At 63.3% G+C, this 55,866-nt stretch carries 57 protein-coding genes (1 of these 57 only partly in view); 25 read left to right on the forward strand and 32 right to left on the reverse strand.

Translation table 11 applies throughout. From position 1 onward, the window contains the following. The coding region (locus E7813_RS10930) for a caspase family protein (protein ID WP_291573679.1) at positions 1 to 1,595 on the forward strand (1,595 nt) is incomplete at its 5' end. Positions 1,596 to 1,638: 43 nt separating this feature from the next. Here E7813_RS10930 and E7813_RS10935 read toward each other — a convergent pair. Then, the gene (locus E7813_RS10935; RefSeq protein ID WP_291573681.1) at positions 1,639 to 2,325 is read right to left on the reverse strand and encodes a DUF1345 domain-containing protein; all 687 of its coding nucleotides are present in this window, start codon (positions 2,323 to 2,325) and stop codon (positions 1,639 to 1,641) included. A gap of 8 nt (positions 2,326 to 2,333) precedes the next feature. Continuing rightward, a complete protein-coding gene (locus E7813_RS10940) occupies positions 2,334 to 3,260 on the reverse strand; it encodes a polyprenyl synthetase family protein (RefSeq protein ID WP_291573682.1) in 927 nt (308 codons plus the stop codon). A 179-nt stretch (positions 3,261 to 3,439) separates the two neighbouring features. Between E7813_RS10940 and mtgA the strand changes: the two genes are divergently transcribed. From mtgA to E7813_RS10955, 3 genes are all read left to right on the forward strand, one after another. After that, entirely contained in the window at positions 3,440 to 4,117 is a 678-nt protein-coding gene (mtgA, locus tag E7813_RS10945) for a monofunctional biosynthetic peptidoglycan transglycosylase (RefSeq protein WP_291573684.1), read from the forward strand. 144 nt (positions 4,118 to 4,261) lie between these two features. After that, positions 4,262 to 4,447 (forward strand): 50S ribosomal protein L32, encoded by a 186-nt coding sequence (gene rpmF / locus E7813_RS10950; RefSeq protein WP_027540899.1) that lies wholly within the window; start codon positions 4,262 to 4,264, stop codon positions 4,445 to 4,447. Positions 4,448 to 4,590: 143 nt separating this feature from the next. Next, positions 4,591 to 5,226: a hypothetical protein gene (locus E7813_RS10955; RefSeq protein WP_363331168.1), complete on the forward strand. Its 636-nt coding sequence runs from the start codon at positions 4,591 to 4,593 to the stop codon at positions 5,224 to 5,226. 9 nt (positions 5,227 to 5,235) lie between these two features. Here E7813_RS10955 and E7813_RS10960 read toward each other — a convergent pair whose 3' ends face one another. Continuing rightward, complete coding sequence (locus tag E7813_RS10960; RefSeq protein WP_291573686.1) at positions 5,236 to 5,529, reverse strand: hypothetical protein; 294 nt, start codon at positions 5,527 to 5,529, stop codon at positions 5,236 to 5,238. 216 nt (positions 5,530 to 5,745) lie between these two features. On the opposite strand from E7813_RS10960, the gene E7813_RS10965 reads away from it, so the two are divergent. Further along, entirely contained in the window at positions 5,746 to 7,437 is a 1,692-nt protein-coding gene (locus tag E7813_RS10965; protein ID WP_291573688.1) for a bifunctional diguanylate cyclase/phosphodiesterase, read from the forward strand. 150 nt (positions 7,438 to 7,587) lie between these two features. Here E7813_RS10965 and phaR read toward each other — a convergent pair whose 3' ends face one another. Continuing rightward, positions 7,588 to 8,190, reverse strand: a complete 603-nt coding sequence (phaR, locus tag E7813_RS10970; protein WP_291573690.1) for a polyhydroxyalkanoate synthesis repressor PhaR — start codon at positions 8,188 to 8,190, stop codon at positions 7,588 to 7,590. Between the two features lie 318 nt (positions 8,191 to 8,508). On the opposite strand from phaR, the gene E7813_RS10975 reads away from it, so the two are divergent. From E7813_RS10975 to E7813_RS10985, 3 genes are all read left to right on the forward strand, one after another. Then, positions 8,509 to 9,687 (forward strand): acetyl-CoA C-acetyltransferase, encoded by a 1,179-nt coding sequence (locus tag E7813_RS10975; protein WP_291573692.1) that lies wholly within the window; start codon positions 8,509 to 8,511, stop codon positions 9,685 to 9,687. Positions 9,688 to 9,862: 175 nt separating this feature from the next. Beyond that, complete coding sequence (gene phbB / locus E7813_RS10980) at positions 9,863 to 10,588, forward strand: acetoacetyl-CoA reductase (RefSeq protein ID WP_291573695.1); 726 nt, start codon at positions 9,863 to 9,865, stop codon at positions 10,586 to 10,588. Between the two features lie 58 nt (positions 10,589 to 10,646). Next, the gene (locus E7813_RS10985) at positions 10,647 to 11,519 is read left to right on the forward strand and encodes an EamA family transporter (protein ID WP_291573697.1); all 873 of its coding nucleotides are present in this window, start codon (positions 10,647 to 10,649) and stop codon (positions 11,517 to 11,519) included. A 94-nt stretch (positions 11,520 to 11,613) separates the two neighbouring features. Here E7813_RS10985 and E7813_RS10990 read toward each other — a convergent pair whose 3' ends face one another. Next, the gene (locus E7813_RS10990; protein ID WP_291573795.1) at positions 11,614 to 12,039 is read right to left on the reverse strand and encodes a cupin domain-containing protein; all 426 of its coding nucleotides are present in this window, start codon (positions 12,037 to 12,039) and stop codon (positions 11,614 to 11,616) included. A gap of 22 nt (positions 12,040 to 12,061) precedes the next feature. Beyond that, entirely contained in the window at positions 12,062 to 12,829 is a 768-nt protein-coding gene (gloB, locus tag E7813_RS10995) for a hydroxyacylglutathione hydrolase (RefSeq protein WP_291573699.1), read from the reverse strand. Between the two features lie 133 nt (positions 12,830 to 12,962). Here gloB and E7813_RS11000 point away from each other — a divergent pair, with 133 nt between their 5' ends. After that, complete coding sequence (locus tag E7813_RS11000; RefSeq protein WP_291573701.1) at positions 12,963 to 13,706, forward strand: methyltransferase domain-containing protein; 744 nt, start codon at positions 12,963 to 12,965, stop codon at positions 13,704 to 13,706. Between the two features lie 36 nt (positions 13,707 to 13,742). On the opposite strand, the gene E7813_RS11005 is transcribed toward E7813_RS11000, so the two are convergent. The 5 genes from E7813_RS11005 to E7813_RS11025 form a co-directional block, all read right to left on the reverse strand. Continuing rightward, positions 13,743 to 14,504, reverse strand: a complete 762-nt coding sequence (locus E7813_RS11005) for a DUF4167 domain-containing protein (protein ID WP_291573703.1) — start codon at positions 14,502 to 14,504, stop codon at positions 13,743 to 13,745. Positions 14,505 to 15,019: 515 nt separating this feature from the next. Further along, positions 15,020 to 15,901, reverse strand: a complete 882-nt coding sequence (gene prmC / locus E7813_RS11010; protein WP_291573705.1) for a peptide chain release factor N(5)-glutamine methyltransferase — start codon at positions 15,899 to 15,901, stop codon at positions 15,020 to 15,022. After that, positions 15,898 to 16,977, reverse strand: a complete 1,080-nt coding sequence (gene prfA, locus E7813_RS11015; RefSeq protein ID WP_291573707.1) for a peptide chain release factor 1 — start codon at positions 16,975 to 16,977, stop codon at positions 15,898 to 15,900. The genes prmC and prfA overlap by 4 nt, the downstream gene beginning before the upstream one ends. Positions 16,978 to 17,030: 53 nt before the next feature. Beyond that, the gene (gene ptsP, locus E7813_RS11020; protein ID WP_291573709.1) at positions 17,031 to 19,298 is read right to left on the reverse strand and encodes a phosphoenolpyruvate--protein phosphotransferase; all 2,268 of its coding nucleotides are present in this window, start codon (positions 19,296 to 19,298) and stop codon (positions 17,031 to 17,033) included. A gap of 267 nt (positions 19,299 to 19,565) precedes the next feature. Further along, positions 19,566 to 20,819, reverse strand: coding sequence for an aspartate kinase (locus E7813_RS11025; protein WP_291573711.1), 1,254 nt, complete (start codon positions 20,817 to 20,819; stop codon positions 19,566 to 19,568). Positions 20,820 to 20,991: 172 nt separating this feature from the next. Between E7813_RS11025 and E7813_RS11030 the strand changes: the two genes are divergently transcribed. From E7813_RS11030 to E7813_RS11040, 3 genes are all read left to right on the forward strand, one after another. After that, positions 20,992 to 21,459, forward strand: coding sequence for a PH domain-containing protein (locus E7813_RS11030; RefSeq protein WP_291573713.1), 468 nt, complete (start codon positions 20,992 to 20,994; stop codon positions 21,457 to 21,459). Between the two features lie 15 nt (positions 21,460 to 21,474). Beyond that, positions 21,475 to 22,260, forward strand: a complete 786-nt coding sequence (gene ubiG, locus E7813_RS11035; RefSeq protein ID WP_291573715.1) for a bifunctional 2-polyprenyl-6-hydroxyphenol methylase/3-demethylubiquinol 3-O-methyltransferase UbiG — start codon at positions 21,475 to 21,477, stop codon at positions 22,258 to 22,260. A gap of 142 nt (positions 22,261 to 22,402) precedes the next feature. Beyond that, on the forward strand, positions 22,403 to 23,302 hold the full coding sequence (locus E7813_RS11040; RefSeq protein WP_291573797.1) for an EamA family transporter: 900 nt from the start codon (positions 22,403 to 22,405) through the stop codon (positions 23,300 to 23,302). Between the two features lie 123 nt (positions 23,303 to 23,425). Here E7813_RS11040 and E7813_RS11045 read toward each other — a convergent pair whose 3' ends face one another. The 6 genes from E7813_RS11045 to E7813_RS11070 form a co-directional block, all read right to left on the reverse strand. After that, complete coding sequence (locus tag E7813_RS11045) at positions 23,426 to 23,896, reverse strand: DUF1178 family protein (protein ID WP_291573717.1); 471 nt, start codon at positions 23,894 to 23,896, stop codon at positions 23,426 to 23,428. Beyond that, on the reverse strand, positions 23,893 to 24,777 hold the full coding sequence (locus tag E7813_RS11050) for a carbon-nitrogen hydrolase family protein (protein WP_291573719.1): 885 nt from the start codon (positions 24,775 to 24,777) through the stop codon (positions 23,893 to 23,895). The genes E7813_RS11045 and E7813_RS11050 overlap by 4 nt, the downstream gene beginning before the upstream one ends. Beyond that, entirely contained in the window at positions 24,774 to 25,049 is a 276-nt protein-coding gene (gene grxC / locus E7813_RS11055) for a glutaredoxin 3 (RefSeq protein ID WP_291573721.1), read from the reverse strand. The genes E7813_RS11050 and grxC overlap by 4 nt, the downstream gene beginning before the upstream one ends. A 27-nt stretch (positions 25,050 to 25,076) precedes the next feature. Beyond that, positions 25,077 to 25,886, reverse strand: coding sequence for a ComF family protein (locus E7813_RS11060; protein ID WP_291573723.1), 810 nt, complete (start codon positions 25,884 to 25,886; stop codon positions 25,077 to 25,079). A 123-nt stretch (positions 25,887 to 26,009) separates the two neighbouring features. Continuing rightward, a complete protein-coding gene (locus E7813_RS11065; protein WP_291573725.1) occupies positions 26,010 to 26,483 on the reverse strand; it encodes a GcrA family cell cycle regulator in 474 nt (157 codons plus the stop codon). A 17-nt stretch (positions 26,484 to 26,500) separates the two neighbouring features. Next, a complete protein-coding gene (locus tag E7813_RS11070) occupies positions 26,501 to 26,701 on the reverse strand; it encodes a hypothetical protein (protein WP_291573727.1) in 201 nt (66 codons plus the stop codon). A gap of 161 nt (positions 26,702 to 26,862) precedes the next feature. On the opposite strand from E7813_RS11070, the gene E7813_RS11075 reads away from it, so the two are divergent. After that, positions 26,863 to 27,747: a methyltransferase domain-containing protein gene (locus tag E7813_RS11075; RefSeq protein ID WP_291573729.1), complete on the forward strand. Its 885-nt coding sequence runs from the start codon at positions 26,863 to 26,865 to the stop codon at positions 27,745 to 27,747. A gap of 178 nt (positions 27,748 to 27,925) precedes the next feature. On the opposite strand, the gene E7813_RS11080 is transcribed toward E7813_RS11075, so the two are convergent. Then, positions 27,926 to 28,336 carry a (deoxy)nucleoside triphosphate pyrophosphohydrolase gene (locus tag E7813_RS11080; RefSeq protein WP_291573731.1) on the reverse strand — a complete coding sequence of 137 codons (411 nt, stop codon included), beginning with the start codon at positions 28,334 to 28,336 and terminating at the stop codon, positions 27,926 to 27,928. A 165-nt stretch (positions 28,337 to 28,501) separates the two neighbouring features. Between E7813_RS11080 and E7813_RS11085 the strand changes: the two genes are divergently transcribed. Then, positions 28,502 to 29,842, forward strand: a complete 1,341-nt coding sequence (locus E7813_RS11085; RefSeq protein WP_291573733.1) for a TadE/TadG family type IV pilus assembly protein — start codon at positions 28,502 to 28,504, stop codon at positions 29,840 to 29,842. Positions 29,843 to 29,851: 9 nt separating this feature from the next. Here the strand turns inward: E7813_RS11085 and argJ are convergent, their stop codons facing one another. Then, positions 29,852 to 31,108 (reverse strand): bifunctional glutamate N-acetyltransferase/amino-acid acetyltransferase ArgJ, encoded by a 1,257-nt coding sequence (gene argJ / locus E7813_RS11090; protein WP_291573735.1) that lies wholly within the window; start codon positions 31,106 to 31,108, stop codon positions 29,852 to 29,854. A 164-nt stretch (positions 31,109 to 31,272) separates the two neighbouring features. Then, entirely contained in the window at positions 31,273 to 32,184 is a 912-nt protein-coding gene (locus E7813_RS11095; RefSeq protein ID WP_291573737.1) for a peptidylprolyl isomerase, read from the reverse strand. Positions 32,185 to 32,527: 343 nt separating this feature from the next. Here E7813_RS11095 and secA point away from each other — a divergent pair, with 343 nt between their 5' ends. Then, positions 32,528 to 35,371 (forward strand): preprotein translocase subunit SecA, encoded by a 2,844-nt coding sequence (secA, locus tag E7813_RS11100; protein ID WP_291573739.1) that lies wholly within the window; start codon positions 32,528 to 32,530, stop codon positions 35,369 to 35,371. A gap of 83 nt (positions 35,372 to 35,454) precedes the next feature. On the opposite strand, the gene E7813_RS11105 is transcribed toward secA, so the two are convergent. The 4 genes from E7813_RS11105 to E7813_RS11120 all read right to left on the reverse strand — a co-directional run bounded on the left by E7813_RS11105 (position 35,455) and on the right by E7813_RS11120 (position 39,480). Beyond that, positions 35,455 to 36,924 carry a murein L,D-transpeptidase family protein gene (locus E7813_RS11105; protein ID WP_291573741.1) on the reverse strand — a complete coding sequence of 490 codons (1,470 nt, stop codon included), beginning with the start codon at positions 36,922 to 36,924 and terminating at the stop codon, positions 35,455 to 35,457. Between the two features lie 272 nt (positions 36,925 to 37,196). Then, a complete protein-coding gene (locus E7813_RS11110) occupies positions 37,197 to 38,159 on the reverse strand; it encodes an acetyl-CoA carboxylase carboxyltransferase subunit alpha (RefSeq protein WP_291573743.1) in 963 nt (320 codons plus the stop codon). Between the two features lie 183 nt (positions 38,160 to 38,342). Next, a complete protein-coding gene (gene xerD / locus E7813_RS11115; protein WP_291573745.1) occupies positions 38,343 to 39,317 on the reverse strand; it encodes a site-specific tyrosine recombinase XerD in 975 nt (324 codons plus the stop codon). Positions 39,318 to 39,333: 16 nt separating this feature from the next. After that, the gene (locus E7813_RS11120; protein ID WP_291573747.1) at positions 39,334 to 39,480 is read right to left on the reverse strand and encodes a histidine kinase; all 147 of its coding nucleotides are present in this window, start codon (positions 39,478 to 39,480) and stop codon (positions 39,334 to 39,336) included. Positions 39,481 to 39,646: 166 nt separating this feature from the next. Between E7813_RS11120 and E7813_RS11125 the strand changes: the two genes are divergently transcribed. From E7813_RS11125 to E7813_RS11135, 3 genes are read left to right on the forward strand one after another with little or no spacing between them, the layout of a single operon-like run. Continuing rightward, the gene (locus tag E7813_RS11125; RefSeq protein ID WP_291573748.1) at positions 39,647 to 40,282 is read left to right on the forward strand and encodes a shikimate kinase; all 636 of its coding nucleotides are present in this window, start codon (positions 39,647 to 39,649) and stop codon (positions 40,280 to 40,282) included. Continuing rightward, a complete protein-coding gene (aroB, locus tag E7813_RS11130) occupies positions 40,279 to 41,427 on the forward strand; it encodes a 3-dehydroquinate synthase (RefSeq protein ID WP_291573751.1) in 1,149 nt (382 codons plus the stop codon). The genes E7813_RS11125 and aroB overlap by 4 nt, the downstream gene beginning before the upstream one ends. Positions 41,428 to 41,446: 19 nt before the next feature. Continuing rightward, a complete protein-coding gene (locus tag E7813_RS11135) occupies positions 41,447 to 42,754 on the forward strand; it encodes an HlyC/CorC family transporter (protein WP_291573752.1) in 1,308 nt (435 codons plus the stop codon). Between the two features lie 2 nt (positions 42,755 to 42,756). On the opposite strand, the gene E7813_RS11140 is transcribed toward E7813_RS11135, so the two are convergent. Beyond that, positions 42,757 to 43,032: a BolA family protein gene (locus E7813_RS11140; RefSeq protein WP_291573755.1), complete on the reverse strand. Its 276-nt coding sequence runs from the start codon at positions 43,030 to 43,032 to the stop codon at positions 42,757 to 42,759. A 109-nt stretch (positions 43,033 to 43,141) separates the two neighbouring features. Between E7813_RS11140 and E7813_RS11145 the strand changes: the two genes are divergently transcribed. After that, the gene (locus E7813_RS11145; RefSeq protein WP_291573758.1) at positions 43,142 to 43,804 is read left to right on the forward strand and encodes a DnaJ domain-containing protein; all 663 of its coding nucleotides are present in this window, start codon (positions 43,142 to 43,144) and stop codon (positions 43,802 to 43,804) included. 3 nt (positions 43,805 to 43,807) lie between these two features. On the opposite strand, the gene E7813_RS11150 is transcribed toward E7813_RS11145, so the two are convergent. Beyond that, positions 43,808 to 44,509 carry a DedA family protein gene (locus E7813_RS11150; protein WP_291573760.1) on the reverse strand — a complete coding sequence of 234 codons (702 nt, stop codon included), beginning with the start codon at positions 44,507 to 44,509 and terminating at the stop codon, positions 43,808 to 43,810. Positions 44,510 to 44,819: 310 nt separating this feature from the next. Between E7813_RS11150 and cobS the strand changes: the two genes are divergently transcribed. From cobS to E7813_RS11170, 4 genes are all read left to right on the forward strand, one after another. Further along, positions 44,820 to 45,827, forward strand: coding sequence for a cobaltochelatase subunit CobS (cobS, locus tag E7813_RS11155; protein ID WP_291573762.1), 1,008 nt, complete (start codon positions 44,820 to 44,822; stop codon positions 45,825 to 45,827). A gap of 162 nt (positions 45,828 to 45,989) precedes the next feature. Continuing rightward, positions 45,990 to 47,888 carry a cobaltochelatase subunit CobT gene (gene cobT / locus E7813_RS11160; protein WP_291573764.1) on the forward strand — a complete coding sequence of 633 codons (1,899 nt, stop codon included), beginning with the start codon at positions 45,990 to 45,992 and terminating at the stop codon, positions 47,886 to 47,888. A 6-nt stretch (positions 47,889 to 47,894) separates the two neighbouring features. After that, complete coding sequence (locus E7813_RS11165) at positions 47,895 to 48,944, forward strand: esterase-like activity of phytase family protein (protein ID WP_291573765.1); 1,050 nt, start codon at positions 47,895 to 47,897, stop codon at positions 48,942 to 48,944. A 294-nt stretch (positions 48,945 to 49,238) separates the two neighbouring features. Continuing rightward, entirely contained in the window at positions 49,239 to 50,351 is a 1,113-nt protein-coding gene (locus tag E7813_RS11170) for an NADH:flavin oxidoreductase/NADH oxidase (protein ID WP_291573767.1), read from the forward strand. A 754-nt stretch (positions 50,352 to 51,105) separates the two neighbouring features. Here E7813_RS11170 and aroQ read toward each other — a convergent pair. Next, positions 51,106 to 51,546 (reverse strand): type II 3-dehydroquinate dehydratase, encoded by a 441-nt coding sequence (gene aroQ / locus E7813_RS11175; RefSeq protein WP_291573769.1) that lies wholly within the window; start codon positions 51,544 to 51,546, stop codon positions 51,106 to 51,108. 182 nt (positions 51,547 to 51,728) lie between these two features. Between aroQ and E7813_RS11180 the strand changes: the two genes are divergently transcribed. Next, complete coding sequence (locus E7813_RS11180) at positions 51,729 to 51,932, forward strand: DUF1902 domain-containing protein (RefSeq protein ID WP_291573771.1); 204 nt, start codon at positions 51,729 to 51,731, stop codon at positions 51,930 to 51,932. A 99-nt stretch (positions 51,933 to 52,031) separates the two neighbouring features. Here E7813_RS11180 and E7813_RS11185 read toward each other — a convergent pair whose 3' ends face one another. From E7813_RS11185 to rpmB, 5 genes are all read right to left on the reverse strand, one after another. Next, positions 52,032 to 52,556, reverse strand: a complete 525-nt coding sequence (locus E7813_RS11185) for a hypothetical protein (RefSeq protein ID WP_291573773.1) — start codon at positions 52,554 to 52,556, stop codon at positions 52,032 to 52,034. A gap of 65 nt (positions 52,557 to 52,621) precedes the next feature. Further along, on the reverse strand, positions 52,622 to 53,377 hold the full coding sequence (locus E7813_RS11190) for a DUF5131 family protein (RefSeq protein ID WP_291573775.1): 756 nt from the start codon (positions 53,375 to 53,377) through the stop codon (positions 52,622 to 52,624). Beyond that, on the reverse strand, positions 53,377 to 54,024 hold the full coding sequence (tcmP, locus tag E7813_RS11195; protein WP_291573777.1) for a three-Cys-motif partner protein TcmP: 648 nt from the start codon (positions 54,022 to 54,024) through the stop codon (positions 53,377 to 53,379). Before tcmP (E7813_RS11195) ends, E7813_RS11190 begins: the two co-directional genes overlap by 1 nt. Next, positions 53,984 to 54,484 (reverse strand): three-Cys-motif partner protein TcmP, encoded by a 501-nt coding sequence (tcmP, locus tag E7813_RS11200; protein WP_291573779.1) that lies wholly within the window; start codon positions 54,482 to 54,484, stop codon positions 53,984 to 53,986. Before tcmP (E7813_RS11200) ends, tcmP (E7813_RS11195) begins: the two co-directional genes overlap by 41 nt. A 196-nt stretch (positions 54,485 to 54,680) precedes the next feature. Further along, on the reverse strand, positions 54,681 to 55,007 hold the full coding sequence (rpmB, locus tag E7813_RS11205; protein ID WP_291573799.1) for a 50S ribosomal protein L28: 327 nt from the start codon (positions 55,005 to 55,007) through the stop codon (positions 54,681 to 54,683). Between the two features lie 338 nt (positions 55,008 to 55,345). Here rpmB and E7813_RS11210 point away from each other — a divergent pair, with 338 nt between their 5' ends. Continuing rightward, on the forward strand, positions 55,346 to 55,866 hold the 5' portion of the coding sequence (locus tag E7813_RS11210; RefSeq protein ID WP_291573782.1) for a DUF3108 domain-containing protein. 334 nt of this gene lie beyond the right edge of the window; only the first 521 of its 855 coding nucleotides appear in the window; it begins with the start codon at positions 55,346 to 55,348; the stop codon falls past the right edge of the window.

Raw genomic sequence — 55,866 nt, forward strand, 5'->3', positions numbered from 1 at the left:
ATTACGCCGGCCACGGCATCGAGGTGGACGGCACCAATTACCTGATTCCGGTGGACGCGAAGCTGGAACGCGACAGCGACGTCTATGACGAAGCGTTTTCGCTGGACCGGGTGCTGCTGGCGATCGAACCCGCCAGACAGTTGCGGCTGGTGATCCTCGATGCCTGCCGCGACAATCCGTTTGCCAAGACCATGAAACGAACCCTGGCATCGCGCGCGATTGGACAGGGCCTTGCCAAGATCGAACCGAACAGTCCGAACATGCTGATCGCCTATTCGGCCAAGGCCGGCTCAACCGCGCTGGATGGCGACAAGAACAGTCCGTTCACGGCAGCGCTGGTCAGGCATATCGCCACACCCGGCCTTGATGTGCGCAAGGCGCTGGGCTTCGTGCGCGACGATGTGCTGAAGAACACGAGCTACAAGCAGGAACCTTACGTTTATGGCTCACTTGGCGGTGACGATGTGCCGCTGGTGCCCGCCAAGCCTGCACCATCTGTGTCCGGTCCATCCACCCCCGTTTCCGGTGCCCAGGCCGAGGCGCGCCAGGATTACGAACTGGCGATGCAGGTCGGCAACAAGGAGGCATTTAACGCCTTCCTCGTACAGCATCCGGATGGTTTCTACGCGAGCCTTGCCAAAATCCAGATCGACAAGATTGCCGCCGAGGAGGCGCGTGTCGCGGCGACCGAGAAGGCACGGCTGGCCGAACAGGAGCACGCCCGCCTCGTCGCCGAGGGCGCGCAGAAGGCTCAGCAGTTGAAGGCCGAGGCCGACGCCAAGGCGGCGGAGCAGGCCCGTATCGCCGCCGAAAAAGCCAAGCAAGTCGCCCAGGAGCAAGCCGCCGAGGCCGAACGCAAACGTGCCGCCACCGAAGCGCCCGCGGCCGGTACGCCGGCTGAAACCAAGGTTGCCGACACGACGGTCACAGCCGGCCCTTCGGCGCCCGCGAAGGGCCGGGAGACCAAGCAAGAGACCACGCAGGAGACGAAACCGGACACCAGCGTCGCTTCGCTCGACGCCGGGCCGTCGCAGCCCGATATTGCCAAGCAGGTGCAGATCGAACTGCGCCGCGTCGGCTGCCTCACCGGCGCGGCCGATGGCGACTGGAACGCCGCGTCGCAGCGCTCGCTGGCGCAGTTCAACCGGCGCGCCGGCACCAAACTCGACGTCAAGCTTGCCAGCCGCGATGCGCTCGATGCGATCAAGCTCAAGCCATCGCGGGTCTGTCCGCTGATCTGCGAACACGGTTTCGAGGCCGACGGCGACCACTGCAACAAAATCGTCTGCGCGGAAGGATCGTTCCTCAATGATGACAATGAATGTGAAAAGCGGCGCGAGAAGAAGCCGATCGCAAAGCGCGATCGCGATGAGCACCAGGAACGTCCCGAGCGTCCAGAACGTCCCGAGCGCGCTGTTCAGGAACGGCCTGGTCCGGGCGCCGGCGCGGCAGCCAAGCCACAGGCATCCGGTCAGATCGTTTGCGATACCGGAGGCTGCCGTCCCGTCCAGCGAGGATGTCATCTTGAGTACAGGACGTTTTCGCAAGGCGGCCCGTACGAGGGCCAGGGCGGCAACGTGCAGATTTGCAAGTGACCAGCGCGCTGGCGCGACCCGCGACAACGACGTTTTCCGGAATTCAGATCGCGCTGGCGGCGATATTGACCATCAGCGCGACCAGCGCGGTATTGAAGACGAAAGAGATGATGCCGTGCGCGGTCGCGGTGCGGCGGATGATCCTGTCGGTGATGCCGACGTCGGAGACCTGCGCGGTCATGCCGATCACGAACGAGAAATAGACGAAGTCCCAGTAGTCGGCGCTTTCGCGCTGGTCGCCGTTGGGAAACTGCAAGCCGCCTGGTTTGGCGCCGCGGTAGAACTCATGGGCGTAATGCAGCGCGAACGTGGTGTGCACCGCCGCCCAGGAGAGCGCGATCGTCACCGTCGCCAGGGTCAGGTCGGGAACGCTGCGATGCGAGCCGCCGAGTTCGAACACGATCGCGGCGATGCTGGCGAATGCGCCGAGCGCCGTCACCAGCAGGATCAGAAAACGGCCATCGTCCTGCAGCACCGCGTTGCGCCTGATATGCGCCAGTCCACAACGTGCCATCATGGTGTACACGAGCAGCAGATACGGCGCGATCAACGCGTCCCAGCCGATCAGCAGCCGCGTCACCAGCCGCCAGGTCTCCGGCAATACGAAGAACGTCACGATACCGATCGCAATAGAAAGGAAAGTGCGCGGCCGTGCATAGACCACGCGGACCGGCTTCGACATTTTCCGGAACCGGACAAGATGAAGGTCTTCGGGTTCCTTGTCCGCCATCGGCGTCTTCAATTCTTGCGTTCGGCGACGAATCGCGCGGCGGCGCGCAGCACGTCGCCCTTGGCGCCGAAGATCGAGAGCGCGGTGTCGGCGCGCGCCAGCAGATCGCGCACGCGCTGCTTGGCGCCGTCGATCCCGAGCTGGGTCACGAAGGTGGTCTTGCCCAATGCCGCATCCTGGCCGGTCTGTTTGCCGAGCGCCGCGGCGTCGCCCTCGACGTCGAGCAGATCGTCGGCGATCTGAAACGCCTCGCCGAGCGCGCGGCCGTAGTCGTCGAGCGCCTGATATTGCTTTGCCGTGGACTGGCCGAGGATCGCGCCGGCGATGCAGCCATAACGCAACAGCGCGCCGGTCTTCATCTGCTGCAGCCGCGCGACGTCGACCGGCTCGCGGTCGCCGAACCGGCCTTCGCCGGCAAGATCGAGCATCTGGCCGCCGACCATGCCGCCAATCCCGGCTGCGCGAGCCAGGGCGCGCGTGAGCAGGAGGCGGACGTTGGCGTCGCGGCTAATCTCGTCGCGGGTGATGATGTCGAAGGCCAGCGTCAGCAGCCCGTCGCCGGCCAGGATCGCTGTGGCATCGTCGGTCTTCTTGTGAAGCGTCGGCCGGCCGCGGCGCAGATCGCTGTTGTCCATCGCCGGCAGATCGTCATGGATCAGCGAATAGCAGTGGATGCATTCGAGTGCTGCGCCGGCCAACAGAGCAGCCTCGCGCGCGACGCCGAATATGGCGGAACTCTCGACCACCAGGAACGGCCGCAACCTTTTTCCGCCGCCAAGGCTCGAATACCGCATGGCATCCATCAGCCGTTTCGGCCGTGCGATCTCGTCGGGCAAAAGCGCGTCGGACAAAAGCCCTGCAAGCAGGGCCTCGGTGTCTTCCGCGGTCTGGTCCAGTCGTTTTCCAAAGTCGGACAGGGTATTGCCGGTCGTCATCAAAAACAGCTCCAGATCGAGTTGGCCGGACAATCGGGTATGACATCGCCTTCGTCAATTCCGGCGCCGGCTTCACGGCGCCTTAAAACCGCTGGAAAACCCCGGATAGTCATGCACGGATCATTCGCTGGCGTCCCGTTGGTCCGACCGCCCAACGCCTTGAACCAGAAACATCGAATTTGCGCGTTGCCCGAAATTTATTGCTGATCGTGCTGGCGCTGTTGCTGCTGCCGTATCTGCTGGCGCCACTCTATCGGGTCGGCCATCCCTATTCGGCGCTGATGGCCTGGCGCCGGATGGCCGGGGCTCCGGTATCGCGGCAGTGGATCGACTTTCGCGCGATTTCGCCTTTCCTGCCGCGTTCGGTGGTGGCATCCGAGGACGCACGATTCTGCAGCCATCACGGCATCGACTGGGATGCGTTGCGCGATGTGATCGACGACGCCGAAGATGGTGAAGTGGCCCGCGGCGGCTCGACCATCACTCAGCAGGTGGCGAAAAACCTCTTCCTGTGGCCGGGCCGCAGCGTGGTCCGCAAGGCGCTGGAGTTTCCGCTCGCGCTGTGGATCGACCTGGTGCTGTCGAAACAGCGGATCCTGGAAATCTATCTCAATATCGCGGAAATGGGGCCGTCCGGTCAGTTCGGGGCCGAAGCCGGCGCGGCGTACGCCTTTGGCCGCCCGGCCACCAGCCTGTCGCCTCGCGAGGCGGCGTTGCTGGCGGCGATCCTGCCCAATCCGGTCAAGCGCAGCGCCCGCAATCCCGGCCCCGGGGTGCGCCGTCTGGCCGGCATCTACATGGCACGGGCCCAGGCTTCGGGCATGTCGCGATGCTGGAGCGAAAATCGCGGTTTTTGAGACATTTGGGCCTATTTTGAACCTAGCCTTGCGCGATTCCATCCTCTATAAGCGCGGCCTTATCGGCATCTCAGCTCACGCCAACAATGGCGGGCCGCCCGCCCGGGACGATGCCTCGAACGACACCCCCTAGAGGATACCGACATGGCCGTTCCCCGAAGAAAAACATCACCGTCGCGGCGTGGCATGCGCCGCTCGGCGGACGCGCTGAAGAAGCCGACCTATGCCGAGGACAAGGATTCGGGCGAACTGCGCCGTCCGCACCACCTCGACCTGAAGACCGGCATGTACAAGGGCCGGCAGGTTCTGAAGGCCAAAAAGGAATCCTGACGGCGGCAACGGCCGGGACGCCGCGATTGGCGATGCCGCCTGAATTTGGCCAACGAGTGAGGTAAGACGGTTTCCCAAAGCGGCCTGAACAAGGTTCGCCGGGAATGCCTTGGTTCTCTTGCTTGAAAAAGAAGGCCTCGCCGATGTCCATGGTCGGTTTTCCGCTGCTTCTGATTCCGCTCGCGATCTACAACATCATCGCCTTCCTGATGCGCGACGTCTCGTTCGCGGCACCGCTCATCACATTGCCGCTGACGTCGGGTACCGCCTGGCCGGTGACGCTGAGCGATATCCTGCTGGCGCTTGGCATCCTGCTGTTGCTTTGCGAGGTCATTAAAGGCGCCCGCCCCGGCGCAAAGTATCTCACCGACCATCTGCTTTCATTGCTGGTGCTGTGTGGCGCCGGCGCGGAATTCGCGCTGCTGCCGCAATTCGGCACCTCGACCTATTTCCTGCTGACGACGCTGGCGCTGGCGGATTTCCTCTCGGGCATCGCGTTGCGCGTGCGGCGCGGGATGCCGGTTGCGCCGGCCGCCACTGTGTCCAGCCGAGGCCGGGGAAGGCCCGACATGGCGGCGCCCGAACCGCGATTTGATCCCGTGCCGGCGGCGCCGGCACCGGCAATACCTTCAGTCGGAGAAACCGCCACCTCGGATCGCACGGAGCCGAAGATTGTGCATTCCGACGTCGCATCCAGTGAACCCTCGCCGGAGGTCCCGTCCCCCGGACTGCAGCCCAGCAACGGCTCGGCGCCGCCGCCGGACGTGCCGCCGCGATGAGCCGCGGGATCAGCTGTTCTGCTGTGTTCGAAGGCCGGTGGTTACGGGGTGGTTGTGATCTTTCACCGACCGGTAGGCCGCCTGTGCATCGGCAGGCGTTGCCCGCCGCAGCGAGCAGGTTTGCGGGACGTGCTCGGCGGTCGCGATCAGATGCGTGACAAAGCCCGGATCGGCCCGGGACAGTTGCAGGTCCGGCGGAGGGGACCATTGCGCGGATGCGACCACCGGCACCAGCGCGACGCAAGCGGGCTTGGCTTCTGCACCGTTTTCCGTCTCTGATGGGCCGAACTCGATATCCGACATCGCAAACCCAAACCGGCAAATTGTCTCGTTCCGGGACATGGCGCCCCCGTGCCATCCGGACATCGCAAGAGCTATGCCGGACGCCCCTGGGTTGTTCCCGGCGACGCACAACGTGGTTTCCATATTATTTATGAACTTCGCCTAGGGTGGTTGGCGCGGGACGCAGTATTCTGCCGGTGAGAATCACTTCAGGTGACGTCCCGAAACGAGGCGATTTTGACACCTCCTGTGCCGCAAGCTTCGACCATTCTCGCTTCGCTCGGCCAGGCGGCCTTTGAGTGGGACATTGCCAGCGACGCGATGGTCTGGAGCGAGCAGCTGGCTGCGGTTTTCCCGGACATCCCGGCGGCGGCGCTGGCAAGTGGCGCCGGGTTTTCCAAACTGATCGAGCCGGTGCGCTCGGTTCGGTCCGATGCGCTGGGCCTTTCGCCGCCCGCAGGCCGCGGCGTTGGCGCGCCTTACCGCATCGAATATGGCGTGCGGGCCAGCACGTCCGCTCCGGTGCTTTGGATCGAGGAAAGCGGTTGCTGGTTTGCCGGAGCCGACGGCAGGCCGGCGCGGGTCCAGGGCATCGTCCGCATCAATAACGAACGCCACGCCCGCGACGAGCAGCTTGTCAGGCTGTCCCGGCACGATCCGCTGACCGGCGAGCTCAATCGCACCCTGCTCGTCGCGTCGCTGGCGGAGGCCATCGAGGAAGCCGCACGCTTCCGTTCATCCTTCGGCTTCATGCTGATCGGCATCGATCATCTGGCGCGCATCAACGACGCCTTCGGTTTCGACGTGGCGGACGCCGGGATCTCCGATGTCGCCAAGCGGATTCGCGTCCGATTGCGCGGTGGGGACGTGCTCGGCCGGTTTTCTGGCAACAAGTTCGGACTGATCCTGAAAAACTGTACCGTCGAGGACATCAACATCGCCGCCGAACGGTTTCTGGCAGGCATTCGCGACGACGTGGTGCCGACCAAGTCGGGCCCGGTGTCGGTCACCGCGTCGATCGGCGCGGTCAGCGTGCCGCGTCACGCGCGCACCGCCGACGAGGCGATCAACCGCGCCCATGAGACGCTCGATATGGCGAAGCGCCGCCGCGCCGGTTCGTTTTCGCTGTGGCGGCCCAATGTCGAGCGCGACGCCCAGCGCCGCGTCAATATCCGCGTGACCGACGAGATCGTCACCGCGCTCAACGAGCGCCGGATCGTGATGGCGTTCGAGCCGGTGGTGGAGGCGCGCTCGCGGCAGGCGGCATTCTACGAATGCCTGGTCCGCATGGAGCAGGATGACGGGCAGATACTGCTGGCGCCCGACATCGTTCCCGTCGCCGAGAAGCTCGGTTTGATACGCCTGGTCGATCATCGCGTGCTGGAACTGGTGGTCGCCGAACTTGCGGCGTCGTCTAACGTGCAGCTCAGCCTCAACATCTCGCCCGACACTACGATGGACCCGGACTGGTGGGCCTCGATTGAATCGGTGATGCGCGCGCATCCCGGGGTGGCCGAGCGGCTGATCGTGGAAATCACCGAAACCGTCGCGATCCAGGACATCGACGACGTCCGCGGCTTCGTCACCCGGCTGAAAGATTTCGGCAGCCGGATCGCGATCGACGATTTCGGCGCCGGCTACACCTCGTTTCGGAATTTGCGCAAGCTCGGTGTCGATATCGTCAAGATCGATGGCGCATTCGTGCAGAACATCGCGCGCTCGGCCGACGATCGCGCCTTCGTGCAGACGCTGATCGATCTGGCGCGGCGGCTCGGAATCAAGACGGTCGCCGAATGGGTTCAGGACGAGGAGGCCGCAGGCCTGTTGCGCGACTGGGGCTGCGACTACATCCAGGGACGGCTGATCGGGCTCGCTTCGTCGCAACGGCCCTGGGACAAGGCCGAAACGGCATTGCCGGCGGCAGGTTGAACTGTTCGCGTCAAAAAATCTCTGCGTCGTTCCGGCGAACGCCGGAACCCATACGCCGTGTCCTGTCGACGAGGCGATGGCGTTAGAGACTTCCTTAAACGATAACCGCCGGTGGCTACAGCTCCCGGCTCAAGGCCGGGACGACGCGGATCACTCGTCCTTCTTCGGCTCTTTCGACATGCGCTCAAGGCGCTCCTGCATGTCTTTCATCTGACGGCGCAGATCGTCGATATTGTCGTCTTCGGCGGCAGGCTCCGGGGTTTTTTCCGGCTCGGCTGTGCTAGCCGTACCGGCGCGCGGCGGCACGAATGGCTTGAACATCGCGAAGGTCTGCTGAAACAATTCCATGTTGCGGCGGACGTGCTCTTCCAGCGGTGCGAACGGCGTTCCGCTGAAGGTGTTGGTAAGCTGCTTGCGGAATTTTTCCTGCTCGCGGGTCAGCGTGTCGATGGATTGCTCGAGATATTTCGGCACCACCATCTGCATGCTGTCGCCATAGAACCGGATCAACTGGCGCAGGAAGGTGGTCGGCAGCAAATTCTGGCCCGCCTTGTTTTCCTGTTCGAAGATGATCTGTGCCAGCACCGAGCGGGTGATGTCATCGCCGGTCTTGGCGTCATAGACGAGGAAATCCTCGCCCTCCTTCACCATTGCCGCGAGATCCTCGAGCGTCACATAGGTGCTGGTGCCGGTATTATAGAGCCGCCGGTTCGCATACTTCTTGATCGTGGTGGGTTGGTCTGTTTTCGCCATGGGCTCACACATAGACACCGAGGACGGGAACCCGACGGCATCGCCGAGGGGGTTAACGAACAACGCAACGCAACAAAGTAAGCATTTTCAACCGGCTTCGGCTACCGTTTTGTGCGCCACGGTTAATTCTAAAGCATAGGCACTGCTCAGCAAACTGCCAGAGACGCTATTTTGGATGCGCTGCGATGTGATTTCGCCCTCTGGCCGGTTGACACTTGATGCCTAGGTTAACAGGATAGGCAGAGAGACAGGCCCGCCATCCGGCCGCCCGCCATCCCGGCCTCGAGCCCCCGGAACTTCAAACCTTAGGAGATGTCCATGTCAGACGATGTCGTCATCGTCAGCGCCGCCCGCACCCCGGTCGGAAGCTTCAACGGTGCATTCGCCACCCTGCCGGCCCACGATCTCGGCGCCATTGCAATCAAGGCGGCCCTGGAGCGCGCCGGCATCGAGCCGGCGCGGGTGTCCGAGGTGATCATGGGTCAGATCCTGACCGCGGCGCAGGGCCAGAACCCCGCCCGCCAGGCCTCGATCGCCGCCGGCATTCCGGTGGAAAGCCCCGCTTGGGGCGTCAATCAGCTCTGCGGCTCGGGCTTGCGTACGGTGGCGCTGGGCTATCAGGCGCTGTTGAACGGCGATTCCGAAATCGTCGTCGCCGGCGGCCAGGAATCCATGAGCATGGCTCCCCACGCGCAATATCTGCGCGGCGGCGTCAAGATGGGGCCGGTCGAATTCGTCGATACCATGATCAAGGACGGATTGTGGGATGCCTTCAACGGCTACCACATGGGCAACACCGCCGAGAACGTCGCCAAGCAATACCAGATCACGCGCGCGCAGCAGGACGAGTTCGCGGTCGGTTCGCAGAACAAGGCCGAGGCCGCCCAGAAGGCCGGCAGGTTCAAGGACGAGATCGTCCCGGTCACGATCAAGTCGCGCAAGGGCGACATTATCGTCAGCGACGACGAATATCCGCGGCATGGCGCCACCCTCGAAGCGATGGCCAAGCTCAAGCCGGCGTTCGAGAAGGACGGCACCGTGACCGCCGGCAGCGCCTCGGGCATCAATGACGGCGCCGCCGCGGTGGTGCTGATGACCGCCAAGCAGGCGGCCAAGGAAGGCCGCACCGTGCTCGGACGCATCGTGTCGTGGGGCCAGGCCGGCGTCGATCCCAAGATCATGGGGACCGGGCCGATCCCGGCCTCGCGCGCCGCGCTGAAGAAGGCCGGCTGGAAGATCGGCGATCTCGACCTGATCGAGGCCAATGAGGCCTTCGCGGCGCAGGCCTGCGCGGTCAACAAGGACCTCGGCTGGGATACTTCCAAGGTCAATGTCAATGGCGGCGCGATCGCGATCGGCCATCCGGTCGGTGCTTCCGGCGCGCGCGTTCTGGTGACGTTGCTGCATGAGATGCAGAAGCGCAACGCCAAGAAGGGCCTCGCCACGTTGTGCATCGGTGGCGGCATGGGTATCGCCATGTGCATCGCACGCGACTGAACCGAAGGCAGCGGGACGCGTTGAGTGATGAAAAGATCATCTGTCAACTTCGGCCCGCGCTGATAGAAATGGAATGCCCGGTCTCGCGCCGGGCATTTTTATCTTCAGGCGAGCCAGACGTCGTCAAAGACCGGAATTCCGGCTCATAAAAAAGACCACCAGGGAGGAATCGAACATGGCACGTGTTGCATTGGTGACGGGGGGTACCAGGGGTATCGGGGCTGCGATCAGCAAGGCGCTGAAGGCAGCGGGCTACAAGGTCGCGGCGAGCTATGCCGGCAATGACGCCGCTGCGGAAAAATTCAAGGCCGAGACCGGCATTCCCGTCTACAAATGGGACGTGAGTTCGTTCGACGCCTGCGCCGCCGGCGTCAAGAAGGTCGAGGCCGATCTCGGCCCGATCGACGTGCTCGTCAACAATGCCGGCATCACCAAGGATACCGCGTTTCACAAGATGACGCTCGATCAATGGAACGCGGTCATCAACACCAATCTCGGCTCGCTGTTCAACATGACGCGCCAGGTCATCGAGGGCATGCGCGCCCGCAAGTTCGGCCGCGTCATCAACATCTCCTCGGTCAACGGACAGAAGGGCCAGTTCGGCCAGGTCAATTATTCGGCGGCCAAGGCCGGCGATATCGGCTTCACCAAGGCGCTGGCGTTGGAGAACGCCAAGGGCGGCATCACCGTGAATGTGATCTGCCCCGGCTACATCAACACCGAGATGGTGCAGGCGGTGCCGAAGGAGATTCTCGACAAGAACATCCTGCCGCAGATTCCGGTCAACCGCCTCGGCGAGCCCGAGGAAATCGGGCGCAGCGTGGTATTCCTCGCCGCCGACGAGGCCGGCTTCATCACGGGATCGACGCTGACCGTCAATGGCGGGCAGTATCAGGTTTGAATTAAGGGCCGTATGAGGCCGTCATGTCCGGGACGAGCCCGGCCATGACGGAACACCAATGACCCCCCGCACCGCCACGCTGATCGGACTGACGGCGATCCTGATGTGGTCGCTGCTGGCGGTGCTGACGGTGGCGACCGGGAAAATTCCAGCGTTTCAACTGGCGGCGATGACGTTCGCAATCGGCGCGCTGGTGGGGCCCTTGACCTGGATTGGGCGGCCCAGCGCCATCCGCGCCCTGTGGCAGCCGCCGGTGGCGTGGATCGTAGGCGTCGGCGGTCTGTTTGGTTATCACGCGCTGTATTTTCTGGCGCTGCGGTCGGCGCCGCCTGCCGAAGCGGGGTTGCTGAATTATCTCTGGCCGCTGTTGATCGTGCTGTTTTCGTCGCTGCTGCCGGGCGAGCGGCTGGCGTTGCACCACGTCGTCGGCGCGGTGCTTGGACTTGCCGGCACGGTCCTGCTGTTCGCCGGCAATTCAGCCGCGCATTTCGAATCCGGACACGTCGCCGGACTGGTCGCGGCGTTCGTTGCGGCGTTTGTCTGGGCAACCTATTCGGTGCTGTCGCGCAGGCTGAAATCGGTGCCGACGGATGCGGTGGCCGGCTTCTGTTTTGCAACGGCGCTGCTCGCCGCGTTGGTGCATGGAACGGCCGAGGTCACGGTCTGGCCCGATACCGCTGCACAATGGCTGGCGATTATTGCACTCGGCATCGGACCGGTCGGGGCCGCGTTCTATGCCTGGGATATCGGGATGAAGCGCGGCGACATTCGTGTGCTGGGAGCCGCTTCCTACGCGACGCCGCTGCTTTCGACGGCGTTTCTGATTCTGGCCGGGTTTGCCGAACCCAGCGCGGGCATCGTGATCGCGGCGGTCCTGATCGCCGGCGGTGGTTTGATCGCCGCCAAGGACATGATTGGGAAGCGAAGCTAGAGCGTTTTCAAGCGAAGTGGGTATCGGTTCGCGTAAAGAAAACGCGTCAAAACAAGAATCTTGAGCTCCGTTCCGATTCCATCGGAACGGAGTTCTAGCTCGAAGGCGTCCACCCCTTGGGCGCCAGTTCGAACGTCGCAAAATCGAATCCAGGCGCCACCGTGCATCCGGCCAGCGTCCAGTCGCCGGTGCTTTCGGCGGCCTGCCACGCCAGCGCGGGCACGATGGCCTGCGGCACTTCGCCGGCGGCAAGATCGTGACCGAGCCTGATGCGGCGCCGGCCCTCGCCATCGGCGATTTCCAGCGTCAGCGCGCTGCCGGCGTAATAGTGCCAGACCTCCGCCGCATCGATGCGGTGCCAATGCGAGCGCTCGCCGCGCGCCAAGAGAAAATAGATCGCAGTCGAAACCGGGCGCCCGCCTGCATCGAGCCGCGGATCGCGAAACGTCTCGCGAAAGTGGCCGCCTTCCGGATGCGGCTTCAACTCAAGCCGCGCGATCATGTCGGCGACAGAAGGCAACCCGATCATCAGGATTGGCCCGTCACGACTTGTTCTTGCGTTCCCGCAATTCGCCGAACACGTCGGCAGCGCTCCTGTCCTTCATCCGTACGCTGGCCGCGACCGAGGGCTGGTCGGCGCGCAGGAATACGTTGGCTTTCTTTTCTTCGCCAAGCAGCGTCGGGATCGTCGGCTTGTTCTCCGCGCGCAGCCGCGTCACTTCCGCCGCGCGTGCTTTCAGGGCCGCATTGTCGGGCTCGATCGTGAGCGCAAACTTGACGTTGGCGGCGGTATATTCATGACCGCAATAGAGTTTGAAGTCGTCGGGCAGCGCGCGCAGCTTCAAGAGCGAATTCCACATCAGCGGATAGTTGCCCTCGAACACCCGCCCGCATCCGATCGAGAACAGCGTATCGGCGGCAAACAGCGCTTTGTCGGCGTCGAACACGTAGCTGATGTGGTCGAGCGTATGGCCCGGCGTTTCCAGCACCCGCGCCATCAGATTGCCGACTTTCACGACGTCGCCCTGGCCGGTGCGCAGGTCGACATCGGCGATCTTCGCCGACTTGTCGTGCGGTGCGACCACGCGACATTTGTATTTTCGCTTCAGTTCGGCGACGCCGCCGACATGGTCGTGATGATGATGGGTGATTAGAATATCGGTCAGCGTCCAGCCTTCGCGCTCCAGTGCCTTGATGATGGGAGCGGCCTCCGGCGCGTCGACCGAGGCGGTCGCCCCGGTCGCGGGATCGTGGATCAGGTAACCGAAATTATCGGTGAGGCAGGGGAACAGGCGAATTTCGGCAGCCATGATATCTCCGTGACCAGGACAATGGGCAAACGCTAGCACAGCCCTATATAGGGGGAAATATGGCGTTAACGCTTCGGGAGGCAATGCGATATTCGGCGCGCCGATCAGCCGGGCGACGTGTTAGATTGGGCTCATGACCATCGATGTCATCGATCTCAGGGATTTCTATTCGCAGCGCCTCGGCATCGTGGCGCGGCGGCTGATCAATCGCGGCATCCAGGCGTGCTGGCCGAATGCGACGGGCCAGCGGGTGCTCGGTCTCGGCTATCCGACGCCGTATCTGGGGTTGTTCCGCGAAGACGCCGAACGCTGCATCGCCTTCATGCCGGCGGCGCAGGGTGTCTTGAAATGGCCGACCGCGCGGCCGGCGCTGGCGACGCTGGTCGATGAATTCTCGCTGCCGTTGCCGGATGCCGCGGTCGATCGCATCCTGATCGTCCATGCGCTGGAGATGTCCGATGATCCGGAAGGGTTGCTGCGCGAGGTGTGGCGGGTGCTGGCGCCGTCGGGCCGCGTGATGGCCATCATTCCCAACCGGCGCGGGGTGTGGACGCGCACCGACGTCACGCCGTTCGGTCACGGCCGGCCATATTCGCGCTCGCAGATCACGCAATTGCTGCGGCAGACCTGGTTCACGCCGACGGCGTGGGGCGAAGCGCTGTTCATGCCGCCGATCGCCGGCGGCTGGTTCCTGCGCTCGGCGGTCGCGTGGGAGAGGGTCGGGGCGGCGTTGTCGCTGCCGTTCGCGGGCGTCCATATCGTGGAAGCGACCAAGCAGGTCTACCGCGCAATTCCGGCGCACCGCGAACGCACCCGGCTGATCCCGGCGCTCGAGCCGGTGCTGATACCGTCATCGCTGCAGCGGGACGATAGTTAGTCTAGCCGCGATTGGCGAGACCGGGGAGAGCGCCGCTTACTCGTTTCCCGGATTGAAATCATCGCCCGGCGTTACCGGAGCGGGCATACCCTCGGGGCGCGGGCCGTGCGGCCGGCGGCGGCGACGTGGAAAGCGATCGCTACCGTTGCTCTCGAACCCGCCACCCGGGACGCCATTGATCTGCGGCTGTGGTCCGGTGATGAATGACGGCAAACGATCGACGCTGACATTGTCTGCAATAACCGGCTGCGGCTGTGGTTGGGGCTGCGGCTGGAATTGCGGCTGCGGGCGATGGTCTCGTTGTTCGCGGTGCTGGTCGCGCGGCTGATAAGGCTGGCCCTCGCGCTGGTGGTGGTCGCGCTGCTGATGCTGATTGTTGTCGCGCGGCACGAACGGTTGCGGCTGCGCCGGGACGAAGCCGGGCTCCTGGCCGAAATTCGAAAAGCTCTCGCTCTCGTCGTCGCCATCCTCCGAGGGCATTTCATTCTCGGTGCGCGGCTGCGGCTGGTTCTGACGGAACTGCTCCTGGGCGGCGGCGATCAGCCGGAAATAATGCTCGGCATGCTGATAATAATTCTCGGCGGCTACCGGATCGCCGGAAGAGCGCGCGTCGCGCGCCAGTTGCACGTATTTTTCGGCGACATGGGACGCGGTGCCGCGGATCTTGATGTCAGGTCCGTTCGATTCGAATACCCGGGTCATCGGGTTCTGGCCGCGCCGGTTATTATTGTTGTTATTATTATTATTATTGTTGTTATTCCGGTTGCGCATCCGCTTGTTGTTCTGACCGTTTCTCATGTCTTGCCTTTGTTCCAGCCCTGAAGTTGCCAGTTTGAAATTGTTAGCCTTGAAGTTACCAATCCTTGGATTGCCGTCATCGTTTCGTCATACGGCATGCGTCACGCGCACCGACTCTCTAGCGTAGTTCACTTCCTCACAGATTTTGCCGTACGTCGCGGTCAACAAAGACGCGCTCCCCTACAGTCCGGCGTATACCGCCGGCTGCACCAATTCATTCAGCCTGCCAAAACAAGCACAGGTTTCTCGCGTGAGTTTTCAAGCGCAATATCAGGCTTTCGTTCGCTTTGCGGTCGGAAGCAGCGCAGCTCTCTAAAGCCATCGCGCTCAATTGGACCTGCGTTTTGGAACCTTTCACTCGGGGCGGGCTCTCGCTTTGAGAACTCTGGCCTACACCCGCGATATCCCCAAAGGGCACCTACGGGGCCAGCAACCCTGGACCGATGTTGTAGCCGGAACGTAGCCGCTCCCGGGGGATATTCCAAGTGGTTTTTTTGCGTTCCAATCGGGCTTTCTCAGGGCCGGCGGCGGCCGGCGACGGCGCGGGGGATGCCTGCCAGGTCGGGTTTTGGAGGCCCCTCAATCGTTAACCCTTCCGCCATCATCAGCCGCTCGACATCGGCACTTTGGCCATATCCGACTTCCACGGCGAGAATGCCACCCGGCGCCAGCAGTTTTGCGGCCTGCGGAATGAGCGCGCGATAGGCGGCAAAGCCATCGGCGCCACCATCCAGCGCGCGATGCAGATCGTGGTCGCGGACCTCGGGTGCAAGACCGGCGATATCGGCCGAGCGAATGTAGGGCGGGTTGGATACGATCAGCTCGAACCGGCCCGACAGCGCCATCGCATAGTCGCAGGCGACGAACGTGGCGCGATTGGCCAGCCCGAGCTGCACCGCGTTGCCGTGTGCCGTTTGTAACGCAGCCTCGCTGATATCGGTGCCCATGCCATGGGCATCCGGCAATTCGGACAACAGCGCCAGCAGAATCGCGCCGGAGCCGGTGCCGATATCGGCGATGCGCAAGTAGCCATTCGGAGCGGGCCGGCCGCGCAGCATTTCCAGGGCCAGTTCGACCACCGTTTCGGTATCGGGCCGCGGCACCAGCGTTTCGGCCGACAGTTGCAACGGCAATCCCCAGAATTCCCTGGCGCCCAGAATCCGCGCCAGCGGCTCGCCGTTGAGGCGGCGGCGCACCCGTTCCGCAAGCCCCGCTGTTTCATCCGAAGTGAGAAGCCGGTTCGACGCGGCGATCGTGCCGGTCAGATCGAGACCCAGCGCCGCGCCCAGCAGAATCCGCGCCTCGATCTCGGCGGAGTCGATTGCTTCTGATTTGAATCGCGCGGTCAGCGCGCGCCGTGCGGTCTCGACGGTTTGTCCTGCGAAAGATTCGATCACGCCGCCGCGCCCTGGGCGGCGAGTTGTGCGGCCTGATGCTCCGTGGTCAAGGCGTCGATCAGTTCTCCCAGCGCTTCGCCGGACATCACCTGCGGCAGTTTATAGAGCGTAAGGTTGATGCGGTGATCGGTGACCCGGCCTTGCGGAAAATTATAGGTGCGGATGCGCTCGGAGCGATCTCCGGAGCCGACTTTTTCACGGCGATCCGCCGAACGCGCCGCATCGATGCGCCGGCGCTCGGCGTCGTAGATGCGCGAGCGCAGGATGTTCATCGCCGAGGCGCGGTTCTTGTGCTGCGAACGGCTGTCCTGCATCATCACCACGATGCCGGTCGGCAAGTGCGTGATCCGGATCGCCGATTCGGTCTTGTTGACGTGCTGGCCGCCGGCGCCTTGCGATCGCATGGTCTCGATGCGCAGGTCGTCGCTCTTGATGTCGACGTCGACCTCCTCGACTTCCGGCAGCACGGCCACCGTCGCCGCCGAGGTATGGATGCGGCCCTGGGTCTCGGTGTCGGGCACGCGCTGCACCCGGTGCACGCCGGATTCGAACTTCAGCTTGGCGAACGCACCGCGGCCCTGTACTTCGGCGATGATTTCCTTGAATCCACCCACGGTGCCTTCGCTGGCCGAGATCACCTCGACCTTCCAGCCCTGCAGGGCCGCAAAGCGCTCGTACATCCGGAACAGGTCGCCCGCGAACAGCGATGCCTCGTCGCCGCCGGTGCCGGCGCGGATTTCCAGCACCACGTTGCGGGCATCCATGGCGTCCTTGGGCAACAGCGCGACGCGGATCCGCTGCGCCAGATCGAGGCTGCGTGCAGCAAGCGTTTCGCGCTCGGCCTCGGCCATCGCGCGCATCTCGGGTTCGGTCGCCCGATCCGAGATCAGCGCATCGATGCCCGCGATCTCGGCGTTGGCGGCGCGGTAGGCTTTCACCGCGTCGATCAGCGGATTGAGTTCGGCGAGTTCGCGCGTGATCCGCACGTAGTTCTCGGAATTCACCTGGCCGAGCAGTTCGGCCTCGAGAGAGGCGTGGTGCGCCAGCAGGATATCAAGTTTGGCTTCAGGCAGCATGGTTGGTCTCAAATGCGAAGAGGCGGCGGCGGCGTTGTGCGGACCGGGCACCGCTACAACGACAACCCCTCGGCCTCGGCGAACTCCGTCAGTTTCTGCCGGATTGACACGCTGCCGGACGGCGCGTCGAGCAGCGGCGTCATCACGGCTTCGGCTTTCCTGGCATCGAGGTCGAGGATCATCGCCTTGACCGGGCCGTGTCCGGTGGCCGACATCGACAGCGAGCGGTAACCCAATGCGATCAGCGCCAGCGCGCCGAGCGGCTTGGATGCCATTTCGCCGCACAGCGAAGCGGATTTTTTCGCTGCATCCGCCTTGCGAACGATCTGGCGAAGCGCCCGCAGGATCGGCGCCGACATGGTGTCGAAGCGTTCGGAAACCTTGGCGTTGCCGCGATCGACTGCGAACATGAACTGGAACAGGTCGTTGGATCCGACCGAGACAAAATCGACTTTCTTGAGGAGCTCGTCGAGCTGATAGAGCAGCGCGGGTACCTCCACCATGGTGCCGACATCGACGCGTTCCGGCAGCGCGTGGCCGTGCTGACGCAAGTAGGTCAGTTCGCGCTCGACGATGCCCTTGGCCTGGTCGAATTCGGCGACCTCGCTGATCATCGGAAACATGATGCGCAGCGCGCGGCCGCCGCCGGCGCGCAGCAGCGCGCGAATTTGTCCGCGTAACAGGCCGGGACGGTCGAGGCCGAGCCGGATCGCGCGCCAGCCCAGCGCGGGATTTTCCTCGATCACGGTTTCCATATAGGGCAGCGCCTTGTCGCCGCCGATGTCGAGGGTCCGGAAGGTCACAGGCTTGGGGCCGGCGGCGTCCAGCACCGCGCGGTACAGCGCCAATTGATCGCTGGTGCGCGGCAGGCTCTGGCCGACCATGAATTGCAGCTCGGTGCGAAACAGGCCGATGCCGGCGCTGCCGGTATCGTCGATATGCGGCAGGTCGATGGCCAGCCCGGCATTGATCATCAGTTCGATCGGCTGGCCATCCTTGGTCACGCAAGGTTTGTCGCGCAGCGCCGAATACTGCGCCTGCCGCCGCGCGCGAAACCGTACCCGCTCCGCATAGGCCGATTCGACTTCCGACGAGGGGCGGACATAGATCGAGCCGGAGGTGCCGTCGACGATGATGGCGTCGCCGGGATCGGCGATGCCCGGCGCGTTCGGCACTTCGCCGATCGCCGGAATTCCGAGCGCGCGCGCCACGATCGCGACATGCGAGTTGGCGGTGCCTTCCTCCAGCACCAGCCCGCGCAAGCGCTTGCGGTCGTAGTCGAGCAAGGCCGCGGGGCCCATCGCGCGCGCGATTAAGATGGCGTTGTCGGGCAACTGCTCGCGGGACGGCGCGTGATCCTGCCCGACCAATTGCCGCATCAACCGATGGCCGAGATCCTCGAGGTCGTGCAGGCGCTCGCGCAGGTACGGATCGGTGGAGCGCAGCATGCGCGCGCGGGTGTCGGACTGCACGCGTTCGACCGCGGCTTCCGCGGTCAGGCCGGTGGCGACCGCCTCGTACAGCTTGTGCGACCAGCCGTGATCGTTGGCGAACATCCGGTAGGCTTCCAGCACGTCGCGGTGCTCGCCACCGTCAGCGACGTCGCCGCGCTCCAGCATGCGGTCGAGGTCGGCGCGCAATTTGGCCAAGGCCGTATCGAGCCGCTTGATTTCCTTCGGCAGATCTTCGGCGATGTAATTGGTGATGACGACGCGCGGCTCGTGCAGCACCACGTGGCCGAGCGCGATGCCGTCGGACAGGATCGCCCCGGTCTTGTGCAAAGGATGCCGCGCCGCGGGCTCGGCGCCGGGCTGCGCCAGTGCCGATAATTCGCCCGAAGCGATCATCTCCGCCAGCACCATGGCGGTGGTCTGCAGCGCCTCGACCTCTTCCTCGACATAGGTGCGCTTGGCGCGGTTCTGCACCACTAGCACGCCGAGCGTGTTGCCGGCGCGCAGGATCGGGACGCCGAGGAACGAGTGGTAGATTTCCTCGCCGGTCTCGGGGCGGAACGAGAATGCCGGATGGCTTTGCGCGTCGCTGAGATTGAGCGGGGTCGCTTCGCTTGCGACGAGGCCGACGAGGCCCTCATGGGCGCTCAGCACGGTGCGGTGGACCGCGTCGCGATTGAGGCCTTCGGTGGCGTAGAGCTCGAGCGTGTTGTCGACGCGCAGCACGTAGGTCGAGCAGACCTCCGCCACCATATTGGCGGCGATCAGCACCACGATCTTGTCAAGGCGTTCCTGCGCGGAGACTTGCTCCGCCATGGTTTCGCGGAGCCGTCTCAGCAAGACGCGAGGGCCTCCCGACGCGCTCCGCATGTGTCAAAATCCTCCCCCGCCAAGCCAGCCCGCCGGGTGGCCGGCAGCTGGCGTTAAACTCCAGAAAAACAACAATTTTATACATTCGGCGCCGCCGCAAGCCCTGGATACCGGCCGAATCGGATCGCCAAAACTGTGGCACAGTTTGCGGCAGCCCGCCTATCAGGCCGTATAGCGAATTGAGGCTTGGTTTGCCAAGCAAAACGCCTGCCAGACTCGGTCACGTCTCGGCTAGCCCAATGCTGCGAACGCTAAGAGAAAGTCCTTCTAGGCTCGGTCGAGGCCGTAGAGGGTGTGCAGCGTGCGGACCGCCAGCTCGGTATAGGCGGCATCGATCAGCACCGAAAACTTGATCTCCGAGGTGGTGATGGCGCGGATGTTGATGTTGCGCGCGGCAAGTGCTGCAAACGCCTTGGCGGCGACGCCGGCATGGCTGCGCATGCCGCTGCCGATCACCGAGACCTTGGCGACATCGGTGGCGCTATCGAGGCGGGCATAGCCGATCTTGGCCTGGGCATTGCTGATGGTGTCGCGGGCGCGGTTGTAATCCGAGGCCGGGACGGTGAAGGTGAGGTCGGTGGTGGCGCCGTCCTCGGAGACGTTCTGCACGATCATGTCGACATTGATGTTGGCGTCCGCCAATGGTCCGAAGATCGAGGCGGCGACGCCCGGCTTGTCCTGGATCTGGCGGACCGAAATCTGGGCTTCGTCCTTGGAAAAGGCGATGCCGGTCACGACGTGGCTTTCCATGATTTCCTCCTCGCTGCAGATCAGCGTGCCCGGCGGCGTGCCGTGCGGGTCGATATCTTCGGGCTTGTCGAAACTGGAACGCACGAACACCGGCATGTTGTGCACCATGCCGAGTTCCACCGAGCGGACCTGCAGCACCTTGGCGCCCTGCGACGCCAGTTCCAGCATGTCCTCGAATGCGATCTTTTCAAGCCGGCGCGCCTTCGGCACCACGCGCGGGTCGGTGGTGTAGACGCCGTCGACGTCGGTGTAGATATCGCAGCGCTCGGCATGAATGGCGGCGGCGATCGCCACCGCCGAGGTATCGGAACCGCCGCGCCCGAGCGTGGTGATTCGCTGGGTCTGCGGATTGATGCCCTGGAAGCCGGCAATCACCGCGACCTCCTTGCGCTCCCTGAAACGGTTGGTCAGCTCGGTGCCGTCGATCTCGAGAATCCGCGCCGAGGCGTGGGCATCGCTGGTCTTGATCGGGATTTGCCAGCCTTGCCAGGACCGCGCCTGGATGCCGATCGCCTGCAGCACGATCGCGAGCAGCCCGGCCGTGACCTGTTCGCCGGAGGCCACCACCGCGTCATATTCGCGCGCGTCATGCATCGGCGAAGCTTCGCGGCACCATTCCACCAGTTCATTGGTCTTGCCCGCCATCGCCGACACCACCACGGCGACGTCGTGGCCGGCGTCGACCTCACGCTTCACATGCCGCGCGACGTTGCGGATGCGTTCGATATTGGCGACGGACGTACCGCCGAATTTCATCACGAGGCGGCCCATGACGACTGGTGCATTCCCTGGCGAGGATAGGTATATGACCTCTGCGCAAAACCGGAGCGCGCGGGCCAAAAGGGGCGTATACATAGCGGTGCGGTGGGGGGCAAGCAACCGGGTTCCGGTGGTCCCGAAACCGGGCGGAACACCGTCGCACAGGGTTAATTGAGGCTGATCGATGGGGCGTTATATCGACGATATCCTGCAGCCGGGCGAGAAGGTGCTGTATTCGACCAACGCGCACTGGATATTTTACCTGCCGGCCATCGCCGGCTGGATCGTGGCGCTGGCGTTTGTCGTCCTGTCGCGCATGGCCGGCACCGATACGCCGGCATTGTTCTGCCTGTCGCTGGCAGCCATCGCGGCGATTGCGGCGCTGTATTGGACCTTCAAGGCCTGGTTCCATCGCTGGACCACCGAGACCGATGTCACCAATCTGCGCGTCGTGCACAAGACCGGCTTCATCAAGCGCCGCACCTTCGAGATGAGTCTCGACAAGGTCGAAAGCGTCGACGTCAACCAGAGTATTCTCGGCCGGCTGTTGAATTACGGCAATGTCACGGTGCGCGGCGTCGGCGAGGGAGCCGAGACGATTGAGACCATCGCGTCGCCGCTCGAGTTCCGCAATCACATCACCGCGCGATAGGAGCCACGCGCAGACATGGCCATCCAGCAAGATTCTCCCGCGAATGCCAGAACCACGCTTTCATCGAGCACGCCTGCATCGACGGTCGATCCCGCCGAAATCGCAAAATTCTCGAAACTGTCGAACGAATGGTGGGACCCCAACGGCAAGATGGCGCCGTTGCACAAGATCAATCCGCTGCGGCTGACCTATATCCGCGACGCCGCCTGCCGCAAGTTCGAGCGCAACGTCAAAAGCCTGAATTGCCTGTCGGGCTTGCGGATTCTCGATATCGGCTGCGGCGCCGGACTGCTGTGCGAACCGTTCACGCGGCTTGGCGCCCAGGTGATCGGCGTCGATCCGTCCGCCAGCAACATCGCGGCGGCGCGGCTGCATGCCGACAAGGGACACCTGTCGATCGATTATCGCTGCACCACCGTCGAGGAGATGGATGTACGCGAACGTTTCGACATCGTGCTGGCGATGGAAGTCATCGAACACGTCAGCGACGTCGGCACGTTCCTCAATCGCTGCGCCGCCATGCTCAAGCCCGGCGGGCTGATGGTGCTCTCGACGCTGAACCGCAACTGGAAGAGCTTTGCGCTGGCCATCGTCGGCGCGGAATATGTCCTGCGCTGGCTGCCGCGCGGCACCCACCGATGGGACAAATTCGTCACCCCCGACGAACTGGCGCATCACCTGCGGGACAACAAGCTCGCCATCACCGAGCAGGCCGGCGTGGTCTACAGCCCGTTCACCGACCGCTGGAGCCTGTCCTCCGACATGGATGTGAATTACATGGTGGTGGCGGAAGGGATGTAAACACCATCGTCGTCCCTGCGTTCGCAGGGACGACGATAGTTTGGTGTTCTGCATCGCTGTCATGACGCCCGTCCGGTTGACCGCGCCCGTCGCGCGCGGCACGGTGGCCGCGATTTCCCGGCCCGCCAACCGAATCCCCTTCATGTTCAGCATCGCCACGCTCTGGATTCCCTTCACCATCACTGCTGCGCTGGGACAAGTCGCGCGCAACGCGATGCAGCGCCAGTTGACGGGGCCGCTCGGCACCTGGGGCGCCACCAATATCCGCTTCCTGTTCGGTTTTCCGTTCTCGGTGATCTTTTTCGTCGTGGTGCTGGTCGCGACCGGAGATCATCCGCCGTCGCCGACCGCGGCGTTCTGGCCGTGGCTGTTGCTCGGCGCGCTAAGCCAGATCGTCGGCACCGGCATGATGTTGCTCGCCATGAACGACCGTTCCTTCGTGGTGACGACGGCGTATCTGAAGACCGAGGCGATCCAGACTGCGATCTTCGGTTTTGTCTTTCTTGGCGATCATCTGACGGTGCTGAAGGTGATCGCGATCCTGATCGCGACCGCCGGCGTGGTGATCGCGGCGCTGCGGCCGGGCGCCGAGAAGGGTTTTGCGGATTTGAAGCCGACGCTGCTGGGCCTCAGCGCCGCGGCGGCATTTGCGCTGTCGGCGGTCGGCTTTCGCGGAGCGGTGATCGTGGTGCCCGGCGTGTCGTTTGTGACCGCGGCCTCCTACACGCTGGTGTTCGGACTGTTCGTGCAGACGCTGGTGTTGACGATTTATCTGCTGGCGCGTGCGCCGGACGTGCTGCAGAAAATCCTGGGCCTGTGGAAACCCTCGCTGTTCGCCGGCTTCATGGGCGCGTTCGCCTCGCAGTTCTGGTTCCTGGCGTTCGCGCTCACGGCGGCCGCCAATGTGCGCACGCTGGCGCTGGTCGAGGTGCTGTTCGCGCAAGCCGTGGCGTATTATTCGTTCAAGCAGCCGATTTCGGCGCGCGAACTTTCCGGCATTGCGCTGATCGTGGTGGGTGTGGCGCTATTGGTGGCGGTATAAGGTCCTCATCCTGAGGAGCGGCCTGTTTTGGCCGCATCTCGAAGGATGGGCGTCGAATCCCCATGGTTCGAGACGCGCGCAAGAGCGCGCTCCTCACCATGAGGGAGATCGGGGATGTCGAGCTTAGTTCCGGTCGTCGGGCAGTATCGGCAGCGGCGACACTTCGACGCCTTCGTCGATCAGGGAGCGGGCTTCCTCGGGCGACGCCTCGCCATAGATCGGACGATGCTCGATATCGCCGTAATGCATCTTGCGGGCCTCATTGGGGAAGCGCTCGCCGACATTGTCGGCGTTTTTCACGATATGATCGCGCAATTCCTTGAGCTTGGTACGCAGCTCGCGGTCCTGCGCCATCATCAGGGGTGTCGATGCGGGTGCGGTGACTTCCGTGGCGGCAACGGGTGCGGCGGGCGCGGGATCGCGGCCTTTCTTGCTGACGATCTGCGGGGCCATGATGGCGCGCTCGACCTTGGCCGAGCCGCAGGCGGGGCAGCTCACCAGCCTGCGCTTTTCCTGCGCTTCATAAGCGGCCGAGCTCTGGAACCAGCTTTCGAACGCGTGGCCGCGCTCGCAGCGTAAATTGTATCGGATCATACCGATCCCCGCACCAGGTGCAGATGCTCGGGGCCGGCCTTGGGATCGGCGACGCTGAAGCGGCGGCCGTGCTGCAGCGACGGCACCGTCTTGCGCGCGGTCGCGACCCTGGCGGGGTCGATCCTGGCGAGGAAAACGCCGGTCTCGGTGCCGCCGCCCTCGGCAAGGATCTCGCCCCAGGGTGCGACGATCAGCGAATGTCCATAGCTCTGGCGCTTGCTCTCATGCGTGCCGGCCTGGGCGGCGGCGAACACGAAGCAGCCATTCTCGATGGCGCGGGCGCGCAGCAGCGTGTGCCAGTGCGCCTCGCCGGTCCTCACTGTGAACGCGGAGGGCGCGGTAAGAAACGAGGCACCGCTCTCGGCCAGCGCGCGATACAGCGCCGGAAAGCGCATGTCGTAGCAGATCGTCAGTCCGATGCGGCCCCACGGCAGATCCGAGATCACCGCAGTCTCGCCGGGCTGATAGTTGGCGGATTCGCGATAGCTTTCGCCGCCGGGCAGGTCGATATCGAACATGTGGATCTTGTCGTAGCTGGCAAGCACATTGCCATCCGGACCGATCAGGAACGAGCGGTTGACCGCCTTGTCGGGTGAAAACCGCAGCGCCAGCGAGCCGATATGGAGATGGATTTTCAGTTCCGCCGCAAGCGCGCGATAGGCTTTCAGCGAAAGATCGTCTTCCTCGGTGGCGAGATGTTCGAACATCGCCTTGCGGTTGGCCTGAATCATGTTGCTGACCTCGGGGGTCTGCACATAGTCCGCGCCTTCCGCGGCTGCCTGCCGGATCAGCTTGGTTCCCTGCTCCAGATTGGCCTCGGGCAACAACCCGCTGCACATCTGCACCATGGCGGCGGTGAAGGTGAGGTCGGCGTCGCTCATGAACTGGCCTTTTCGTCCGCGAGCATCGAATCAAGCTTGCCTTCGCGGTCGAGGGCGTAAAGCTCGTCGCAGCCGCCGACATGGGTCTTGCCGATGAAGATCTGCGGGAAGGTCGAGCCGGCGCCGGCGCGATCCCACATTTTCTGGCGCAGCGTCGGATCGGTGGCGACGTCCAATTCGGTGAACGCGGCCTTCTTGCGCGTCAGCAACGACTTGGCGGCGCTGCAATAGCCGCAGCCCGGACGGGTGTAGATTTCAATGGCAGCGGGCATGTCGCGCTCTGATTTGGAAGCGTCTGATTATATGGGAGCTTTGTGGGTGTCCACAACCCGCGCGAATACCAGCACGTCGACGGAAGCGGCCCTGGCGCGCAACAGCGCCCGTGCGCAGGCATCGACGGTGGCGCCGGAGGTCAGGACATCGTCGATCAGGACGATGCGGCGGCCTTGAATCTCGGACTGCCGGTCGGGCGCGACCTTGAACGCGCCTTGCACGTTGGTTGCCCGCTGCGGCCGCGACAGGCCGATCTGCTGCTGGGTCGGCCGTACCCGGCGCAGCGCTTCCGATGCCAGCCTGACGCCGCTTTGCCGTTCGATGACCCGCGCCAGCGCGCCGGACTGGTTGTAGCGCCGGCTCCAACCGCGGCGCCAGTGCAGCGGCACCGGAACCAGCAAGTCGGCTTCGCCGAGCAATTCGTTGCCGGCCCGCGCCATCCAGCGGCCCATCGCCGGCGCCAGATCGGTGCGGTCCTGGTATTTCAGCGCATGCACCAGGGTGCGCGCGACGTCGTCATAGCGTACCGCGGCGCGGGCACGCGCATAGGCCGGCGGATTGGCGATCGCTTCCATCGACAACAGTCCGGGGCCGGGATCGTAGATGAAGGGAATGCCGAGCCGCGGACAATAAGGCTGCGCGATGAACGACAGCTTGGCCCAGCACTCGGCACAGACGCCGTCGCCGTCGACCGGCTCGCGGCAGGCGACGCACAGCGTCGGCAGCGCGATGTCGAGCGCCAGCCGCGCGGTATGCCGCCACGCGCCGCGGCACGCGTTCAACGCCCCGCGCAGATGGGTGGAGACGGAACGGGATGGCGACGGCTGGGCGTCCATCGGCGGAGGCTAGCGCCGGCATGCGCGGGGCTCAAGCGGGGCGCCACTGGATTTTGGTGTCATTGCGAAGCCTACGGGCCGGCGCGGAGTGCCGCCCGATACAGGCTCAGCGAAGCACCGACCTCATCCTCGCGCGACGCGCTGGCGAGAGCCCGGCCGGTAGGCTATCCTTGTGTGACCTGCACAATAGGGCAAGCCTTCGACCGGCGGATTGCCGCAAAAACGGAAATCGTCAGCGCCCGGCGTGCTGATCGGCCAGCGGCATCTTTCCTTGCTCAACTCAAGCAACGAACAGCACTGTCCGTTGTGGATCGGCTCGTGGTCCGCCGCCGGCTCCGCGTACAGGGCCTGCAGCATCCGGTATTGCAGCCTTGGTACCGATTTCGGGCGCTTTGCCTTGGCGGGATCCTTTCGCGTCGGGCGCGGCGCATCGCTGGTTTTTTCGCGCGTCAGATTGAGCCGCGACAGTTTGCCGATCACGGCGTTGCGGCTCACGCCGATGTCGCAAGCGATTTCGCGGCAGGATAGTCCGGCTTCGAAGCGGTTTTTCAGGCGTTCGATGCGTTCTTCAGTCCAGGTGGGGGCGGTGGCGGGCATGCTGATCGTTCCAGGCTTTACGGCGTCTTGCCATTGTCGCGGATGGAAAGAAGCCCATCCTTGATGGCCAGCCGAATGCCCTCCTCGACCAGCGTTCTCGCGACGCCGGGAACGCTGGTGCCGTGGGTGCCCTGTTTCACCAGCTTTTCGAGATAGCCGATGGTGGAAAGCGCCAACGTGATCGGAACACGGTCGGTTTCGGCTTTTTCGGTGGCCATGCCCAAAAGCTAGCCGGTAACTCGTGTACTGAAAAGTACCTTTTTAGAGTCTATTTCGGTTCATTTTCCGGTAAAATCTGGGGCCGGCGCCTTGGGGCCACCTCAGGGGCGTGCAGGGCCGCTGGATTGCCAGATATCGGGCGACCGGCGTACCAACCGGCATGGCCCCGAACCCGAGCACCGCGCCCATTTTGTTCGACCGCGCCCTGCTGCGGACGCGGCAATCGCGGGCAGTGCGATTGGGTCCGGCCACGTTCCTGCTCGACCGGGTTGCCGCGGACATCGAAGAACGCCTGCGCGCGGTGTTGCGGGAATTCAAGGACGGAGCCGATATCGGCACGTCGGGCGATCAGGTCCGCGACGCGCTGGCCGCGCGCGTCGGTCGATTGGCGCGCGTCGATCTGCCTGATGCCGAATCCGAGCCGCTGCCGCTTGCGCCCGAGACGCTCGACCTCGCCGTTTCCGCGCTGGCGTTTCAGTTCGTCAACGATCTGCCCGGCGTACTGGCGCAAATCCGCCGCGCGCTGAGACCCGACGGGCTGTTGCTGGCGGCGATGATCGGCGGCGATACGCTGACCGAGTTGCGGCAATCCTTTGCGGCGGCGGAAGCCGAACGCGAAGGCGGGGTGTCGCCGCGTGTCGCGCCGTTTGCCGATCTGCGCGATGTCGGCGCGCTGTTGCAGCGTGCCGGCTTTGCACTCCCGGTCACCGACGTCGATCGCGTCATGGTGCGCTACGACAACGCTTTCGCGCTGATGGCCGATCTGAGAAGGATGGGCGCCACCAACATCCTGGTCGAGCGGCGGCGGACGGCGACCCGCCGCGCCACGCTGCTGCGGATGGCGCAGATTTACAGCGAGCGCTTTGCCGATCCCGACGGCCGCATCCGCGTCACCTTCGACGTGATCTGGCTGTCGGGCTGGGCCCCGCATGACAGCCAGCAGAAGCCGCTGCGACCGGGGTCGGCCAAAGCGAGCCTGGCGGAGGCGGTGAGGAAGCCACTTTCACCCTCCCCTGGAGGGGGAGGGTCGACGCGAATGAAATGAGCGGCGGGGTGGGGTGACAGTCTGTCGTTTTGAACAGTGCGCGAGTTGAGAGACTGTCACCCCACCCCGTCTCTCATCTCACGGAGTTTATCATCGGGCGGCGCTTCGCGCCGACCCGTTGGCTCGATGCGAGCCGACCCTCCCCCTCTAGGGGAGGGTGAAGTGTCCTCGCTCGGCTTCACATCAGCAAATCGATCAGGTGCGGAATCAGCGGAATGTCGGCTGGCGGCATCGGGTAGTCGCGCAGTTTGTTGGCGCGGACCCAGGCCAGGTTCTGGCCTTCGCGCGCGGTCACGACGCCATCCCAGCGCCGGCAGATATAGAGCGGCATCAACAGATGGAAATCGTCATAGGCGTGGCTCGCAAAGGTGAGCGGCGCCAAACAGGCCTCGCTCACGGTGATGCCGATCTCCTCGGAGAGTTCGCGGATCAGCGTCTGTTCAGGCCGCTCGTCCGGCTCGACCTTGCCGCCGGGAAATTCCCACAGCCCGGCAAGTGTCTTGCCCGGCGGGCGCTGTGCGATCAGCACGCGCTTGTCGGCGTCGACCAGCGCGCAGGCGACCACGAGGGTGAGTTTGATACTTGGCATGCGGTCGCGGTGCTTGGGGGATTCCGTTCGGAAGGATTTCATTAACCACTAAACGGCATCGCGCCAAACTGTTTGTTCGCCGGCCGCTAGCCGGCGGCAATAAGTCAACTTTAATGCATGGCCGTTAACGTTAACGCGATCTGAGCCCAGAACAGGCATCGTCCCATGCGCGCGCTTTTCCGCGAAGTCGGCCGTTTTCGCCGCGACAAGTCCGGCAATATCGCGGTGATTTTCACGCTGGCGTTGCTTCCCATCCTGTCGGCCATCGGTTGCGCGGTCGACTACAGCCGGGCGACGCAGCTACGCTCCAAGTTGCAGGCCGCCGCCGACGCCGCCAGCGTCGGATCGATTTCGAAAACGTCGCCCGCCTTCATCGCCGCGGGCTCGATGACGACGGATGGCGCGATCCCGGTCGGCGTCACCGACGCGGCCAACATCTTCAACGGCAATATGTCCGGCGTGAGCGGCTACACGCTCAACAGCGTCACCCCCACTGTGACCAAGTCCGGCAGCGCCATCACCTCCAACGTGCAGTTCTCCGCCAATATGGCCACGATGTTTCTCGGTGTGATGGGCAAGAGCACCATGACCGTCACCGGCAGTTCGACCTCCACCGCCAATATGCCGCTCTATATCGATTTTTACCTGCTGCTGGACAATTCGCCGTCAATGGGCGTGGGCGCCACGCCAACCGATGTCGCCACCATGGTGGCCAATACGTCGGATCAGTGCGCGTTCGCCTGCCATGACGTCTCCGATTCGAATAATTATTACAAGCTCGCAAAATCCCTCGGGGTGACGATGCGGATCGACGTGCTGCGCACCGCAACCCAGCAACTGATGGATACCGCAGCGGCGACGCAAACCTATTCGACGCAGTTCCGGATGGCGATCTACGATCTGGGATCCACCGCGGACACCGCCGCATTGACCACGATCTTCTCGCTGTCATCCAGCCTGAGCAGCGCCAAAACCGCCGCCGGCACCATCGACCTGATGACCGTCAACGGCCAGAACGACAACAACGATCAGGATACGAATTACGATACCCTTCTCACGCAAATGAATTCCGCGATCGCCTCGCCGGGGGCCGGAACCTCATCCGCGCCGCTGAAGTATCTGTTCTTTGTCACCGACGGCGTCGCCGACGAGGTCAACGCGTCCTGCCTCTATACGATGTCGAATTCGACCTGGGGAAATATTGCGCCAAGGTGCCAGGAGCCGATCAATACGGCGCTGTGCACGACCATCAAGAACCGCGGCATCAAGATCGCGGTGCTGTACACCACCTATCTCGCGCTCCCTACCAACTCCTGGTACAATTCCTGGATCGGGCCGTTCAACGCCGGACCCTGGGGCCCTTCGCCGAACAGCCAGATCGCGCTGAACATGCAAAGCTGCGCCTCGCCGGGGCTTTATTTCGAAGTCAGCCCGACCCAGGGGATTTCGGCGGCGATGACCTCGCTGTTCCAGAAAGCGGTCGCCGACGCCCGTATCAGCAACTAGCGCTACCGCCTACGACCGGTAGTCGCCGTTGATCGCGACGTATTCCTTGGTGAGATCGCAGGTCAGCACGCGGTCGCGGCCCTTGCCCAGGCCCAGCGCGATCCTGATCTGGATTTTCGGATTCTTCATCGCCGCCGAGACTTCCGCCTCGTCATAGGACGGATCGCGCGCGCCACGACTGGCGACGCGGATGCCGTTGAACGAGATCGCGAGCTTGTCGCGGTTGGCGGGTTCGCCGGCCTTGCCGACTGCCATCACCACGCGGCCCCAATTGGCATCCTCGCCGGCGATCGCGGTCTTGACCAGCGGTGAATTCGCCACCGACATCGCGATTTTGCGCGCCGACGCTTTCGAGGTCGCGCCCTCGACGATGATCTCGACCAGCTTGCGCGCGCCTTCGCCGTCCCGCGCCACCTGCTCGGCGAGATCGGCGAGCACGGCGCCGAACGCCTTGGTAAAGGCCTTCAGGCGCGGGTCGCCGGCGCGGCTGATCTTGGGCGCGCCGGATGCGGCCGCCGCACCGGTGGCGAAGGCGAGCAAAGTGTCGGATGTCGAGGTATCGCCGTCGATGGTGACCGCGTTGAAAGTGTCTGCGACGCCGCTCCGGAGCAGCGATTGCAGCGCGCCTGCCGCGATCGGCGCGTCGGTGAACACGAACGCCAGCATGGTCGCCATGTCGGGTGCGATCATGCCGGCACCCTTCGCCATGCCGTTGATGGTGACGGTGGCCTTGCCGAGTTTCGCGGTCGCGGTCGCGACTTTGGGAAAGGTGTCGGTGGTCATGATCGCCCTGGCCGCGCCGATCCAGTCTCCCGGCGCCGCCTTCTGCGCCAGCGTGCCGAGCACGCCGTTGAATTTGCTGGCGTCGAGCGGTTCGCCGATCACGCCGGTGGAAGCGAGAAACACTTCGCCCGGCTTGCATGCAACAGCCTTGGCGGCGATGTCAGCCGTCAACGCCGTGGCCTGTCGTCCGGTCTTGCCGGTGAAAGCATTGGCGTTGCCGGAATTGACCACCAGCGCCCGGGCGAGGCCTCCGCTGGATGATTTGCCGCCGCCGAGTTTGGCGCGACACCATTCCACCGGCGCGGAGGGGCACTTCGATTGGGTGAAGACGCCAGCCACCGTCGTGCCCTTGTCCATGATCGCCAGCAGCACGTCGGTGCGGCCGGCATAGCGGATGCCCGCGGCAGCCGTCGCGAACGTGACGCCCGCAATCACGGGCATGTCGGGGACGTGGGTAGGCGCAAGGGGCGAGATAGCGGACATCGGTTAAATCCGGGCGGGGACGGGATAGAGGTCGTCATGGCCGGGCTTGTCCCGGCCATCCACGTCTCTTCTGCTCGGGGAGGCTTCAAGACGTAGATGGCCGGGACAAGCCCGGCCATGACGCCTCTAGATACTACCGGCTTCGAGGAAGCGACAGCAGATTTTTACTTCTTGGCAGGGGCCATCTTGGAGTCGGCGGGCTTGGCAGCCTCCGGCTTCGGCGTCGCATCGGCCTGGTCCATGCGCTCGACCTTGGCGGTTTCGCGCAGCTTGGCCACGTAATCGGCCTGCGCCTTGCGCGTCACATAGGTTTCGATCTGGGTCTTGACCTGATCGAACTCCGGCGGCTTGCGGTCGCGCTTTTCCTCGACCTTGATGACATGCCAGCCGAACTGCGACTTCACCGGATCGGAGATCTTGCCCGGCTCCAGCGCGAAGGCGACGGCCGAGAATTCCGGCACCATCTGGTCCTTGGTGAAGAAGCCGAGGTCGCCGCCATCGGACGCGCCTGGATCCTTGGATTTCTTCTTGGCTAGTTCGGCGAAGTCGGCGCCCTTCTTGAGTTCGTCCTCGACCGCCTTGGCCTCGTCCTCGGTGTCGACCAGGATATGGCGGGCGTGAACTTCCTGTTCGCTGCTGATCTGCTTGGAGGCCTCCTCGTAGACCTTCTTCATGGCTTCGTCGGTGGTCGCGGCCTTACCTTCCATCGCCAGCAGATTGTCCATCAGGAGCCGGCTGCGCGTGAAGGCGAGACGGGCCTTGAAGTCGTCGCGGTCCTCGATTTTCTTGGCTTCCGCAGCCTTGGCGACGATCTTCATGTCGATCAGGAACGACAGCACGTTTTCCTTCTTGGTCGCGGGGTCCATCTGGGCGAGGCTGGGACCGAGCTCGTCTTCCGCGAGGCTAAGGTCGCTTTGGCGGATCTCGGCGCCATTCACCTTGGCCAGCACCGGGTTGGCGTCTTCAGCACGTACCGCGGGACTTGCGAACAGAACCATCGCAAGACAGCCCGTCGCGGCGGCTGCGGCAAGGCCAAAGCGCAGGCCGGTTTTCGTTTCCTGGAACGAAGTGGTCATGGAAAATCCTTATCCTGAAAGATGGGCTGCTCGGAGCGGCGGGACACTCGCCCAATCGTGTGGCCTTGGCAACGCGAAAAGTCTGTCAAAATGATGAAATCCTTGACGGTTCGCGCCGTTGACAAGCCTCCGGCCCAGCCATATCTCTGCGCGACCTAAGTCAATGGCGATGGCGTGTTTTTGGCTGCGTTTTGGCCGTTGAACCTCGGATTGCGCAATTCCCACTCATTTGGCGGATACCCCCGGTCGGGGCCGGTGCCGCAATGCGTCACGATGAGTTGATAGGCAGACTGGTGGAATACGTCATGGCTGCAACGCCGAACCGCAAAGACAGGAATCTGGCATGATCGGCGCGCTCGCCCGCAAGTTTTTCGGCTCTCCCAACGATCGCCGGATCAAGGGCTATCAGCCCCGCGTCGACGCCATCAATGCGCTGGAGCCGGAGGTCGCGGCACTTTCGGACGAAGCGCTGAAGGCGCGCACCGGCGAATTCCGAAAGCAGCTGGCCGACGGCAAAACCCTCGATGACATCCTGGTGCCCGCTTTCGCCACCGTGCGCGAGGCGGCCAAACGCACGCTCGGCCAGCGGCATTTCGACGTGCAATTGATCGGTGGCATGGTGCTGCACGAAGGCGACATCGCCGAGATGAAGACCGGCGAAGGCAAGACGCTGGTCGCGACGCTGGCGGTCTATCTCAACGCGCTGGCTGGCAAGGGCGTTCACGTCGTCACCGTCAACGACTACCTCGCCCGGCGCGACTCCGAATGGATGGGGCAGATCTACAGCTTTCTCGGCATGACCACCGGCGTGATCGTCCACGGCCTCGACGACGCCGAGCGCAAGGATGCCTATGCGCGCGATATCACCTACGGCACCAACAACGAATACGGTTTCGATTATCTGCGCGACAACATGAAGTACCGGCTGGAGGACATGGTCCAGCGCGGCCATTTCTACGCCATCGTCGACGAAGTCGATTCGATCCTGATCGACGAGGCGCGCACGCCGCTGATTATTTCCGGCCCGCTCGACGACCGTTCGGAATTCTACAACACCATCGACACCTTCATGCCGAAGCTCGAGAAGATCACCGATTACGAGGTCGACGAGAAGCAGCGCGCGGTGTCGCTGACCGAAGCCGGCATGGAGAAGATCGAAACCCTGCTGCGCGATGCCGGCCAGCTCAAGGGCGACTCGCTTTACGACGTCGAGAACGTCTCGGTCGTTCACCACATCAACCAGGCGCTGCGCGCGCACTCGCTGTTCCAGCGCGACAAGGACTACATCGTCCGTGACGGCGAGGTCATCATCATCGACGAATTCACCGGCCGCATGATGCCGGGCCGGCGCTACTCGGAAGGCCTGCATCAGGCGCTGGAAGCCAAGGAGCACCAGCCGGTGCAGCCGGAAAACCAGACGCTGGCTTCGATCACGTTCCAGAATTATTTCCGGATGTACGAGAAGCTCGCCGGCATGACCGGCACCGCGGCGACCGAAGCCGACGAACTGTTCGACATCTACAAGCTCGAAGTGGTGGAAATTCCGACCAACGTGGCGGTGGCGCGGCTCGACGAGGACGACGAGGTCTATCGCACCCAGGACGAAAAACATGCCGCCATCATGGCCGAGGTCGAGCGCGCCAACCAGCGGCTACAGCCGGTGCTGGTCGGCACCGCCTCGATCGAGAAGTCCGAATTGCTCGGCGAATACCTGAAGAAGCATGGCTACAAGCAAATCGATTTTGGCAACGAAAATGCGATGGAGAAACTCTACGCCGCAGCCCGCGTGGGCAAGCCTGCCAAGCTGTTCGCGGTGCTGAACGCGCGCTTCCATGAACAGGAAGCCTATATCGTCGCGGAAGCCGGCGTGCCCGGCGCGATCACGATCGCGACCAACATGGCGGGCCGCGGCACCGACATCAAGCTCGGCGGCTCGCTCGAAATGCGGATCCAGCACGAAACCGCGGGAATTACCGACGAAGCCGAGAGGGCTGCAAAGATCGAGCGCATCAAAGCCGACGTCGAGCGTTTCCGCGACATCGTGCTGAAGGCGGAAGACCTCATCGAGGTCGAGCCGGCGAAAGGCAACAAACCGGCCAAGACCGTGACCCGGCCGGGCGGGCTCTACATCATCGGGTCCGAGCGCCATGAATCGCGTCGCATCGACAACCAGTTGCGCGGCCGGTCCGGACGCCAGGGCGACCCCGGACGTTCGAAATTCTTCCTGTCGCTGGAAGACGATTTGATGCGGATTTTCGGCTCCGACCGGCTCGATACCATGCTGACCCGGCTTGGCCTCAAAGAGGGCGAGGCCATCATCCATCCCTGGATCAACAAGGCGCTGGAGAAGGCGCAGCAGAAGGTCGAGGCCCGCAACTTCGACATCCGCAAGAACCTCTTGAAGTTCGACAACGTCCAGAACGACCAGCGCAAGGTGATTTTCGACCAGCGCATCGACCTGATGAAGGACGAGAGCGTCGCCGAAACCGTCACCGACATGCGCCGCGCCTTCGTCGAGGACGTCGTCACCAAGCACGTTCCCGAGCACGCCTATGCCGAGCAGTGGCATGTCGCCGAGTTGAAGGAAGATCTGAAGCGCGTGCTCGACATCGACCTGCCGGTCGACGAATGGGCCAGGGAAGAGGGCATCGCGGACGAGGAATTGCTGTCGCGCATCGAGCAGCGCGTCGACGAACACATGGCGGCGAAAGTGGCGCAGTGGGGCCCCGACGTGATGCGCTATGTCGAGAAGACTATTCTGCTGCAGACGCTCGATCAGCTCTGGCGCGAGCATCTCGTGATGCTCGATCATCTGCGTCAGGTGATCGGCCTGCGCGGTTACGGCCAGCGCGATCCCTTGCAGGAATACAAGTCGGAAGCATTCGCGCTGTTCGAGGCGATGATCGCGCATCTGCGCGAGGCGGTGACGGCGCAACTGATGCGGGTCGAAATCGTGCCGCCGGAAGATCAGCAGCCGGCATTGCCGCCGATGGAAGCGCACAAGCTCGATCCGAATACCGGCGAGGACGAGATGGCGTTCGCCAATGCCTCGCTGGTGCCCGCGGCCCCCGCAGGCCCGAGCCGCGATCCGAAGAATCCCGCAAGCTGGGGCAAGGTCGGCCGCAACGAGGATTGTCCGTGCGGCTCAGGCAAGAAGTACAAGCACTGCCACGGCAAGTATGTGTGAGCGCGAATAACGCGTCTCAACGCGTCGTCGCCGTTCCTGCATGAGCAGCGACGACGTAATCTTTCGGAAAGTGCCGAACTCTTTTACTTCACCGCCGAGAAGCGGCTCTCGAACGAATTGGCCGGCACGATCGGCTGTGAGCCGGCGACCAAGGTATCATTGGCGGCGGGCGCGGCGGGCCCGTCCGAAAGCGACGGCTTAAGCGGCGGACGGGCGGTGGCCTGCCTGGTGTCGGAGGTCTTCGAAGCTTTGGGGATCGACGCCTGCGGGCGTGGCGGCTTGGCCTCAGCCATTTTCGGCTTCGCCGGTGCCGGCGGAATAGGCTGCGTGCTCGCGGTAGCGTCCGCGGTGCCGCCGAACCCCACCTTGCGAGCGAGGCTGCTAAAGAAGCCATCGTCGGATTGCGGCGCCGGTGCGGTGGACGCCACCCGCGTCGTCGGGGCCGGTGCGGTGGCCGGCGCCATCGAAGCCACAAGCGGCTCGCTCGGAGACGTCACGGGTCCGTGCGGCGGATTGACGTGGGACGGAATGGTGCCGGGCGCGCGGGCAAACACCGAGAGCGACAGTCCCTGACCTTCGCCACCTTCCGACAACCCGGTACTGCCGTCGGGCAGCTTGGAGGCAAACACCCTGTTCATGCCGCCATCGATGCCGGTGTTCATCTGGGCGACCGGCGTTCCGCGCGCGATCAGCTTGGCCGTCTCGGCCTGGTCTTCCTGCTGCTTTTCACGCACGGCATCGGCGAGTTCATCGGGAATGACATAGGCCGGGCATTTGGCGGAGGCCTCGAACACCGGCTCGCGCTTGGCATTCGGCGCCTTCTCGGCATCGAATACGTATTTCTTCTCGCAGAAGTCGACCTTCGGCTCTTGCCGCGTCACCTCGAAATGATCGTAGCCTTCCTTGATCATTTTCCAGAACGGCATGTTCGGGTTGTTGCGGTGTCTCGCCATGTTGATCGGCGTCATCCGGAACGGATAGGCCTGGAATTGGAATGCGCGCTGGCCGCCGAAGAACGATTCCCGCCCCAGCGAATAGATTTCCGCGATCTGTTCGTCGGTCATCGCGTAACAGCCGCGCGACGAGCAGTCGCCATGCACCATCAGCTCCGAGCCGGAGTGTCCCAGCGACCTGTCGTAGGCGTTGGGGTAGCCGGTGTTGAACGAAAGATAATACGCCGACTGCGGATTCATCTGTGCCGGCGTGATCGCGTAGAAGCCTTCCGGCGCCTGGCGGTCGCCTTCGCGGACCTTGGGTCCGAGGTCGCCCGACCAGCGGCAAATCGGATAGGTCTTCAGGAGTGCGAAGCGGCCCGAGCGATCCTGCTTCCAGACTTCGAGTTCGGCTTCCTGCTTGAACAGGCGGACCAGCATCGGCGATTGCAGGTCCATGTCCTTCGCCTCCATTTCGGCGACGAGCTTTGGGGAGACCGGCTGGTTGGCCTTGGCGTTGGTTGCGAGCGAGATTTCGTCACTATTGCAGCCGGCCAGCAGCACACCGGCCGCCAGCGCGACCGAGGTGAAAAGCGCGCGAATCAGCGAGCGATAAATCAATGCAAAGCTCCAACCCCGACGGGCAATTTCCGCACCCCGATTTTAGCGTCCATGCCCTGAAGCCATTGAGTAAAATATTATCCTTTGACCCCCCGGCTCGCAAGCCGATCAGGGTGTCGCGGCGGGTTCCATGAAGGCATGGTCAACAGGGGTTAAATATCGCTGTCTGGGCCTAATTGGGGCCGAAATGGCCGATTTATGAAAATGCCGTGGATTAAAAGTGGGCGGCCGCTTTTGGCCGCCTTATTTCGCAGGAATTAAGTGTGCCGGACTCAGCCCAGTTTCCGGCCGATATCGAGGAATTTCTGGCGCCGCTGCCTGCGGATCATGTCCGGGTCGAGATTGCGCAGATCGTCGAGCGCTTGCGCGATGGCGTCGCCGGTGGCCACGATCATGGCGCCGGGATCGCGATGCGCGCCGCCCGAAGGTTCTTTCAGGATCGAATCGATCACGCCAAAACGCAGCATGTCCTGCGCCGTGATTTTCATGGAGGTGGCGGCTTCCTGGGCCTTGGTTCCATCGCGCCACAGGATCGAGGACGCGGCCTCGGGCGAGATCACGCTGTAGATCGCGTGCTCGAACATCAGCACGCGGTTCGCCGTCGTGATCGCGATGGCGCCGCCCGACATCCCTTCGCCGGTGATGATCGCGATATTGGGCACCCCGAGCGACAGGCAGGCATCGGTGGAGCGTGCGATCGCCTCGGCCTGTCCGCGTTCCTCGGCGCCGATCCCTGGATAGGCGCCGGCTGAATCGACAATCGACAGTACCGGAATGCCGAACTTGTCGGCCATCTCCATCAGCCGCACGGCCTTGCGATAGCCTTCGGGACGCGCCATGCCGAAATTATGCTTGATCCGGGATTCGGTGGTGGCGCCCTTTTCCTGGCCGATCACGCAAATGCTCTCGCCGCGGAAGCGGCCGAATCCGCCCACCAGCGCTTCGTCTTCGCCGAACTTGCGGTCGCCCGCGAGCGGGGTGAATTCGGTGATCAGCGCGTTGACGAAATCGGTCAGATGCGGCCGCTGCGGATGGCGCGCCACCAGCGTTTTCTGCCATGGCGTCAAATTGGCGTAGAGGTCGGCCAGCGCTTGCGCGGCTCTGTCTTCGACCCGCGAAATCTCGTCGCCGATATCGCTGCCGGTCGCCGCCAGCGCGCGCAATTCATCGACCTTGGAATCGAGTTCCGCGACGGGCTTTTCGAAATCAAGGTAAGAGCGCATGGGATCCGGCATCAAATCAATATAGGTAAGATCGCGCCCGGGAGCGAAGCGGTTTCCGGTTCGCGCGAAGAACGCAAGTCTCTTCAATTAGTTGGCGTCATCGGGTCCGCTTTTGCGGAATCCGCGCAAGCGGGTCGCGGGCGGTAACCGGCTCTTTCGCGGCAGACGGCGCTGAAGTCAAGGCGGCCGTCGGCGCTACTTCTCCGCCAGCGGGTGCAGGTCGCGCACCAGGCTCTTCAACCGTTCCTCGACCACATGGGTATAGATTTGCGTGGTCGAGATGTCGGTATGGCCGAGCAGCGTCTGCACGATGCGCAGATCGGCGCCGTTGTGCAAAAGATGGCTTGCGAAGGCGTGACGCAGCACATGCGGGCTGACCAGCCGCGGCGCAAGGCCTGCCAATGCCGCCAACTCTTTAAGGTCGCGCGCGAAATGCTGGCGTGTCAGGTGGCCGCTTTCGCCGAACGAGGGAAACAGCCATTTCGAGCTGGCGGCGTTTTTCCTTTTCTCGGGCCTGAGCGCTTGCATCGCCGCGAGATAATCGGCCATCGCCTGTCGCGATGGTTCGTTCAGCGGCACCAGCCGTTCCTTGTTGCCCTTGCCGCGCACCACGATCATGCGGGCGTCGCGCCGCGCTGCAGACGCTGGCAGCGCCACCAGTTCCGATACCCGCAGACCGGTGGCGTAGAGCACCTCGAGCAGGCAATATAATCGCATCGCGCGAAGCCGGTGCTGCGCAGAAGCTCCCGGCGCTTCGGTCAACGACTTCGCCCGCGTCAGCAGGCGATCGACGTCCGCTATTGACAGTACCTTCGGCAGGCTGCGACCGCGCTTCGGGCCGGACAGGATCGCCGCGGGATCGTCGCTGCGAATTCGCTCGTTCAGCAGAAAGCGAAACAGATGCCGTATCGCCGACAGCCGCCGCGCCGCGCTCGACGGCTTGAAGCCGCGGGTCTCGAGATCGGCGAGGTAATCGCGCAGCCTTTGGGTTTCGACGCCGGCGAAGCCTTGCCCCTTGAAGGCTTGCCCCTTGGAGGCGAGAAATTGCGAAAAATCCGCCAGGTCGCGGCGATAGGCGTCAAGCGTGTTGTCGCCCGCGCCCTGTTCCGCCGCGAGCATGTCGAGGAACAGGTTGATAAGCGTGGCGTCGGAGGTCTTGCTGGAACGCATCCGCCAACCCTAGCGCCTATTTCTTGAGGAACTTGTCTGCCGGGACGGTGATGGTCATTTCCCGCGGTTTCGGGTTAACGAAATTCGCCAGCGCGAAAATCGTCCCATAGATGATCCCGCCGATCACAGCGACGACCGTCAGAAAGCGGAACAGACTGGGCATCAACGAGCCTCAGGCGGCGAATTAACCATTGAAATCATCGGGGTTGGCCGAGCCCCGACTACCACCATGTTCGCTACTCCGTTGCAAGAGTCTCTGGCAAGGGTATCGGCAGGGGTAGTATAGGTGACGTGGAACCAGACAATGGTGGAAACGACAGAGCTATCAGATGCCTGAGACAGCCTCACCGGCCGGCGCCAGCGCATCCCAGGAGGCCGAGATTACGGCGGCTCTGGGAAAGCGTTCGGTCGTGCTGGTGGGTATGATGGGCGCCGGCAAATCCACCATCGGACGGCGGCTGGCGGCACGGCTAAGGCTGACTTTTCTCGATGCGGACAGCGAAATTGAGCTGGCTCACGCCGGCATGACGATCCCGGAAATTTTTGCGGCCTATGGCGAGCCGTATTTCAGGGACGGCGAGGCGCGGGTGATCGCGCGCCTGCTCGACAACGGTCCCGGCGTGATGGCGACCGGCGGTGGCGCGTTCATGCGCGAGGAGACCCGCAACCGCATCGATGACAAGGCGGTCTCGATCTGGCTCAAGGCGGATGCCGACATCATCATGCGCCGGGTGAAGCGCCGCGCCGACCGTCCGTTATTGCAAACGGCGGATCCCGCCGCCACCGTCGGGCGTCTGCTCGAGGAACGCGAGCCGGTCTATCAGAGCGCCAACCTGATGATCTGGTCGCGCGACGTGCCGCACGAAAAGATCGTCGATGAATGCATCGAGGCCCTGCACGCCTGGCTGTGCGGTACGGCCCCGCCGGCGCAGGGAACACCCGACAAAATGGGCGCAACACAGTGACCGCGCCGCTGAAGCATTCCGACACCATCACGGTCGGCGTCGCGCTCGGCGCGCGCGCCTATGATATCGTTATCGGTCGCGACGTGCTGCAATCGCTGGGCGCCCGCGTCGCATTTTTGCGGCCCGGCGCGCGCGCCGCCATCGTTACCGACCGTAATGTCGCAAAGCATTGGCTGGAGAAGACCGAGGCGTCGCTGTCGGAAGCAGGCATCGCCACGTCGCGAATCGTCGTCGAGGAGGGCGAGGGCTCGAAAACCTATGCCGGGCTGGAGCAGGTCAGCGAAGCGCTGATCGCAGCGAAAATCGAGCGTAACGATCTGGTGATCGCGCTTGGCGGCGGCGTGGTGGGCGATCTCGCGGGCTTCGCAGCCGCAATCCTTCGCCGTGGCGTCGATTTCGTGCAGGTGCCGACCTCGTTGCTGGCGCAGGTCGACTCCTCGGTCGGCGGCAAGACCGGAATCAATTCGCCGCGCGGGAAAAATCTTGTCGGTGCGTTCCACCAGCCGGCTCTGGTGGTCGCGGACACTGCCGTGCTCGACACGTTGTCGCCGCGCCAGTTCCGCGCCGGCTATGCCGAAGTCGCCAAATACGGCGTGCTCGGCGATGAGGCGTTTTTCACCTGGCTGGAGAAAAACCACGCCGATATTTTTTCCGGAGGGGCGGCGCGCGAGCACGCCATCGCCACCTCCTGCCGCGCCAAAGCCGCGATCGTGGCGCGCGACGAACGCGAGACCGGTGAGCGCGCGCTGCTCAATCTCGGTCATACTTTCGGCCATGCGCTGGAGGCCGCGACCGGCTTTTCCGACCGGCTGTTCCATGGCGAAGGTGTTTCCGTCGGCATGGTGCTGGCGGCGGAATTTTCCGCGCAGCTTGGCATGATCGGTGAAGCGGACGCGGCGCGTATCAGGCACCATCTTGCCGGGGTGGGCCTGCCAACCCATTTGCAGGACATCGCCGGATTCAGCCAGGAGGGGTTGGGCGATGCCGATGCCCTGATGGGGCTGATGGCGCAGGACAAGAAGGTCAAGCGCGGCCGGCTCACTTTCATCCTGCTCAAGGCCATAGGCGAGGCCGTCGTCGCTCCCGACGTCGAGCCTTCGCTGGTTCGTGATTTTCTGAGCGCCAGGCTGGCGCGCAAGATTTAGATAAAGTGATCGTTACGTCATGGACTGGCTTACATTCTCCATCGTCATCGGCTGCCTGCTGATCTCGGCGTTCTTTTCGATGAGCGAGACCGCGCTGACCGGCGCGTCGCGCGCCAGCATGCTGCGGCTGTCGAAGCAGGGCAATCGCGAGGCCGGCGTGGTCTCCAGCCTGTTTGCTATGCGCGAGCGCATGATCGGCGCGCTGCTGCTCGGCAACAACATCGCCAATATCGGCGCCTCGGTGCTGGCGACCGGGATCTTCACCGCATGGTTCGGCGAGGTCGGCGTGATCTATGCCACCGCCGTGATGACGGTGATGGTGGTGATTTTCGCCGAGGTGCTGCCCAAGACCATCGCCATCAACGCGCCGGACCGGGTGTCGCTGCTGGTCGCGCGTCCGATGAAACTGATGGTGTACCTGCTCGGACCGTTGCTCACGGTGATCGAGGCGATCGTTCGCGTCCTGATGAGAGCGCTGGGCATCAAGATCGGGGCCAACCAGCCGGTGCTGTCGCCGACCGAGCGCTTGCGCGGTGCGGTCGACCTGCTGCATCACGAAGGCAAGGTCGAAAAGCAGGACCGCGACATGTTCGGCGGTTTGCTGGATTTGCGCGAACTTCAGGTCTCCGACGTGATGGTTCATCGCACCGAAATGGTGATGATCAACGCCGACCTGCCTCCGGAAGAACTGGTGCGCGAGGTGCTGGCGACCGAATACACCCGGATTCCGCTGTGGCGCGACAAGCCGGAAAACATCATCGGCGTGCTGCACGCCAAGGATTTGCTGCGCGCCATCCGCGCCTCGGAAGGCGACACCTCGAAGATCGACGTTTCGACCATCGCGTTGCCGCCGTGGTTCGTGCCGGAGATGCGCCCGGTATCCGAACAGCTCAAGGCGTTCCGCCGCCGCAAGACCCACTTTGCGCTGGTGGTCGATGAATACGGCGAAGTCGAAGGCATGGTGACGCTGGAGGATATTCTGGAAGAAATCGTCGGCGACATCTCCGACGAGCACGACGTGGTGGTGGCCGGCGTCCGCGCCCAGCCCGACGGCTCGGTGGTGGTCGACGGTTCGGTGCCGATCCGCGATCTCAACCGCGCGATGGACTGGCACCTGCCCGATGAGGAGGCGACCACGGTTGCCGGCCTGGTGATTCACGAGGCGCGCTCGATCCCGGAACGCGGCCAGAGTTTCACATTCCACGGCTTTCGTTTCCGGGTCTTGCGCCGCGAGCGCAACCGGATCACCGCATTGCGGATCGTGGCGGTGCCGCGCGAGGCCGAGTTCGGGGAGAAAAAGCCCAAGCGCGCCGGCACGGCGTTCTGAACTCAGCGCCGGGTCTCTCCCGGGGTCTGCGCTTTGATCGCCAGCGCGTGCACGTGTCCGGCGAGTTCGGCCGCCAGCGTCGCATTAATCATGCGGTGGCGTTCGATCCGGCTCTTCCCTTCGAACGCCGGCGACACGATATGGACTCTGAAATGCGTCTCGCCGCCCGGCCTGTGGCCGGTATGGCCCTCATGAAGATGTGATTCGTCCGTGACATCGAGGCTTTCCGGCGAGAAAGCTTCGCGCAACTTGTTTGTGATAAGGTCTCTGGCGCTCATGGCGGGGCAATACGTCCGTCACCGCGCTTCGTCAATGGCGCATCGAGGGTAAAGGGTTTCGCAATGTCAAGACTTGAAGCCTTATCGATTGCGTAGTCATAGTCAGCCAATGCCGATTGATTCATCAAAATTCTTCGACTCCATTCGCATCAAGCCCAACAAGCTGAGCGCGAAGCAGCAGGCGCAGGCGCGCGAAGAATCCGCGATGTGCGAATGGCCCGACTGCAAGAACAAGGGGCCGCACCGCGCGCCCAAGGGCCGGGCCAACGACAAGGAATACTGGCACTTCTGTCTCAATCACGTCCGCGAATACAACCAGTCCTATAATTTCTTTTCCGGCATGAATCCGGATGCGGTGGCGCGCTACCAGAAGGATGCGCTGACCGGCCATAGGCCGACCTGGAAGATGGGCGCCAACACCAGCGCCAAAAAGGGCAAGGGCAGCCCCGAGGCCGACCTGGAAGGCGCTTCCGATCCGTTCAGCATGTTCAGCGAACTCAACGGCCGCGGCCGCTGGCGGCCGGGTCCGGGCGGAGCTGCCGGCGAGGCCAAGGTCGAAACCAGGAAAATATTCAATGCCGAGCGCAAGGCGCTGCAGGTGATGGGGCTCGGCTCCGATGCGACGCTGGAGATCGTCAAGGCCAAATACAAGGCGCTGGTCAAACAGCATCATCCCGACGCCAATGGCGGCGATCGCTCCACCGAGGATCGCCTGATCGAAATCATCAAGGCCTATAATTACCTCAAGACCGTGGTGCGCGGCGCTGGCTAGCGGCTAGGCGCCGTCGCGGCGTGCGCCGGGATCGCCGGGAGTGAGAACTGGATTCGGCGCAGGTTCGATCACGCCGCCGCCATGGCCGCGCCGGACGGTCCAGACCCCCAGCGCCACGATCAACGCCGCCCCGATCACCAGCGGTATCCAGTAGTGTTTGGCTTGGCCGCCGATGCCGGCGGCTCCGCCGTAATATTCGAGCGCCGACACCGCCATCACGCCCGGCAACACATGCACTGGCGCCCACAGCAGGATCGCCGGAATGTTGACGGCGTAAAAGCGCAAGGGCGGCATGCCCAGCGCGCCCGCCGTGATCGGCACAAAGGCCCGGATCGGCGGCACGAAGCGTGCAAAGAACACCGCCAGCGCCCCCCAGCGATGAAAGAACGCCTCGCTCTGCGCGACCACGCGCGGGTAATTGGCCATCGGGCGGGAACTCAGGATCTCGCGCTGGGCGCGGTGTCCGATCCAGAACGCCGTTCCATCGCCCAGCATCGCGCCGGCCATCGCCGCCGCCAGCACGCTCTCGAGCCGCAATTCGCCGCCCGGAACCAGCGCGCTCAGCGCCAGGATGATGGTCGAGCCCGGGACCACCGAGCCCACGATCGGCACGGCCTCCAGCAAGGCGGCGAGAAATAGCGTGAGATAGGCAAGCCAGGCGTGCGAGGAGACGAAGGCAATCAGGGGGTCGATGAATGAGGCCACAAAATTCCTGTGCTGGACGACGGTCCGGGTCGGTCGCAGACCTAACATAAACGGCGGCGGGAGTGGAAAGTGCCATGGCGACGCGGCTTGCGGGCGGCTGCCCAAAATTGCCGCGGCCAAGTACGGCGTGATTCGCAGGGCAGCCTTCCAAAAACCGCGACAAGAGCCTATCTTGATGATAACGCAACGGAACTTTGATTGCGCCGCGGGCTTCTGCCGGCCGCGGCTCTCTGATAGGTTCCGGCCAGCACCCATCCGCAGCCACGTAAGCAAATCTGGTTTCGGTAGCGTCCGGGACCTCGGAGGATTGATGACGACCGCCGCCATGACCAAAGCGCCCGAATCCGCCGCTCCCGCCGGTTTGCCCGACATGAAGGTGTCGGTCCGGCAAGTGTTCGGCATCGACAGCGACCTCGAGGTACCGGCCTATTCCGAAGTCGATCCGCATGTGCCGGATATCGATTCGGATTACCGGTTCGATCGCGCCACGACGCTGGCGATTCTCGCCGGCTTCGCCAAGAACCGCCGCGTCATGGTCACCGGCTATCACGGCACCGGCAAGTCGACCCACATCGAACAGGTCGCCGCACGCCTGAACTGGCCCTGCGTGCGCGTCAATCTCGACAGCCACATCAGCCGGATCGATCTGGTCGGCAAGGATTCCATCGTGGTGCGCGACGGCATGCAGGTCACCGAGTTCCGCGACGGCATCCTGCCGTGGGCCTTGCAGCACAACATCGCGCTGGTGTTCGACGAATACGACGCCGGCCGCCCCGACGTGATGTTCGTGATCCAGCGCGTGCTGGAAGTCTCCGGCCGCCTGACGCTGCTCGACCAGAACAAGGTGATCAAGCCGCATCCGGCGTTCCGGCTGTTCTCGACCGCCAACACGGTCGGGCTCGGCGACACCTCCGGCCTCTATCACGGCACCCAGCAGATCAACCAGGGCCAGATGGACCGCTGGTCGATCGTCACCACGTTGAACTATCTCGCCCATGACGAGGAAGTCGAGATCGTGCTGGCGAAAGCCCATCATTATCGCACCCAGGAGGGCCGCGACATCGTCAACAAGATGGTGCGGCTGGCGGACCTCACCCGCAACGCCTTCGCCAATGGCGATCTGTCGACGGTGATGAGCCCGCGTACCGTGATCACCTGGGCGGAGAATGCCGAGATCTTCACCGATATCGGTTTTTCGTTCCGTGTCACCTTCCTCAACAAGTGCGACGAGTTGGAACGGCCGCTGGTCGCCGAATTCTACCAGCGCTGCTTCAACGCCGAGCTCGCCGAATCTTCGGTGAACGTGGCGATGAGCTGAGTGTCCTCGAGGCTTCCCGAATGTCGTCCCGGCTTTGAGTCGGGACCCATGGGCCGGGAAGTCTCGGCAGAGTGATAGTGCCAGAGCCGGGAAATAAGATGACCGCCGGTGATGACGGGTCCCTGCTTTCGCAGGGATGACGGCGGTGAGACCAGGGCTGCAATGACGACGTCCAACACCAAGTTCCGCACCGGAGCCAAGGAAGCGCCGACCGAGCCGTTCAAGCGCGCGGTGACGGCGTGCCTGCGCGCGATCGCCAAGACCCCAGAGCTGGAAGTGACGTTTGCCGCCGAGCGTCCGGGTCTGGCGCCCGGCAAGGCGCGGCTGCCGGAGCCGGCGCGCAAGATGACGCGGCGCGATGCCGCCATCGTCCGCGGCCATGCCGATTCCATCGCGCTGAAGCTCGCCTGCCACGATCCGAAGGTGCACCGCAAGCTGATGCCGGGAAACCCGCAGGCGCGCGGCGTATTCGAAGCGGTCGAGCAGGCCCGCGTCGAGGCGCTCGGCTCGCGGCGGATGGCGGGGGTGGCGAAGAACCTGACCGCCATGCTCGATGATCATTTCCACCGCGGCAAGTTCGACGAGATCACCGACCGCGCCGACGCGCCGTTGTCGGATGCGCTGGCGATGCTCGTGCGCGAACGCCTGACCGGCCTTGCGCCGCCGGCCGCCGCCCGCAAGATGGTCGACCTCTGGCGCCCGGTGCTGGAAGACAAGATCGGCGCGCGGCTCGACCGGCTCGATCGCCTGGCCGAGGATCAGGCCAAGTTCGGCGACGCCGTCCATGACCTGCTGACGGCGCTTGAACTCGGCGACGACCGCAACGCCGAGTCCGACGACGACAACCAGGACGACAACCAGGACGGCGAGAGCGACCAGTCCGGCGCCGAAGGCTCGTCCGACAGCGATGCCGCGCAGGAGATGAGCGCCGACCAGGCCCAGGCCACTTCGGATGAGATGTCCGAAAGCGCGATGGAAAGCGCGCAGGCTTCCACCTCGGATACTTTCGACGACGGCGAACTCGGCGACGACGAGACCCCGGGCGAAGCGACGCGGCCGAATTCGCGCGGCGCCAACGAGCCGCGCGGTCCGGAATATCACGCCTTCGCGCCGAAATTCGACGAGGTGATCGCCGCCGAAGACCTCTGCGACCACGACGAACTGGAACGGCTGCGCAGCTACCTCGACAAGCAGCTTGCGCATCTGCAAGGCATCGTGGCGCGGCTGGCGAACCGGCTGCAGCGCCGCCTGATGGCGCAGCAGAACCGCGCCTGGGAGTTCGACCTCGAGGAAGGCGTGCTCGATCCGGCGCGGCTGTCGCGGGTGGTGACCGATCCCTATCATCCGCTGTCGTTCATGAACGAAAAGGAAGCCACCTTCCGCGACACCGTGGTGACGCTGCTGCTGGACAATTCCGGCTCGATGCGCGGCCGGCCCATCACGGTGGCCGCCACCTGCGCCGATATCCTGGCGCGCACGCTGGAGCGTTGCGGCGTCAAGGTCGAAATCCTCGGCTTCACCACCCGGGCCTGGAAGGGCGGCCAATCCCGCGAGGCGTGGCTGGCGGCCGGCAAGCCGGCCAATCCCGGACGCCTCAACGATCTGCGCCACATCATCTACAAGTCCGCCGACGCGCCGTGGCGGCGGGCGCGCAAGAACCTGGGCCTGATGATGCGCGAGGGCCTGCTCAAGGAAAACATCGACGGCGAGGCGCTGGACTGGGCGCACAAGCGGCTGCTCGGGCGCTCCGAGCAGCGCAAGATCCTGATGATGATCTCCGACGGCGCGCCGGTCGACGACTCCACGCTGTCGGTCAATCCCGGCAATTATCTCGAGCGTCATCTGCGCCACATCATCGAGGAAATCGAGACCCGTTCGCCGGTCGAACTGATCGCGATCGGCATCGGCCACGACGTGACGCGCTATTATCGCCGCGCGGTCACCATCGTGGACGCCGAGGAACTCGGCGGCGCCATCACCGAAAAGCTCGCCGAGCTGTTCAGCGAGACCCAGGGCGCTGCGCCCGCGGCAAGAGGCCCCAAGCGGCGGCTGCATTCGTAAACCTCCATGCCCGCGCGTCTCACCCGCCGCCGCTTTCTCGCATCCACGGCGGCGGGACTTTCGGTAGTTGCGGTCGCCTCGCGCGCGCAGGTGCCGAAGCCGCTGCCGCCGGATGAGTTCTCCGTTCCCGCGCCTGTTGCGATCGAGGTCCACGCCCGCCCGATCGCCTGGTTCGACAACAGCGACCACGACCGCGTCCGCTTCGGTTCGCTGGAATTTCGCAGCGGGCTGGTTCTGACCTCGAGCTTTCGTGCCTTCGGCGGGCTGTCGGGACTGCGGTTCGACGCCAGGGGCGAACGCTTCATCTCCTTCAGCGACAAGGGCACCTGGTTCACCGGCCGCATCGTCTATCAGGGCCGCAGCATGACCGGGCTTGCCGACGTCGAGGCTTCGCCAATGCTGGGACCCGACGGCAAGCCGATCACCAGCCGCGGCTGGTTCGATTCGGAGTCGATCGCGCTCGACGGGCAGCAGGTCTATATCGGCCTCGAGCGCGTCAACAAGGTGCTGCGTTTCGATTTCAGCAAGGGCTCGACGCGCGCGTCGGCCGAAGAGGTGCCGATGCCGCCGGCGGTGCGCAAGCTGCCGTTCAACAAGGGGCTGGAAGCGCTGGTGATGGTGCCGAAGGGCCTGCCGCTGGCCGGCACGCTGATCGCGATGTCCGAACGCGGGCTCGATGCCGAGGGCAACCTGATCGCCTTTCTGGTCGGCGGCAGGACGCCCGGCCAGTTCGCCATTCGCCGCACCGACAAGTTCGACATCAGCGACGCGGTGCTGCTGCCCTCGGGCGACCTGTTGATCCTGGAGCGGAAGTTTTCCTGGCTCTCCGGCATCGGCATCCGCATCCGCCGCATCCCGCTCAAATCGGTGATGCCGAACGTGACGGTCGACGGCCCCGCCATCTTCGAGGCCGATCTCGGCGACGAGATCGACAACATGGAAGGCATCGACGCCCACGTCACCCCGGAGGGAGACACCGTGCTGACGATGGTCTCGGACGACAATTTCTCGATGATCCAGCGCACCCTCCTGCTGCAATTCACGCTGGTGGAGTGAGTTGTCGAAGATGATTTCTTGCTGCCAGACACGACGACGGTGAGCTCCCTCTCCCCTTGTGGGCCGAGACGAGCGAAGCTCGCTCTTAGAGGGTTGGGGTGAGGGGTTCCGGTCTATCGATAGTCCGTGACCCCTCACCCGGATCGCATCTGTCGATGCGATCCGACCTCTCCCACAAGGGGAGAGCTGAAGAATCCGGGATGTCCCTCCTGAATTTACTTCGCCTTCGAATTCGACCTCTCCCGAAGAGAGCGGTATAGAACAGTCAATCCTCCCTCCCACCCGGACATCCCCATGAGCGCCCTGTTTTCTCCGGTTCAATTGCGTGATCTAGCGCTTGCCAACCGCATCATGGTGGCGCCGATGTGCCAGTATTCGGCTGTCAACGGCGAGGCCAATGACTGGCACTTCACCCATATCAACACGCTGGCGCTGTCGGGGGCGGCGATGTTCTGCATCGAGGCCACCGCAGTGGAAGCGGTCGGCCGCATCACGCCGGGATGCCTCGGGCTGTGGAACGACGCCACCGAAGCCGCGCTGAAGCCGATCGTCGCCTCGGTGCGCAAGCATTCGCACACCGCCGTGATCATGCAGCTCGCGCACGCGGGGCGCAAAGCCTCCAGCCACACGCCCTGGGATGGCGGGCAATTGATTCCGATATCGCAAGGCGGCTGGCAGGCGGAGGGGCCTTCCGCGGTGCCGCACAAGGAAGGCGAGGCGCCGCCGGTGGCGTTCGATGGTGCGGGTCTCGCGCGCGTGCGCGACGCGTTCGTTGCGACCGCCAAACGCGCCGAGCGGCTCGGCCTCGACGGCCTCGAACTTCACTGCGCGCACGGCTATCTCTTGCATCAGTTCCTGTCGCCGATCTCCAACAGGCGCACCGATCAATATGGCGGGAGCCTGCAAAACCGGATGCGCTATCCGCTGGAGGTGTTCGACGCCATCCGCGCGGCGTTCCCGAAGACCAAGCCCGTCGGCATCAAGGTGTCGGCGACCGACTGGGTCGATGGCGGCTGGGACATCGCGCAGACCATCGAATTCGCGCACGAATTGAAAAAGCGCGGCGTCGACTGGATCGACACGTCCTCCGGCGGCGTGTCGCCGCTGCAGAAGATCCCGCTCGGCCCCGGCTACCAGGTGCCGCTGGCCCACGCCATCAAGCAAGCCACCGGCGTCACCACCATGGCGGTCGGCCTCATCACCGAGGCGAAGCAGGCCGAAGACATCGTGGCATCGGCAAAAGCCGACATGGTCGCGCTCGCCCGCGGCATGCTCTACGACCCGCGCTGGGGCTGGCATGCCGCCGCCGCGCTCGGCGGCCATGTCGAAGCCCCGCCCGCCTACTGGCGCGCCCCGCCGCACGAGCAGAAGGACCTGTTCGGCACGACGACGTTCGGGGCGAGGTGAGGGGCGGCGCTGTGAGTGACGCGCGTTCGGATTCGAATTTCAAACAGCGGCATCGTTCTTCACCTCGCCCCGCCTGCGGGGAGAGGTCGGCGCGTAGCGCCGGGTGAGGGGGACTTTCGACAGACACGGACTCGCGGATAGTCCCCCTCACCCGGAGACTTCGCTTCGCTGCGTCTCCGACCTCTCCCCGCAGGCGGGGCGAGGTTAAGCCGGCAGCATCGCTCACAGGCAAGACTTCGCGATCTCGCCGCATGCATTGCGCGAAGTTTTGCTGGAAAATTCCTTGCCCTCGAAAGTGAGGGCGCAGGGAATGCCGGGCGCCCAACGCGCCCGCAGCCTGGCAGGGCAGAAAAAACAAGCCTTGCCAGCAAAGTCACCACGGTCACGCCGGAAAACCCGGCATTCCCCGCACAATGGTTTTACGGCTTATTTCGCGCTCTCCCCGGTGACCGGGCTTTGTTGCCACCGTCATCTGCGAAAGTCGCCTTTCGCAAACTTGACACCAGCGTCGGGGTGTCAGGACCACACGACTTCGCCGTCCGCGCCGGTGCCGTTCGTCCACGGCACTCACGCGTCCACCGCATCCCGCCGCGCGTTGATGACGTTGCGCAACGCCCCTCTGTGGGCGGGACGGAAAAGCTATACGCCTGATTCGCTATTGCTGAAAATCAGAATATCTTTGCGGCCAAGGCTTGACGGCCTTTTCGCTGATTTGCCCGTCGGGTAGTCACACAGCGCGCAAGTCCTAAAAAATTCAGACCTTCTTCGGCATCTGCGCCAGCGCGTGCATCGCCGCGATATAACCGTACGGCCCGAGGCCGCAGATCACGGCGGTGGCCGCGTGCGAGATCTTGGAATCCCGGTGATGCTCGTCGCGCGCGTGGATGTTGGAGATGTGCACTTCCAGCACCGGCCCCTCGAACGCCTTGATGGCGTCGACGATCGCGATCGAGGTGAAGGAATAGGCGGCCGGATTGATGATGATGGCGTCGGCGTCCTGCCGCGCCGACTGGATCAGGTCGACCAGCTCGCCCTCATGGTTGGACTGGCGGAAGGTGAGCTCGAAGCCCAGCCCCGCCGCATGATGCGCGCAGTTCTCCTCGATCTGCTTCAGCGTGGTGGTGCCGTAGATGTGCGGCTCCCGCACCCCCAAGAGGTTGAGGTTGGGACCGTTCAGGATCATCAGGCGTTTCATGGGGGGTTCTCCGGGTTGCGCTAGTTGTTATTTTCGGACCCGGTAACGCACCGGGGCGGCCTCAGCATCGTAGCCCGGATGGAGCGCAGTGCAATCCGGAGGACGCCCGGTCTGATTTGTAATATGATAGGCAAATGCCTGCGCACGCCCTGAGGCACCTCGCGACAAGCAACGGAGCGGCGATGTCCAAACCTGTCATTTTCACGATTTCCGCAGCCTGGGATCGGGAAGCCTCGGTCTGGAGCGGCCATTGCGACGATACGGCTGCCGCCGCCGCGCCGACGCTCGACGAATTGCTGAAAAAGATTTCCGCCATGGCGCTCGACCTGTTGCCGGACAATCATCCGGATGTCGCGCCGGAATCGTTGTTCCTCCAGATCGCGTAGCTCGGATGGTCGAAGCGATATCCGGTTTGTATTTCCCACAAGCGTATCTTCGACTAACGCCCGAGCACTCCAGACGATAGGGTGCTCGGCATCGGTAATTTAATGCAACCTTGCCACACCCCAAGAAAGTAGCTCGCCAAGACTAAGAACAGGGCGAAAGTCAGCCAGTACACACCCCCCCATCAGCAAACTGTGTTTGATAAGATTGTTGTTGCCATATCGTCGGGCTTCAGTCGTGAAGACACCCGGATAGTCTGAACCGAATTCTTTGAGAGGCCGGTATGGAGCGAAAAGAAACTGTTCTTCGATGAGGACCAGCGCCTCTTTGCTTACGCGGTAGAGTTGCTTATTTCGCAAATCGAGCAGCGAGAAGATAACAGCGAGCAACGCACCAGCACCAGCAGCCACGATTGCAGGGAATGACCCCACAACCTCGCGTTCCCTGAATAAGATAAAGCATCCGCCGAAAAGAAAAGGTACCAGGAGGATGAAAAAATGAAACATCGTCGTCCGTTGGCGGGCATGTAGGTCAAAATGACGCCACGCAAGCTCAAATCTCATCTTTTCGAAGTCGACTAAGGCGCATGGGTCAGTCTCAAGAAGTCCCACGAAGGTTGTGCTCATCGTCTGCTCCAATCGTAACTAACATTTCGCAGATCTTCAGTTCGACACCAACGACCAACTCGCGATCAGGCCGCTTGACCTGGCCTAGGCAAGTCGTCCCATGTACGATCATCAAGGATACGTCCGCTACGCTTCTTGTTGGCGCCACCCCACTGTTTGAAGTGGAACGCTACTCCCTGTTCGACGCAAGCGTCTCGAATATCGCGAACCCATTCTCCAACGACCGGCCTAGCATGAGGTCCGCTTTCCCCCCCGGCAATTGCCCAATGGATACCGCGGAAATCGAGGGTCGTTAGTGGTCCTAGGAGTGGCTCTAGACTAACGAAGCGCACCTGCGCGCCGACGCGCCTCAGATGATCCACGCGCCACCAGTAATCTTCGGTTTCAACACTAACGCCCATCCATATGTTGGGCGCCCATCGGAGTTTACCCTCTAGCTCGGAAAGCCGCTCCGCGCGTTTAGTCAGGACCTGGTAAGTGTGACGAGGCGTCCGCACCATCACGTCAAACACCTGCTGAATAAAGTCCAAAGGCACGTCGTCGTGGAATAGATCGGACATACTGTTCACGAAAATTCGCCTCCCACGTTTCCAACGCATGGGAAGTTCAAGCGATGCATGATCGACTTTGAGCTTACCTGTCCACTTAGGTCGCCCTCCAGAAATACGAGTGGTGCCCTTGTACTTTTCTTGTCCCATTGCTTCCAAGCGTTTAGCCATTCTCATGGCGTAACAATTGGTGCAGCCGGGCGAGAGTACTGCGCAGCCAGTGATTGGGTTCCAGGTGGCTTCGGTCCATTCGATGTTTGAAGATTCGGCCATTAAATTCTTCCTACCGGCTTGATCGGAAAAGTGACAACAATACCGTCAGCGAAAGTGCCAGCCCTTGGAACGCGGTCTGTAACGACGCGATTGGCTGCGAGCAAATTGCCCAGAGCATCTTTATAGTTCTTCTTGATGAATGGTTTTTCGATGTTGTGCCGATGATAAAGATCAACCATCGTGAGGGATCGACCAGCGAATTCTGTCACTAACCGGTCTTCCAGATTATCTAGGGCGTCTTCGAACAGTTGGGACGCGCCTTCCATGGACGGCGCATATTCGTAACTTGGAACGCCTTGGTCTGTGTATGAGCTATGTGTGGCCATTATTTCTTTCATCAGCTCGTAGCCCGTAGGATGCTTTGTAACGAAAACGAGGTAGTGCGTCGTTCGAGTATTATTTTCGTTGCGAAAGCGAAAGATCAGCACATGCTTGGCGCCCGCGTCGATCATAGCGCTTTTCAAATGCTCCATTATCACGCCTTCACGATTGGCTTGAGAGGCGTTTAGTGCCGCCCGCAGATGCTCTAAATTGTCCTTACCGAAGAGCGCCTCCATATGTTCGTCGACAACAGGGTTGTTGATACCGGCGTTAATGCGCGAGTAATTAAAGAAAAAGACGCAGTCGCTCCCCCAGTCTTTGATCACGCTCTCTGACGAGAGCCCACGACAGGCCCTTGTACCCAAACGGGTCAATGAAAGAAAATGTCGGTATGAGCCTCACACTCTCAAAGTAATCGGCAACCGAAAAGCCTACTTCACCTTCGTTGATTTGAGGATCGTGTTTCAGATTTGATCTGCCAGCCATGGCATCTATTTCTGCTCGCAGAGTCCGCGTGTGGTTGCTGTCTTTGTCGTTGAAGATGCTAACCAGACCTGCACTGACCTTTGGGTTTGCGACAGCCTTCTCAAGCACCATTAGAGGAGTGGAAGCTGAACCATCCTCGTAGCGCCCAGGTCCGGCGAACAAGTCGATATACGCCAGCTTGCCGTCTGACAGCATCGTGTTCGGGGCTATAATCTTTGACCAAATATCAAAGTATTGACTAACGATTAAAGCTTTGACCTCTGATTGATCCGCCCGTTCCGCAAAAAACTCGCCCGGCATCTCGCGATTGAACCTCCAAACACGCTTTGCGGATCGTAGGTCAAATCTTCTACCATGGCGTTTATGTTGATAGCAGCGATTTCAGCCGTGAGACGTCGCGAGTCTTGAACACCCTGCCCCCCAAAACAAAAACAGCCGGGTCTTTCGACCCGGCCATCCAAAACTCTCAACCGCTAACCCGTTAAACGCGAACCGCTCAGCCCGCCTTCTTCACGCGCTCGGGCTTCTTCACGAACGCGGTCTTTGGCGTCTTCTTCTCGATCTGGCGCTTCAGCTCCAGCGCGCGGGGCGATAGCTCAATCGCCTTGGCCTTGAGTAGGAACGCGTCGAGGCCGCCGCGGTGATCGACGCTCTTGATGGCGTTGGTCGAGACGCGCAGGCGCACGTTGCGGCCGAGCGCATCCGAAATGAAGGTGACGTTGCACAGGTTCGGCAGGAACCGGCGCTTGGTCTTGATATTGGAGTGGCTCACCCGGTGGCCCACCTGCGGGCCCTTGGCCGTCAGTTCGCAGCGCCGCGACATCTTGAATAAATCCTCTGCCATCCCCGGGCTTTCGCCCCTCGGGGGTTCTAAATCTTTGGTCCATCCTGGGAACGGCGGACGTATAGGGGGCGAGCGGCGGGGCGTCAAGGTTTTGGGCAGCGTGGGCGGGGCCGGAAAGGGCCGGTTTGCCAGAGATTTCCGCGGGCTTTGGGCATCATATAAACGGCGTATTCGCCGCCGACATGATGCGGTTCCGGCGGCGTCGGCCTGGGATTTGCCCGAAAAGCGCGCGCATCCGTTGCTTACCGCGTTTTCCGGCTTAAATGACACTTTACCGCGCCACCTGCAGGACCGTCCCTCCAGTGAACACGCAAACCATGATTTCGCCCCGGCTGGCTCAAGCGGCGCTGCGGGCGTTGGGCGCCCTGTGCGCGGGCGCCTTACTGTGGCTTGCGGCCCCGCAGGCCGCATCGGCGCAAGGCAGGCTCGAGGCGCGCTATGAGGCGACGCTGGCGGGCATCCCCGTCGGCAAGGGCGCCTGGACCATCGACATCGCGGAAGACCAGTTTTCGGCGGCTGCCACCGGCGGCACCTCGGGACTGCTGAAAACCTTCGCCGGCGGCTCCGGCACCGGCGCCTCGCAGGGCCGCGTCGTCAACGGCGCGCTGGCGCCGACCAACTATTCCGCCTCCACCACCACCTCGAAGAAATCCGAAACCGTGCACATGGTGCTGTCGAACGGCAATATCAGGGAATACGGCATCGAGCCGGTGCCGCCGGTCGACCTCGACCGGATTCCGATCACCGAGGCGCATCGCCGCGGCGTCAATGACCCGATGACCGGCTCGCTGCTGCGGGTGCCCGGCAACGGCGAACTGCTCACCCCCGATACCTGCCG

Source organism: Bradyrhizobium sp. (assembly GCF_004799405.1).
Taxonomy (GTDB): domain Bacteria; phylum Pseudomonadota; class Alphaproteobacteria; order Rhizobiales; family Xanthobacteraceae; genus Bradyrhizobium.

Coding starts and splice junctions, on each gene's coding strand:
- E7813_RS11185 (WP_291573773.1), bottom strand. CDS start 52,556: ATGAGCACAACCTTCGTGGGACTTCTTGAGACTGACCCATGCGCCTTA.
- E7813_RS11040 (WP_291573797.1), top strand. CDS start 22,403: ATGTTCAGCATCGCCACGCTCTGGATTCCCTTCACCATCACTGCTGCG.
- E7813_RS10985 (WP_291573697.1), top strand. CDS start 10,647: ATGACCCCCCGCACCGCCACGCTGATCGGACTGACGGCGATCCTGATG.
- E7813_RS11050 (WP_291573719.1), bottom strand. CDS start 24,777: ATGAGCGACGCCGACCTCACCTTCACCGCCGCCATGGTGCAGATGTGC.
- E7813_RS11190 (WP_291573775.1), bottom strand. CDS start 53,377: ATGGCCGAATCTTCAAACATCGAATGGACCGAAGCCACCTGGAACCCA.
- E7813_RS11135 (WP_291573752.1), top strand. CDS start 41,447: ATGGACTGGCTTACATTCTCCATCGTCATCGGCTGCCTGCTGATCTCG.
- grxC (WP_291573721.1), bottom strand. CDS start 25,049: ATGCCCGCTGCCATTGAAATCTACACCCGTCCGGGCTGCGGCTATTGC.
- E7813_RS11170 (WP_291573767.1), top strand. CDS start 49,239: ATGAGCGCCCTGTTTTCTCCGGTTCAATTGCGTGATCTAGCGCTTGCC.
- E7813_RS11180 (WP_291573771.1), top strand. CDS start 51,729: ATGTCCAAACCTGTCATTTTCACGATTTCCGCAGCCTGGGATCGGGAA.
- E7813_RS11060 (WP_291573723.1), bottom strand. CDS start 25,886: ATGGACGCCCAGCCGTCGCCATCCCGTTCCGTCTCCACCCATCTGCGC.
- E7813_RS10940 (WP_291573682.1), bottom strand. CDS start 3,260: ATGACGACCGGCAATACCCTGTCCGACTTTGGAAAACGACTGGACCAG.
- E7813_RS11085 (WP_291573733.1), top strand. CDS start 28,502: ATGCGCGCGCTTTTCCGCGAAGTCGGCCGTTTTCGCCGCGACAAGTCC.
- rpmB (WP_291573799.1), bottom strand. CDS start 55,007: ATGTCGCGGCGCTGCGAACTGACGGCCAAGGGCCCGCAGGTGGGCCAC.
- E7813_RS11045 (WP_291573717.1), bottom strand. CDS start 23,896: ATGATCCGATACAATTTACGCTGCGAGCGCGGCCACGCGTTCGAAAGC.
- xerD (WP_291573745.1), bottom strand. CDS start 39,317: ATGCGTTCCAGCAAGACCTCCGACGCCACGCTTATCAACCTGTTCCTC.
- E7813_RS11140 (WP_291573755.1), bottom strand. CDS start 43,032: ATGAGCGCCAGAGACCTTATCACAAACAAGTTGCGCGAAGCTTTCTCG.
- E7813_RS10960 (WP_291573686.1), bottom strand. CDS start 5,529: ATGTCGGATATCGAGTTCGGCCCATCAGAGACGGAAAACGGTGCAGAA.
- tcmP (WP_291573779.1), bottom strand. CDS start 54,484: ATGCCGGGCGAGTTTTTTGCGGAACGGGCGGATCAATCAGAGGTCAAA.
- E7813_RS11030 (WP_291573713.1), top strand. CDS start 20,992: ATGGGGCGTTATATCGACGATATCCTGCAGCCGGGCGAGAAGGTGCTG.
- E7813_RS10935 (WP_291573681.1), bottom strand. CDS start 2,325: ATGGCGGACAAGGAACCCGAAGACCTTCATCTTGTCCGGTTCCGGAAA.
- aroQ (WP_291573769.1), bottom strand. CDS start 51,546: ATGAAACGCCTGATGATCCTGAACGGTCCCAACCTCAACCTCTTGGGG.
- E7813_RS11145 (WP_291573758.1), top strand. CDS start 43,142: ATGCCGATTGATTCATCAAAATTCTTCGACTCCATTCGCATCAAGCCC.
- ubiG (WP_291573715.1), top strand. CDS start 21,475: ATGGCCATCCAGCAAGATTCTCCCGCGAATGCCAGAACCACGCTTTCA.
- gloB (WP_291573699.1), bottom strand. CDS start 12,829: ATGGCTGCCGAAATTCGCCTGTTCCCCTGCCTCACCGATAATTTCGGT.
- phbB (WP_291573695.1), top strand. CDS start 9,863: ATGGCACGTGTTGCATTGGTGACGGGGGGTACCAGGGGTATCGGGGCT.
- E7813_RS11005 (WP_291573703.1), bottom strand. CDS start 14,504: ATGAGAAACGGTCAGAACAACAAGCGGATGCGCAACCGGAATAACAAC.
- E7813_RS11110 (WP_291573743.1), bottom strand. CDS start 38,159: ATGCCGGATCCCATGCGCTCTTACCTTGATTTCGAAAAGCCCGTCGCG.
- E7813_RS10975 (WP_291573692.1), top strand. CDS start 8,509: ATGTCAGACGATGTCGTCATCGTCAGCGCCGCCCGCACCCCGGTCGGA.
- E7813_RS11025 (WP_291573711.1), bottom strand. CDS start 20,819: ATGGGCCGCCTCGTGATGAAATTCGGCGGTACGTCCGTCGCCAATATC.
- E7813_RS11125 (WP_291573748.1), top strand. CDS start 39,647: ATGCCTGAGACAGCCTCACCGGCCGGCGCCAGCGCATCCCAGGAGGCC.
- E7813_RS11080 (WP_291573731.1), bottom strand. CDS start 28,336: ATGCCAAGTATCAAACTCACCCTCGTGGTCGCCTGCGCGCTGGTCGAC.
- cobS (WP_291573762.1), top strand. CDS start 44,820: ATGACGACCGCCGCCATGACCAAAGCGCCCGAATCCGCCGCTCCCGCC.
- secA (WP_291573739.1), top strand. CDS start 32,528: ATGATCGGCGCGCTCGCCCGCAAGTTTTTCGGCTCTCCCAACGATCGC.
- E7813_RS11070 (WP_291573727.1), bottom strand. CDS start 26,701: ATGGCCACCGAAAAAGCCGAAACCGACCGTGTTCCGATCACGTTGGCG.
- phaR (WP_291573690.1), bottom strand. CDS start 8,190: ATGGCGAAAACAGACCAACCCACCACGATCAAGAAGTATGCGAACCGG.
- E7813_RS11165 (WP_291573765.1), top strand. CDS start 47,895: ATGCCCGCGCGTCTCACCCGCCGCCGCTTTCTCGCATCCACGGCGGCG.
- E7813_RS11065 (WP_291573725.1), bottom strand. CDS start 26,483: ATGCCCGCCACCGCCCCCACCTGGACTGAAGAACGCATCGAACGCCTG.
- E7813_RS11000 (WP_291573701.1), top strand. CDS start 12,963: ATGACCATCGATGTCATCGATCTCAGGGATTTCTATTCGCAGCGCCTC.
- ptsP (WP_291573709.1), bottom strand. CDS start 19,298: ATGCGGAGCGCGTCGGGAGGCCCTCGCGTCTTGCTGAGACGGCTCCGC.
- cobT (WP_291573764.1), top strand. CDS start 45,990: ATGACGACGTCCAACACCAAGTTCCGCACCGGAGCCAAGGAAGCGCCG.
- E7813_RS11120 (WP_291573747.1), bottom strand. CDS start 39,480: ATGCCCAGTCTGTTCCGCTTTCTGACGGTCGTCGCTGTGATCGGCGGG.
- E7813_RS10955 (WP_363331168.1), top strand. CDS start 4,591: ATGTCCATGGTCGGTTTTCCGCTGCTTCTGATTCCGCTCGCGATCTAC.
- E7813_RS11095 (WP_291573737.1), bottom strand. CDS start 32,184: ATGACCACTTCGTTCCAGGAAACGAAAACCGGCCTGCGCTTTGGCCTT.
- prfA (WP_291573707.1), bottom strand. CDS start 16,977: ATGCTGCCTGAAGCCAAACTTGATATCCTGCTGGCGCACCACGCCTCT.
- E7813_RS11075 (WP_291573729.1), top strand. CDS start 26,863: ATGGCCCCGAACCCGAGCACCGCGCCCATTTTGTTCGACCGCGCCCTG.
- rpmF (WP_027540899.1), top strand. CDS start 4,262: ATGGCCGTTCCCCGAAGAAAAACATCACCGTCGCGGCGTGGCATGCGC.
- argJ (WP_291573735.1), bottom strand. CDS start 31,108: ATGTCCGCTATCTCGCCCCTTGCGCCTACCCACGTCCCCGACATGCCC.